The organism is [Borrelia] turdi (assembly GCF_008828755.2).
GTDB lineage: Bacteria > Spirochaetota > Spirochaetia > Borreliales > Borreliaceae > Borreliella > Borreliella turdi.
The window spans coordinates 115,343-173,013 of record NZ_QBLM01000002.1; the positions used below are offsets into that span (position 1 = coordinate 115,343).

55 protein-coding genes, 1 tRNA gene, 1 other RNA gene and 1 pseudogene (2 of these 58 running past the window's edge) are annotated in these 57,671 nt (G+C 27.4%); 35 read left to right on the top strand and 23 right to left on the bottom strand.

Translation table 11 applies throughout. The annotated features are described in order from the left end of the window. The 13 genes from rsgA to DB318_RS03990 all read left to right on the top strand — a co-directional run. A protein-coding gene (rsgA, locus tag DB318_RS03930) for a ribosome small subunit-dependent GTPase A (RefSeq protein ID WP_151060602.1) crosses the window boundary here: on the top strand, nucleotides 1–878 show its 3' portion. It extends 46 nt beyond the left edge of the window; only the last 878 of its 924 coding nucleotides appear in the window; its start codon lies beyond the left edge, outside the window; the stop codon is at nucleotides 876–878. Then, nucleotides 868–3,204, top strand: a complete 2,337-nt coding sequence (locus DB318_RS03935) for an endonuclease MutS2 (protein WP_151074338.1) — start codon at nucleotides 868–870, stop codon at nucleotides 3,202–3,204. The genes rsgA and DB318_RS03935 overlap by 11 nt, the downstream gene beginning before the upstream one ends. 5 nt (nucleotides 3,205–3,209) lie before the next feature. Beyond that, nucleotides 3,210–3,596, top strand: a complete 387-nt coding sequence (locus tag DB318_RS03940) for a hypothetical protein (protein ID WP_151060604.1) — start codon at nucleotides 3,210–3,212, stop codon at nucleotides 3,594–3,596. Between the two features lie 198 nt (nucleotides 3,597–3,794). Further along, entirely contained in the window at nucleotides 3,795–4,394 is a 600-nt protein-coding gene (locus DB318_RS03945; protein ID WP_151060605.1) for a V-type ATP synthase subunit E, read from the top strand. Nucleotides 4,395–4,403: 9 nt separating this feature from the next. Further along, a complete protein-coding gene (locus DB318_RS03950) occupies nucleotides 4,404–4,949 on the top strand; it encodes a hypothetical protein (protein ID WP_151060606.1) in 546 nt (181 codons plus the stop codon). A gap of 13 nt (nucleotides 4,950–4,962) precedes the next feature. After that, nucleotides 4,963–6,690 carry a V-type ATP synthase subunit A gene (locus DB318_RS03955; protein WP_151073776.1) on the top strand — a complete coding sequence of 576 codons (1,728 nt, stop codon included), beginning with the start codon at nucleotides 4,963–4,965 and terminating at the stop codon, nucleotides 6,688–6,690. A 21-nt stretch (nucleotides 6,691–6,711) separates the two neighbouring features. Then, complete coding sequence (locus DB318_RS03960) at nucleotides 6,712–8,016, top strand: V-type ATP synthase subunit B (RefSeq protein ID WP_151060608.1); 1,305 nt, start codon at nucleotides 6,712–6,714, stop codon at nucleotides 8,014–8,016. 2 nt (nucleotides 8,017–8,018) lie between these two features. Continuing rightward, nucleotides 8,019–8,618, top strand: coding sequence for a V-type ATP synthase subunit D (locus tag DB318_RS03965; RefSeq protein ID WP_151060609.1), 600 nt, complete (start codon nucleotides 8,019–8,021; stop codon nucleotides 8,616–8,618). A gap of 10 nt (nucleotides 8,619–8,628) precedes the next feature. After that, nucleotides 8,629–10,458 carry a V-type ATP synthase subunit I gene (locus DB318_RS03970; protein ID WP_151074339.1) on the top strand — a complete coding sequence of 610 codons (1,830 nt, stop codon included), beginning with the start codon at nucleotides 8,629–8,631 and terminating at the stop codon, nucleotides 10,456–10,458. 12 nt (nucleotides 10,459–10,470) lie between these two features. Beyond that, the gene (locus tag DB318_RS03975) at nucleotides 10,471–10,905 is read left to right on the top strand and encodes a V-type ATP synthase subunit K (RefSeq protein WP_151060611.1); all 435 of its coding nucleotides are present in this window, start codon (nucleotides 10,471–10,473) and stop codon (nucleotides 10,903–10,905) included. Nucleotides 10,906–10,976: 71 nt separating this feature from the next. Then, nucleotides 10,977–11,945, top strand: coding sequence for a hypothetical protein (locus DB318_RS03980; protein WP_151060612.1), 969 nt, complete (start codon nucleotides 10,977–10,979; stop codon nucleotides 11,943–11,945). A 16-nt stretch (nucleotides 11,946–11,961) separates the two neighbouring features. Then, nucleotides 11,962–13,782 (top strand): translation elongation factor 4, encoded by a 1,821-nt coding sequence (gene lepA / locus DB318_RS03985; protein ID WP_151073820.1) that lies wholly within the window; start codon nucleotides 11,962–11,964, stop codon nucleotides 13,780–13,782. Between the two features lie 123 nt (nucleotides 13,783–13,905). Further along, nucleotides 13,906–14,856: an L-lactate dehydrogenase gene (locus DB318_RS03990; protein WP_151060613.1), complete on the top strand. Its 951-nt coding sequence runs from the start codon at nucleotides 13,906–13,908 to the stop codon at nucleotides 14,854–14,856. Between the two features lie 28 nt (nucleotides 14,857–14,884). Here the strand turns inward: DB318_RS03990 and DB318_RS03995 are convergent, their stop codons facing one another. The 3 genes from DB318_RS03995 to DB318_RS04005 form a co-directional block, all read right to left on the bottom strand. Beyond that, nucleotides 14,885–16,420 carry a YifB family Mg chelatase-like AAA ATPase gene (locus DB318_RS03995; protein ID WP_151073778.1) on the bottom strand — a complete coding sequence of 512 codons (1,536 nt, stop codon included), beginning with the start codon at nucleotides 16,418–16,420 and terminating at the stop codon, nucleotides 14,885–14,887. Continuing rightward, the gene (locus DB318_RS04000; RefSeq protein ID WP_151073779.1) at nucleotides 16,417–16,848 is read right to left on the bottom strand and encodes an iron-sulfur cluster assembly scaffold protein; all 432 of its coding nucleotides are present in this window, start codon (nucleotides 16,846–16,848) and stop codon (nucleotides 16,417–16,419) included. The genes DB318_RS03995 and DB318_RS04000 overlap by 4 nt, the downstream gene beginning before the upstream one ends. A gap of 200 nt (nucleotides 16,849–17,048) precedes the next feature. Further along, nucleotides 17,049–18,317 carry a cysteine desulfurase gene (locus DB318_RS04005; protein WP_151060616.1) on the bottom strand — a complete coding sequence of 423 codons (1,269 nt, stop codon included), beginning with the start codon at nucleotides 18,315–18,317 and terminating at the stop codon, nucleotides 17,049–17,051. 183 nt (nucleotides 18,318–18,500) lie between these two features. Here DB318_RS04005 and DB318_RS04010 point away from each other — a divergent pair, with 183 nt between their 5' ends. Together DB318_RS04010 and DB318_RS04015 are read left to right on the top strand one after the other, a co-directional pair. Next, entirely contained in the window at nucleotides 18,501–18,821 is a 321-nt protein-coding gene (locus DB318_RS04010) for a hypothetical protein (RefSeq protein ID WP_151060617.1), read from the top strand. After that, nucleotides 18,811–20,109, top strand: coding sequence for a hypothetical protein (locus DB318_RS04015; protein WP_151060618.1), 1,299 nt, complete (start codon nucleotides 18,811–18,813; stop codon nucleotides 20,107–20,109). The genes DB318_RS04010 and DB318_RS04015 overlap by 11 nt, the downstream gene beginning before the upstream one ends. An 8-nt stretch (nucleotides 20,110–20,117) precedes the next feature. On the opposite strand, the gene DB318_RS04020 is transcribed toward DB318_RS04015, so the two are convergent. The 13 genes and pseudogenes from DB318_RS04020 to DB318_RS04080 form a co-directional block, all read right to left on the bottom strand. Continuing rightward, entirely contained in the window at nucleotides 20,118–21,371 is a 1,254-nt protein-coding gene (locus tag DB318_RS04020; RefSeq protein WP_151060619.1) for an ABC transporter permease, read from the bottom strand. Further along, complete coding sequence (locus tag DB318_RS04025; protein WP_151060620.1) at nucleotides 21,368–22,048, bottom strand: ABC transporter ATP-binding protein; 681 nt, start codon at nucleotides 22,046–22,048, stop codon at nucleotides 21,368–21,370. The genes DB318_RS04020 and DB318_RS04025 overlap by 4 nt, the downstream gene beginning before the upstream one ends. 1 nt (nucleotide 22,049) lies before the next feature. Further along, complete coding sequence (locus DB318_RS04030; protein ID WP_151073780.1) at nucleotides 22,050–23,303, bottom strand: ABC transporter permease; 1,254 nt, start codon at nucleotides 23,301–23,303, stop codon at nucleotides 22,050–22,052. Further along, nucleotides 23,304–24,329: a hypothetical protein gene (locus DB318_RS04035; protein ID WP_151060622.1), complete on the bottom strand. Its 1,026-nt coding sequence runs from the start codon at nucleotides 24,327–24,329 to the stop codon at nucleotides 23,304–23,306. Continuing rightward, nucleotides 24,326–25,171: a signal recognition particle-docking protein FtsY gene (ftsY, locus tag DB318_RS04040; RefSeq protein WP_151060623.1), complete on the bottom strand. Its 846-nt coding sequence runs from the start codon at nucleotides 25,169–25,171 to the stop codon at nucleotides 24,326–24,328. Before ftsY ends, DB318_RS04035 begins: the two co-directional genes overlap by 4 nt. A 36-nt stretch (nucleotides 25,172–25,207) precedes the next feature. Then, on the bottom strand, nucleotides 25,208–26,617 hold the full coding sequence (locus DB318_RS04045; RefSeq protein ID WP_151073782.1) for a hypothetical protein: 1,410 nt from the start codon (nucleotides 26,615–26,617) through the stop codon (nucleotides 25,208–25,210). Next, nucleotides 26,599–27,676, bottom strand: a protein-coding gene (gene prfB / locus DB318_RS04050; protein ID WP_151060625.1) for a peptide chain release factor 2 whose coding sequence is annotated in 2 segments (ribosomal slippage) — nucleotides 26,599–27,618 and nucleotides 27,620–27,676 — 1,077 coding nt in all. Because the reading frame shifts where the segments join, the coding sequence is not laid out codon by codon here. The genes DB318_RS04045 and prfB overlap by 19 nt, the downstream gene beginning before the upstream one ends. Before the next feature lie 15 nt (nucleotides 27,677–27,691). Further along, nucleotides 27,692–28,252: a hypothetical protein gene (locus tag DB318_RS04055; protein WP_151073784.1), complete on the bottom strand. Its 561-nt coding sequence runs from the start codon at nucleotides 28,250–28,252 to the stop codon at nucleotides 27,692–27,694. Next, the gene (locus tag DB318_RS04060; protein ID WP_151060627.1) at nucleotides 28,249–30,567 is read right to left on the bottom strand and encodes an RnfABCDGE type electron transport complex subunit D; all 2,319 of its coding nucleotides are present in this window, start codon (nucleotides 30,565–30,567) and stop codon (nucleotides 28,249–28,251) included. The genes DB318_RS04055 and DB318_RS04060 overlap by 4 nt, the downstream gene beginning before the upstream one ends. Nucleotides 30,568–30,574: 7 nt before the next feature. Further along, nucleotides 30,575–32,048 (bottom strand): annotated as a pseudogene (locus DB318_RS04065) (hypothetical protein). A gap of 16 nt (nucleotides 32,049–32,064) precedes the next feature. Beyond that, nucleotides 32,065–32,526 carry a divergent PAP2 family protein gene (locus DB318_RS04070; RefSeq protein ID WP_151060629.1) on the bottom strand — a complete coding sequence of 154 codons (462 nt, stop codon included), beginning with the start codon at nucleotides 32,524–32,526 and terminating at the stop codon, nucleotides 32,065–32,067. Between the two features lie 14 nt (nucleotides 32,527–32,540). After that, nucleotides 32,541–33,779 carry an aminopeptidase gene (locus DB318_RS04075; RefSeq protein WP_151073786.1) on the bottom strand — a complete coding sequence of 413 codons (1,239 nt, stop codon included), beginning with the start codon at nucleotides 33,777–33,779 and terminating at the stop codon, nucleotides 32,541–32,543. Continuing rightward, complete coding sequence (locus DB318_RS04080) at nucleotides 33,780–34,670, bottom strand: HAD family hydrolase (protein WP_151073787.1); 891 nt, start codon at nucleotides 34,668–34,670, stop codon at nucleotides 33,780–33,782. A gap of 121 nt (nucleotides 34,671–34,791) precedes the next feature. On the opposite strand from DB318_RS04080, the gene DB318_RS04085 reads away from it, so the two are divergent. Genes DB318_RS04085 through DB318_RS04105 form a run of 5 tightly spaced genes read left to right on the top strand, consistent with a single transcriptional unit; the run spans nucleotide 34,792 to nucleotide 39,786 of the window. After that, entirely contained in the window at nucleotides 34,792–36,570 is a 1,779-nt protein-coding gene (locus DB318_RS04085; RefSeq protein ID WP_151074340.1) for an aminopeptidase P family protein, read from the top strand. Next, nucleotides 36,567–37,253, top strand: a complete 687-nt coding sequence (locus DB318_RS04090) for a hypothetical protein (protein WP_151074341.1) — start codon at nucleotides 36,567–36,569, stop codon at nucleotides 37,251–37,253. Before DB318_RS04085 ends, DB318_RS04090 begins: the two co-directional genes overlap by 4 nt. A 34-nt stretch (nucleotides 37,254–37,287) precedes the next feature. Beyond that, nucleotides 37,288–37,785 carry a peptide deformylase gene (gene def, locus DB318_RS04095; protein WP_151074342.1) on the top strand — a complete coding sequence of 166 codons (498 nt, stop codon included), beginning with the start codon at nucleotides 37,288–37,290 and terminating at the stop codon, nucleotides 37,783–37,785. After that, nucleotides 37,782–38,729 (top strand): methionyl-tRNA formyltransferase, encoded by a 948-nt coding sequence (gene fmt / locus DB318_RS04100; protein WP_151060635.1) that lies wholly within the window; start codon nucleotides 37,782–37,784, stop codon nucleotides 38,727–38,729. Before def ends, fmt begins: the two co-directional genes overlap by 4 nt. 49 nt (nucleotides 38,730–38,778) lie before the next feature. Continuing rightward, entirely contained in the window at nucleotides 38,779–39,786 is a 1,008-nt protein-coding gene (locus DB318_RS04105; RefSeq protein ID WP_172964871.1) for a PASTA domain-containing protein, read from the top strand. A gap of 51 nt (nucleotides 39,787–39,837) precedes the next feature. On the opposite strand, the gene DB318_RS04110 is transcribed toward DB318_RS04105, so the two are convergent. Continuing rightward, nucleotides 39,838–40,554, bottom strand: coding sequence for a 16S rRNA (uracil(1498)-N(3))-methyltransferase (locus DB318_RS04110; protein WP_151074343.1), 717 nt, complete (start codon nucleotides 40,552–40,554; stop codon nucleotides 39,838–39,840). Between the two features lie 74 nt (nucleotides 40,555–40,628). Between DB318_RS04110 and trxA the strand changes: the two genes are divergently transcribed. The 8 genes from trxA to secG all read left to right on the top strand — a co-directional run bounded on the left by trxA (nucleotide 40,629) and on the right by secG (nucleotide 47,711). Beyond that, complete coding sequence (gene trxA, locus DB318_RS04115) at nucleotides 40,629–40,982, top strand: thioredoxin (RefSeq protein ID WP_151074344.1); 354 nt, start codon at nucleotides 40,629–40,631, stop codon at nucleotides 40,980–40,982. A gap of 85 nt (nucleotides 40,983–41,067) precedes the next feature. Then, nucleotides 41,068–41,532 carry an rRNA maturation RNase YbeY gene (gene ybeY, locus DB318_RS04120; protein ID WP_151074345.1) on the top strand — a complete coding sequence of 155 codons (465 nt, stop codon included), beginning with the start codon at nucleotides 41,068–41,070 and terminating at the stop codon, nucleotides 41,530–41,532. Continuing rightward, nucleotides 41,533–42,312: a hemolysin family protein gene (locus tag DB318_RS04125; RefSeq protein WP_151060639.1), complete on the top strand. Its 780-nt coding sequence runs from the start codon at nucleotides 41,533–41,535 to the stop codon at nucleotides 42,310–42,312. It abuts the gene before it with no gap. After that, a complete protein-coding gene (locus DB318_RS04130) occupies nucleotides 42,309–44,282 on the top strand; it encodes a tetratricopeptide repeat protein (RefSeq protein ID WP_151074346.1) in 1,974 nt (657 codons plus the stop codon). Before DB318_RS04125 ends, DB318_RS04130 begins: the two co-directional genes overlap by 4 nt. Nucleotides 44,283–44,355: 73 nt before the next feature. Then, nucleotides 44,356–45,363, top strand: a complete 1,008-nt coding sequence (gap, locus tag DB318_RS04135) for a type I glyceraldehyde-3-phosphate dehydrogenase (protein ID WP_151073794.1) — start codon at nucleotides 44,356–44,358, stop codon at nucleotides 45,361–45,363. Nucleotides 45,364–45,388: 25 nt separating this feature from the next. Continuing rightward, nucleotides 45,389–46,570, top strand: a complete 1,182-nt coding sequence (locus DB318_RS04140; protein WP_151074347.1) for a phosphoglycerate kinase — start codon at nucleotides 45,389–45,391, stop codon at nucleotides 46,568–46,570. A gap of 1 nt (nucleotide 46,571) precedes the next feature. Then, nucleotides 46,572–47,333 carry a triose-phosphate isomerase gene (gene tpiA / locus DB318_RS04145; RefSeq protein WP_151074348.1) on the top strand — a complete coding sequence of 254 codons (762 nt, stop codon included), beginning with the start codon at nucleotides 46,572–46,574 and terminating at the stop codon, nucleotides 47,331–47,333. Between the two features lie 15 nt (nucleotides 47,334–47,348). Further along, on the top strand, nucleotides 47,349–47,711 hold the full coding sequence (secG, locus tag DB318_RS04150) for a preprotein translocase subunit SecG (protein ID WP_151074349.1): 363 nt from the start codon (nucleotides 47,349–47,351) through the stop codon (nucleotides 47,709–47,711). 104 nt (nucleotides 47,712–47,815) lie between these two features. Here the strand turns inward: secG and ung are convergent, their stop codons facing one another. Next, on the bottom strand, nucleotides 47,816–48,487 hold the full coding sequence (gene ung / locus DB318_RS04155; RefSeq protein ID WP_151074350.1) for a uracil-DNA glycosylase: 672 nt from the start codon (nucleotides 48,485–48,487) through the stop codon (nucleotides 47,816–47,818). 78 nt (nucleotides 48,488–48,565) lie between these two features. Here ung and DB318_RS04160 point away from each other — a divergent pair, with 78 nt between their 5' ends. Beyond that, complete coding sequence (locus tag DB318_RS04160; protein WP_151060646.1) at nucleotides 48,566–49,222, top strand: TrmH family RNA methyltransferase; 657 nt, start codon at nucleotides 48,566–48,568, stop codon at nucleotides 49,220–49,222. Here the strand turns inward: DB318_RS04160 and DB318_RS04165 are convergent. Both DB318_RS04165 and DB318_RS04170 read right to left on the bottom strand, forming a co-directional pair. Continuing rightward, nucleotides 49,219–49,908 carry a queuosine precursor transporter gene (locus DB318_RS04165; RefSeq protein WP_151060647.1) on the bottom strand — a complete coding sequence of 230 codons (690 nt, stop codon included), beginning with the start codon at nucleotides 49,906–49,908 and terminating at the stop codon, nucleotides 49,219–49,221. The genes DB318_RS04160 and DB318_RS04165 overlap by 4 nt on opposite strands. A gap of 76 nt (nucleotides 49,909–49,984) precedes the next feature. After that, nucleotides 49,985–50,659, bottom strand: a complete 675-nt coding sequence (locus DB318_RS04170; protein ID WP_151060648.1) for a queuosine precursor transporter — start codon at nucleotides 50,657–50,659, stop codon at nucleotides 49,985–49,987. A 122-nt stretch (nucleotides 50,660–50,781) separates the two neighbouring features. Here DB318_RS04170 and ssrA point away from each other — a divergent pair. Next, nucleotides 50,782–51,143, top strand: a transfer-messenger RNA (tmRNA) gene (ssrA, locus tag DB318_RS04175). A gap of 73 nt (nucleotides 51,144–51,216) precedes the next feature. Here the strand turns inward: ssrA and DB318_RS04180 are convergent. Beyond that, a tRNA-Gly gene (locus DB318_RS04180) sits at nucleotides 51,217–51,288 on the bottom strand. 150 nt (nucleotides 51,289–51,438) lie between these two features. Here DB318_RS04180 and DB318_RS04185 point away from each other — a divergent pair. Then, complete coding sequence (locus tag DB318_RS04185) at nucleotides 51,439–51,807, top strand: DUF3276 family protein (protein ID WP_151060649.1); 369 nt, start codon at nucleotides 51,439–51,441, stop codon at nucleotides 51,805–51,807. An 11-nt stretch (nucleotides 51,808–51,818) separates the two neighbouring features. Here the strand turns inward: DB318_RS04185 and DB318_RS04190 are convergent, their stop codons facing one another. Next, nucleotides 51,819–52,364, bottom strand: coding sequence for a ribonuclease HII (locus tag DB318_RS04190; protein ID WP_151060650.1), 546 nt, complete (start codon nucleotides 52,362–52,364; stop codon nucleotides 51,819–51,821). A 92-nt stretch (nucleotides 52,365–52,456) separates the two neighbouring features. Here DB318_RS04190 and DB318_RS04195 point away from each other — a divergent pair, with 92 nt between their 5' ends. From DB318_RS04195 to phoU, 4 genes are read left to right on the top strand one after another with little or no spacing between them, the layout of a single operon-like run. Further along, nucleotides 52,457–54,904 (top strand): chromosome segregation SMC family protein, encoded by a 2,448-nt coding sequence (locus tag DB318_RS04195; protein ID WP_151060651.1) that lies wholly within the window; start codon nucleotides 52,457–52,459, stop codon nucleotides 54,902–54,904. Nucleotides 54,905–54,929: 25 nt separating this feature from the next. After that, nucleotides 54,930–55,331, top strand: coding sequence for a hypothetical protein (locus DB318_RS04200; protein WP_151060652.1), 402 nt, complete (start codon nucleotides 54,930–54,932; stop codon nucleotides 55,329–55,331). Next, nucleotides 55,328–56,359, top strand: a complete 1,032-nt coding sequence (locus DB318_RS04205) for a hypothetical protein (protein ID WP_151074351.1) — start codon at nucleotides 55,328–55,330, stop codon at nucleotides 56,357–56,359. Before DB318_RS04200 ends, DB318_RS04205 begins: the two co-directional genes overlap by 4 nt. Before the next feature lie 10 nt (nucleotides 56,360–56,369). After that, nucleotides 56,370–57,041 (top strand): phosphate signaling complex protein PhoU, encoded by a 672-nt coding sequence (phoU, locus tag DB318_RS04210; protein ID WP_014653301.1) that lies wholly within the window; start codon nucleotides 56,370–56,372, stop codon nucleotides 57,039–57,041. Between the two features lie 73 nt (nucleotides 57,042–57,114). Here the strand turns inward: phoU and DB318_RS04215 are convergent, their stop codons facing one another. Then, nucleotides 57,115–57,671: the 3' portion of a protein-glutamate O-methyltransferase gene (locus tag DB318_RS04215; RefSeq protein WP_151060654.1), read on the bottom strand. Its footprint extends 304 nt past the window's final position; the window shows 557 of its 861 coding nt (coding positions 305–861); the start codon falls outside the window, past its right edge — the gene reads right to left on this strand; the stop codon is at nucleotides 57,115–57,117.

A 57,671-nucleotide genomic window follows, 5' to 3' on the forward strand; every position in this document is an offset into this window, starting at 1 on the left:
ATTCTATTTTAGAGCTTGGCAGTAAATTAATTTATGAGGGAATTTTTAAGGGCAAGGTATTAGAAACAGGTTGTAAGGAGTATAGCCCTTTAGTTCCAGGAGATGTAGTCTTGGGATATATTTATAGTTCTCGTAAGGTGTATATTGATAGGCGAATAAGTAGAAAAAATATTCTTTGGCGCTATAACAGAAAAGCAGATCTCAGGCAGACAATTGTTTCTAATGTTGACAATGTTTTGATTGTAAATTCTGCTAACTTTCCTGAGATGAAAAATTTTTTTATTGACAGGGTTCTTGTTGTTGCAGAAGAGCAAAATATTGTTCCTGTTATTGTGATTAATAAAATTGATAAAGGAATAAGCCGGAAGGTTGAAGAATTTTCTGAAATTTATAAAAATCTAGGATACAAGGTTTTAAAAACCTCTGTTAAAACTTTTGAGGGCATCAAAGAAGTAAAAGAGATTTTGAGAAATTCAAGAACTTCTTTTATTGGTCAGTCTGGTGTTGGAAAATCCTCATTAATAAATTTGATTGATTCAAGAGCTTCTCAATCAGTAAATGAAATCTCACATAGGTATTCTAGAGGAAAACATACCACTGTTTATTCAATATCATTTCATTCTGAGAGCGGGATAATAGTTGATACTCCCGGAATAAAAGAGTTTGGAATTGAAACATTACCTTTTGAGAATCTTAAGTATTATTTTAAAGAGTTTGAAAATTTTGCTAGTTTTTGTAAATATAAATCCTGTTTACATGTTAGCGAACCTTGTTGTTTTGTTACAAGCTCTTTAGGTAATGGTATTTCCAAGCTTAGGTATGAAAGTTATTTAAAGATTTTATCAGAGCTTAAAAATTATAAAAATTATGCAAGATAAATATTTAAAAAATATTGATTTTTATGAAATTTTATCTTTAGTATCTAAGTATGTTTCTAGTCCAGACACTGTTAATTTACTAAATAATCAAGAAATATTAAAAACAAGAGAAAGCTTAGAGAAAATGTTTTCTTTTGTGAATCTCATTAGAATGCTTTTTGATAGTTGTAAAGGATATCCAAACTCTTTTATAAATAGCTTAAAATATCCCATTTCATTATTAACAAAAGAAAATTCAAGAGTTTCTATTGAAAATTTGAGAGATATTATAGAGTTTTTAGATGAGGTTTTGCGAATAAATTTATTTTTACATAAAAATATTGATATCAAGCATTTTAATGTGCGGATTTTATCCGATTTATTATTTTTAAGCCCAGAGCTAAGAAATTTGCTTAGTGAATTAAAAGAATATATAGATGTTGATGCTCTTGAATTAAAAAGTGGTGTTGTAAAAGAATATGATTCGATTGAATTTGAGATTAAAAATTTAAATAGACGAGTTGAAAAACAGATAAAAAGAATAATTAGCTTGAATTTAGAATATTTGGCTTCTAATTTTGTTTATTATAAATCTAATAAATATACCCTTGCTCTTAAGTCTAATTTTAAAGGTAAAGTTAAGGGTAATGTTATTTCTGTTTCGTCATCAGGTGAAACATTTTATATTGAACCAAATGATATTGTAAATGATAACAATAGATTAAATTTTTTGAATTTAGAAAAAAAAAGAATAATTTTAAAAATTTTGCAGAACCTTTCTGATAAGGTTCATAGTAACATTGTTCTTTTAGATAATCTTTATAATAATTTTTTGTATTATGATTCTTTAAAGGCACGAGCGATTTATGGAATCAAAACCAAAGGGGTATTTCCTGAGATTTCAAATGCATTAAATATTTTTGATGCACACCATCCTTTGTTAAAGGATTCAAAGGCAATAACTTTTACTCCTGCTGAAAATCGTGTTGTAATTATTACCGGTCCTAATGCTGGTGGAAAAACGGTAACTTTAAAGACGATTGGACTGCTTAGTGCAATGTTTCAATTTGGGATTCCTATTCTTGTTAGTGAGGCTAGCACTTTTAAAATTTTTGATAACATTTTTATTGATATTGGTGATGAGCAGTCAATTTCTAATTCCCTTTCGACTTTTTCAAGCCATATGAGCAATATTTCTTATATTTTAAAACATAGTACAAAAAATAGTCTTGTAATATTTGATGAATTTTGCTCAGGAACAGACATTGATCAAGGGCAGGCGCTTGCTATTTCAATTCTTGAATATCTAATTAATATTAATTCTTATGTTTTAATATCAACTCATTATAACGCTCTTAAATATTTTGCATATACTAATGAGGGGGTTATTAATGCTTCTATGCGAATGGATTTAGAGACAATGCAACCCAATTATAATTTAGTTTTTTCCATTCCTGGTGAAAGTTATGCATTTAATGTTGCTAGTAGAGTTTTGATTGACAGTAGTATAATAATGCGTGCTAATGAGATTTATTTATCTCAAAAAACAGAAGTTAATAAAATTTTAGAAAGATTAATAGAAAAAGAGAAAGATTTGATTTTAATTAAAGAAAGCATGAATAAGAAATTAATCCAAATAGAATTACAAGAAAAAGAAGTGGAAAATATTTATCAAGATCTTTTATTAAAAGAAAAAAATATTGAGACAGAGCTTTTAAATGAGCAGAATGAATTTTTAAAAAATTCAAGAAAAGCTTTAGAAAATTTAGTTAGAGAAATAAAAGAGGGCAATATTAATATTGCAAAAAATAAAGCTTTTATATCAGATTTAGAAAAAAATATAGACTTCAAGTTAAATAAAGTAAATTCTATTAACAATAAGAGAAATATATCAACAGATTTTAAAATAGGAGACAGGGTTAGAATAGTTAATTCTAATGCAAAAGGAAAAATAGTTGGGATTTCTAAAAAGAAGATTACTGTTAATGTAGGTGCTTTTAATGTTAGTGTTTCTAGTTCAGAGATATCTTTGGAAAACTTTATAGAGCAAAAAAAAGAAGGCAGTAAAAATTTTAGCTTTTCAATTGATTATAATAAGGAGAACCCGGTAAGTTTTACTATTGATATTAGAGGTATGAGGTCTGTTGATGCTCTAGACTTTTTGAATAAGAAAATAGATAATATTATATTAAATGGCATTAATAAATTTGAGATCATCCATGGAAAAGGGGAGGGTTATCTTATGAGGGAAGTTCACAATCTGTTAAAAGAGTTTAAGTTTGTTAAAAAATATTATTTTGCTCATCCTAGTGATGGAGGGGCTGGAAAAACTATAGTTGAGATTTAATTTAAGTGAATATAGCAAAATTTGATGAATTTGAAAATATATTGTTCCACATTTGTCTTGATGTTGATTTTGTGCTTGAAGATGAATTTGGAAATTCTTATGATATTCATCCCAATAGGCCTTTTAGGGGCAAGGCTGCAAACGGTCTTTTGGATGGTCTTTTTAGCGTTACAACAACTTTTACATCAGGCTATGGATCTAGGTTTGGAAGAGGTTATTTGATTATTATTGAGATATTGACTTTAAATTTTGTTGATGGTGAGTTTTGGGATAAGATAAATAGAAGAGGTATTGAAATCTTCAGAGAAGAGCTTAAAAATAAATTTCCAAGCAAAAATCTTGAGATAGTGCTTGATGGTAATGTTTATAAAATTATTGGGCCATTTTTTTAATGGTTGTATTATTTCTAATAATTGAAAGTTAATATCTTCTTTAAAGAAGTATTGTTGTACTAATTTTAGTATGTCTTATTAATATTATAATATTTTTAATATTAATAATTATTGTATACTTTTTAAAGTTTTATTTGCTAGTAAGCGTTGATTTGTTATTGAGTTATTATTTTTATGTTTACGATATAAGGAGTTTTAATGCAATTTGAAGTAAAGGATCTGATAAATAAAATTAAAAAAGATGGACTTGAAGAGGCTGAGAGAGTGTCTAACGATATTATTTCTAAGGCTAAAAAAGAAGCAGAAGAAATAGTTTCTAGAGCAGAAGAATCTGCTAGAGTATTAAAGGTAAAATTAGAAAAAGAAGTTGATGATTATAAACGTCATGCCCTTGAAGCTTCTCGTCAAGCAATCAGAGATTTAATTATTGGCGTTGAAAAGAATCTTAAATCTCTTTTTGAAAATACTTTAAAAGATAATGTGGCAGAAGTTTTTAGTGATAATAATTTCTTAGCAGAGCTTATAATTAAAATAACGGATTATTGGATTAAAGAAGAAAAATTAGTTGTTCAATTAAATGAATCTGATTTTTCTAACTTAGAGCAGATATTAAGATTAAAACTTGAAAATAAGCTTAAGGAAGGGATAGAGATTAAACCTTTCAAAGGTATAAGCAAAGGTTTTAAGATTCAAAAGAAGAATGTTGGTTTGCAGTATGATTTTTCAGTGGAAACTATTGCAGACATTCTTTTTGATTATCTTAATCCAAGATTTAAGGAAGTTATAAAGGTGATCTAGGAGACTTTTGTGTTAAATTCATATTATTATGTTTTATCTTCTTTGCCTTATATTGATTTAAAATCTTTAAAAAATTATAGTGTTTCAGATTTTTTGAATAATGTCGAAATTTCTTTAAGCAAAAAGGACTTTAATTTTTTAAAAGATTTGTTAGAATTTAAGGTAGATAGGGATAAATCAAGAGTTGTTGATCTTTTTCTTGATTTTGAAGATACAATAAGGTATACACTTGCAGTTTTAAGAGCAGAAAAATTGGGATTACCTAGGGATTTTTATTTGGAATCTGCTTATTTTTCTAGTTATTATTTAAATGTTTTGAGAAATATTTGTTTGAAAGAAAATTCTTTCGAAATAGAGTTAAGTTTTGACCTTCTTAAGTGGCAATTTTTGAATGATCTTGAGGTTGGATATGAATTTGATTTTGAGAAAGTAATAATTTACTTTTTAAAGCTAAGGTTATTTTTAAAACATAATTCATTTAAAGAAGAATTGGGTATTCAAAATTTTGACAATATTTGTCAAAATTTAATTGATAAAAGTAATGAAAAGGTTTAGAAAAGGAATTTTAATGAAGACAAAAGGAAAAGTTGTTGGAGTGAATGGAAACTTAGTTACTATTGAGGTAGAAGGTTCAGTTTCTATGAATGAAGTTTTATTTGTAAAGACAGGTGGTAGAAATTTAAAAGCGGAAGTTATTCGTGTTAGAGGCAATGAAGTTGATGCACAAGTTTTTGAATTGACAAAAGGGATATCTGTTGGTGATGTGGTTGAATTTACAGATAGGCTTTTAACAGTTGAGTTGGGACCAGGTCTTTTAACTCAAGTATACGATGGGCTTCAAAATCCTTTACCTGAGCTGGCTATTCAATGTGGATTTTTTTTAGAAAGGGGAGTGTATTTAAGGCCTTTGAATAAAGATAAAAAATGGAGCTTTAAAAAAACCTCCAAAGTTGGGGACAGCGTTATTGCAGGAGATTTTTTAGGTTTTGTAATTGAAGGAACTGTTCACCACCAAATAATGATTCCATTTTATAAAAGAGATTCTTATAAAATTGTGGAGATTGCAAATGATGGTGACTATTCGATTGATGAGCAAATCGCTGTAATTGAAGATGATTCTGGCATGAGAGATAGTATTACAATGTCTTTTCATTGGCCTGTTAAAATTCCTATCACTAATTATAAGGAACGACTTATTCCTAGCGAGCCTATGTTGACCCAAACTAGAATTATAGATACATTTTTTCCAGTTGCTAAAGGAGGAACTTTTTGTATCCCAGGTCCTTTTGGAGCTGGAAAAACCGTTCTTCAGCAGGTTACAAGTAGAAATGCTGATGTTGATATAGTGATTATTGCAGCTTGTGGTGAACGAGCGGGAGAGGTGGTAGAAACTCTTAAGGAGTTTCCCGAGTTGATAGATCCAAAAACAGGTAAATCTTTAATGGATAGAACTTGCATTGTTTGTAATACATCTTCAATGCCAGTTGCAGCTAGAGAGGCTTCCGTTTATACTGCTATTACTATTGGGGAGTATTATAGACAGATGGGTCTTGATATTCTTCTTTTGGCAGATTCAACTTCAAGATGGGCTCAAGCTATGAGAGAAATGTCTGGTCGTCTTGAAGAAATTCCTGGTGAGGAAGCTTTTCCAGCTTATCTTGAGTCTGTTATTGCTTCTTTTTATGAAAGGGCAGGCATTGTAGTCCTTAATAATGGTGATATTGGATCTGTGACAGTTGGTGGTTCTGTAAGCCCTGCTGGTGGTAATTTTGAAGAACCAGTTACTCAAGCAACTTTAAAGGTTGTAGGAGCATTCCACGGACTTACAAGAGAAAGGTCTGATGCTAGAAAATTTCCAGCTATTAGCCCTCTTGAATCTTGGAGTAAATATAAAGGTGTGATTGATTCTAAAAAGACAGAATATGCAAGATCTTTTTTGGTAAAAGGTAACGAAATTAATCAAATGATGAAAGTTGTTGGGGAAGAGGGCATAAGTAATGAGGATTTTTTAATTTATTTGAAGTCTGAACTTCTTGATTCATGCTATTTACAACAAAATTCATTTGATTCTGTTGATGCTGCTGTTAGTTCAGAGCGTCAAAATTATATGTTTGATATACTTTATAATATTCTTAAAACTAACTTTGAGTTTTCCGATAAGCTTCAAGCAAGAGATTTTATAAATGAATTAAGGCAAAATCTTTTAGACATGAATCTTTCTTATTTTAAAGATTATAAGTTTAATAAATTGGAGCATACTTTAAGTGAATTGGTAAATTTAAAAAAGGCAATTTAGGGGGTTTGGAGAAATATATATATGAAAAGAGTCTATAGTAAAATAGAGTCTATAGCAGGCAATGTGATAACTGTTACAGCTCAAGGTATTAAGTACGGTGAGCTTGCTATTGTGAAAGCAAAAGATACAAGCTCTCTAGCCGAAGTAATTAAACTTGATCGAGAAAAAGTTTCTCTTCAAGTTTATGGTGGTACAAGAGGTGTGTCCACATCAGATGAGATAAAGTTTTTAGGGCATTCAATGCAAGTTTCATTTTCTGACAATTTATTGGGCAGAATTTTTGATGGTTCTGGAAATCCTAGGGATGGAGGGCCTTCTCTTGATGATAATTTAATTGAAATTGAGGGGCCTTCTGCAAATCCTGCAAAACGTATTGTTCCTAGAAATATGATAAGGACAGGGCTCCCAATGATAGATGTTTTTAACACTCTTGTTGAATCTCAAAAATTACCAATTTTTTCTGTTTCTGGTGAGCCTTATAATGAGCTTCTTGTTAGAATCGCACTTCAAGCAGAGGTTGATTTGATAATTCTTGGTGGAATGGGACTAAAGCACGATGATTATTTGACTTTTAAAGATTCTTTAGAAAAAGGAGGTGCTTTAAGTAGAACAATTTTTTTTGTTCATACCGCCAATGATTCTGTTGTTGAATCTTTAACTGTTCCTGATATTTCGCTTTCTGTTGCTGAAAAGTTTGCCCTTAAGGGTAAAAAAGTTTTAGTGCTTCTTACAGATATGACAAATTTTGCTGATGCTATGAAAGAAATATCTATTACAATGGAACAAGTGCCTTCTAACAGAGGTTATCCTGGAGATTTATATTCTCAGCTTGCATATCGTTATGAGAAAGCCATTGATTTTGAAGGTGCAGGATCGATTACGATACTTGCGGTTACAACTATGCCGGGGGATGATGTTACTCATCCTGTTCCTGATAATACTGGGTATATTACAGAGGGTCAGTATTATTTAAAAGGTGGTAGAATAGAACCTTTTGGATCGCTTTCAAGACTTAAACAAATGGTAAATGGTAAGACTAGAGACGATCACAGAACTATAATGGATACGATGATTAAACTTTATGCATCCTCAAAGGAGTCTGTAGAAAAGAAGGCTATGGGATTTAATATGACTAAGTGGGATGAAAAATTGCTAAAGTATAGCAACATGTTTGAAAGTAAGATGATGGATTTAACTGTTAATATTCCCTTAGAAGAGGCTTTAGATTTAGGTTGGGATATTCTTGCCAGCTGTTTTAGCCCAAAAGAAACGGGTATAAAAACGGATCTTGTTGAAAAATATTGGCCCAAAAAAGAGACCTGTTGATTATGTCTAAAATTAAATTAACTAAAAATGATCTTAAAGGGCAAAAAGATAAACTTAAGATGTTTAAGAGATATTTGCCTACCTTGCAGCTTAAGAAACAACAGCTTTATATGGAAATTGTTAAAATTGAAGATTCTTACAGAATTAAAAATATTGAGCAACAAAAACTTAAAGGCAGTATTTCTAATTGGATTTCTCTTTTTAGCGAAAAATTTCCTTTTGAGAGTTGGATTCAAGTAAAAACAGTGATCAAGAAGTCTTTAAATATTGCAGGAGTTGCAATTCCTATATTCGATTCTATTGAATATGAAGATATAAAGCACGATTTACTTTTTACTCCTTATTGGGTAGATAAGGGGATTGAAATTCTTAAAATTGTGATTCAAATTGATATAGAACTTAAAATCTTGAAAAAACAGATTGATTTGCTTTTAAAAGAGTTTCGAATAACATCTCAGAGAGTTAATTTATTTGAGAAAGTTATGATACCAACAGCTAAGGCTAATATAAAAAAAATTAATATATATCTTGGAGATCAGCAAACTGCGGCTGTTGTAAGAGGTAAAATCGCCAAGTCTAATTTGATTGATAAAAAAAAATAGGAACAAGCTTATGATTGTAAAAATGAAAAAAGTTTTACTTTTGACTTTATCAAAATATAAAAAAGAATCATTAGAGATTTTAAGAGATTTTGGAGCAGTTCATATTAACTCTTACAATAAAAATTCAGATGCTTTAAAAAAAAGCATTGATAATAGGCAAATTTTAATACAAGCTTTTTCTTTGCTTAAAGAAGATGGAGGTGTTAAGGCTTTAAAATCTTCTAATGGAAATTTTTTAGATATTGCAAAAAGTATAGTCAATTTAGGTAATGAAATTAAAGAATTTCAAGATATTAAACGATCTTTATTACATGAGAAGAATTTGATTTCTGTTTGGGGAAATTTTTCTTTAGAGAATATTGACAAATTAAAAGAATCTAAAATTTATATTCAATTTTTTAAAATCCAAAAAAGTGAATATAAAAATTTATTAAAAGATCCCAATGTTAATGTGCTTTTGATTAAAAATATAAAAAATACTTCTTATTTTGTGAGTGTTGGTGAGTTTGAGCAAAAAATTGAAATTGCTGATGAGTTTAAGTTTAATTTTGATTTTAATTATATTAATAATAAATTAAAAGTTGTTGATGAGATTTTAGATCAAAAATTAACCCAAATTTCTCTTTTTAATAAATATATTGATATTTTAAGAGATGAGATAAAAAATTATGATCAAATCGTAGAGTTTGAGCAAGTTTTAGCTGATATGCAAACCGATTTTGAAGATTTTTCGTATATTACGGGATTTGTTCCAGCTGAAAGTCAAGAATCTCTTAAAAGCTCAGTTTTAAAAGCAGGCTTTGTAGTACAATTTGCAGATCCTGAAGAAAATGATATTATTCCCACCTATATAAAAAGAAAAGGAATTGCCAATTTAGCTTCACCTATTTTTAATATTTTAGAGACAATTCCTGGATATAAAGAAAGGGATATAAGTTTTATTTTTATGTTATTTTTCTTTGTGTTTTTTGGCATGATAATAGGCGATGCGGCTTATGGAGTGATATTTTTTTTAATAGGAATTTTGCTTAGTTTAAGCTTTATTCTTAAAGGTAAGCCTTTGACTCCAGTTCACGGATTAATATTTTACCTTAGTATATCATCGATACTTTATGGTTCTATGACTGGTACTTGGTTTGGCAGTCCTTTAATTCTTGAAATGTTTCCTATTTTAAATTCATTTAAGGTTAGTTATTTAACAGAGAAAAATAGTGTACAAAATATTATCTTTATCTGCTTTTCAATAGGAGTGCTTCAAATTTCATTGGCTCATGCTTGGAATTTTTTAATACAAGTAAAAGAAAAACCCCACATTCATTCAATTGCACAGATTGGTTGGCTTATAGGTATAGCTGGTCTTTATTATCTTGTTTTGAATTTAATACTTAGTCAATCTAGATTTCCTATGTATAATGCTGTTTATAACATAATATATTTTGGCGTTGCGCTTGTATTTATCTTTGGCAAACAAGATGGTTCTAATTTTTTTAAGTGCATATTGAAAAGTTTTGGAGGCATTATAGAACAGTTTTTAACCACTGTGTCAGGGTTTGCAGATATAATATCTTATATTAGACTTTTTGCAGTGGGACTTGCGGGCCTTTCAATCTCAGCAAGTTTTAATGCTATGTCAACACCTTTGTTAAAATCTTCTAACATTGGTCTAATAGCAGCTGGGATTATTGTTATACTTTTTGGGCATGTTTTAAATATAATGTTATCGTTACTTTCAGTAATTGTTCATGGAGTAAGGCTTAATATGCTTGAATTTTCAAACCATTTAGGGCAAGAATGGAGTGGATATGCTTATAAGCCTTTTAGAAAAATAAAAAATAAATAAAAAGGAGTAATTATGGATATAGGTTTAATAGGAGTTAATTCAGCTTTGACAATCTCAGCAATAGGTTCTGCGTTGGGAATGGGAGCAGCAGGTAGTGCTGCTATTGGGGCATGGAAAAGGTGTTATATGCAAGGAAAGCCGGCGCCATTTTTATTGATTGTTTTTGTCTCAGCACCATTGACTCAAATAATATATGGATATATTTTAATGAACACTTTATATGAAGTGATGACGCAGGCAAATCCATGGTTGTTACTTGGAGCTGGTCTTGGCGGTGGGTTTGCGATTGCTGTTTCTGGATTTGCTCAAGGCAAAGCGGCAGCAGGCGCTTGTGATGCTTTTTCTGAGACTGGGAAAGGATTTGCTACATACCTATTGGTTTTGGGATTAATAGAATCGGTTGCTCTTTTTGTAATGGTATTTTTGATGATATTTAAGTTTGTTTAATTTTGGTTTATTGTTTCTTTTGATATTAAATTTTCTCGTAATTTATGAGTTAATTTAATATATTTATTATTATGAGAAAATTGGTGTTATTGTTTTTTGCTTTGTCTTTTAGTATTTCTTTGAATTCTTCAAGTAATAAAAATTTTCCGTATTGGATTTTACTTGAAAAAGGTAGACAGTTGCTTTACTCAAAATCCGAATTTAGTAAGTCTAATCTTACATATGCTATTAATTATTTGCAGGAAGCTTTGCTTAGAAAAGGTGTTTATCCTGAGGCTAGTTATTATTTGTCAGTAGCTTATGGTATGTCTGGCAATACTGTTCTTGAAAAATTAAACCTTTACAAGTCTTTTGAAGATAAAGATTATTTACTAGATAAATCTTTTGAGAAAAAAATACTTTTTTCTTTGGCCAAAATGGCCGAACTTGAGAATAATTATGTTGATACAATTGATTATTTAAATGATATATTAAATAAGTTTTCAACCAAAAAAGATTATTATAGTTATCATGATTATTCTCAAGGTGAGAATAATACGCCAAATAAATTTAATATTTCATTTTATATAACTTCTTATTTAAAACAAGTAAGAGGAGCTTTTGGTATTGATTTTACTTTCAATCTTTACAGATTTAAGAACTACAATGTTGTTGATACTCATCAATTATTGTCAAAAGTTTATTTGCGTTTAAGGGCTTATGAACTTTCAATTACTCATGGACTTGTAGCTGCAGTAGGGATTTTAACAAGAATGTATGATTATGTTTGTTATTATGAACCTGTGTATCAGTTTAGAAATTTAAGGTCTTTTGTTCAAAAAATTAATGAGTATAAAGCAATAAAAAATGCTTTTGAATCTACAGATTTTTGGGAAATAGTTTATAATGTTGCTGTTGCTACTTATGCATATTCTAATGGTAATTATAAGTTTAGAGCAATAGATACTTGGAAGTTAATAGTGGATCTTGCACCAAGATTTTCTCCTTATATTGCTAAATCAAGAAGTCAAATTAAAAATTCTGTATTTAAAAAAAGATAATTTTTTAAGTCTTGATTTGTATTCAGGGGGAGTAAGTATTAGTATTCGTAAGAAAAATTTTTGCATTATTGCACACATTGATCATGGTAAATCAACATTAGCTGATCGATTTATTCAAAAGGCTAAAATAATATCTGATCGTGATTTTAAAAGCCAAATGCTTGACAATATGGAGATTGAGCGAGAAAGAGGAATTACAATAAAAAGTCAAGCAGTAACAATTACTTATAAAAATAATGATGGTGATTTTTATGAGTTAAATTTTGTAGATACTCCAGGTCATGTTGATTTTTCTTATGAAGTCTCAAGAGCAATTTCATCTTGTGAGGGTGCTCTTTTATTAATTGATGCAAGTCAGGGAATACAAGCTCAGACAGTTTCTAATTTTTATATGGCTTTTGAACATGATTTAAAAATTATTCCTGTTATTAATAAGATAGATCTTCCAAATGCTAATATTGATTTTGTAAAAAAGCAAATAAAAAATGATTTAGGATTAAATGAAGAAATTACTATTTTAATTTCTGCTAAGAATGGAATAGGAATTGATGATTTGCTTGAAGCTATTTGTAAGTATGTGCCATCTCCTAAAGGAAGTACTAAAGATCCATTAAGGGCATTAATTTTTGATTCACATTATGATTCTTATAGAGGAGTTGTTGTTCACTTTAGGATTTTCGAAGGACAAATAAAAACAGGTGATAAGATTAGGCTAATGCATACTAATAGTGAGTATTTAATTGAGGAGATTGGAGTTTTTAAAATATTACTTGAAAGAAAAGACGGGTTAGAAGCAGGAGATGTTGGATATTTTATTGCAGGAATAAAAAATATATCAGATGTGAAGATTGGAGATACAGTAACTCTTTGTGATTATCCTGCATTATCTCCCCTTGAGGGATTTAAAGAGATTAAGCCTGTAGTATTTTCTTCGGTGTATCCTGTTGATGCTAATCAATATGATGATCTTTTAAAGGCAATGGATCGATTAAAGCTTAATGATGCGTCGTTAACATTTGAAAAAGATTCATCATCGGCTCTTGGACATGGTTTTAAGTGTGGGTTTCTTGGTCTTTTGCATTTAGAGGTTATTCAAGAACGCATTGAGCGCGAATTTGATTTAAATGTGATATTGACTTCTCCTTCTGTTAGGTACAAAATAATTCCTAAAAAAGGAGAATCTTATTTTATTGAAAGTCCTGAACAATTTCCTGGAAATGAAGCTATTGAAAGTATTCTTGAGCCTTATATTAGAGCTAATATTATTGTTCCTACAGAATTTTTAGGAAATATTATGAGCGTGTGTTTGTTGAAAAGAGGAGTGCAGACAAGCTTAATTTATCTTGATACTAAGCGCGTTGAACTTATTTATAAAATGCCTCTTTCTGAAATCCTTTTTGATTTTTACGATAAGATTAAATCCGTGAGTCGTGGATATGCTTCTTTTGATTATGATCTTTTAGATTATGAATATACAGATTTAGTAAGATTAGATATATTAGTCAATGGGGATAGGGTTGATGCACTTTCTCAATTGGTTTTTAAAGATAGTGCAAGAGCTAAGGCTATTGGGATTTGTAAAAAGTTGAAAGATGAAATAGCAAGACAACAATTTAAAATAGCTATTCAAGGTGCTATTGGATCTAACATTATTGCTCGAGAGACAATCTCTCCTGTTAGAAAAGATGTTACTGCTAAGTGTTATGGTGGTGATATTACTCGTAAGCGAAAACTTTTGGAAAAGCAGAAAGAAGGTAAAAAGCGAATGAAGATGGTAGGAAATGTTGAGATTCCACAAAGTGTTTTTCTTGCAGTTTTGAAATCCAATGATAATTAGATATGTTTTCAATTTTTAAGGATATTTGATTGGCAAAGCCCTTGGAAATGCGATAAAATATTTTTATCATTGCTTATTTAAAATTATTTGTATGTAATTTAATTTATTTATATGGAGTACTTTATGCTTAAGTCTAATAAAGTTGTTCTTATTGGAGCTGGTGGTGTTGGTTCAAGCTTTGCTTATGCTTTGACAATAGACAACTCGCTTGTACATGAACTTGTAATTATTGATGTTAATGAAAATAAAGCAAAAGGTGAGGTTATGGACCTTAATCATGGCCAGATGTTTTTAAAGAAAAATATTAATGTATTGTTTGGAACTTACAAAGATTGTTTTAACGCAGATATTGTTGTAATTACAGCAGGACTTAATCAAAAACCTGGTGAAACAAGGCTTGATTTGGTTGATAAAAATTCTAAAATCTTTAAAGATATTGTAACTAATGTTGTATCTAGTGGATTTAATGGTATTTTTGTCATTGCAAGTAATCCTGTAGACATTATGACTTATGTTACAATGAAATATTCTAAATTTCCTATTCATAAGGTTATTGGTACTGGTACTATTCTTGATACTTCAAGACTTAGATATTTTTTAAGTGATCGTTTTAATGTGAACACTCAAAATATACATTCTTATATTATGGGTGAGCATGGTGATAGTTCTTTTGTTACTTGGGATGAAACAAAAATAGCAATGAAGCCTTTATCAGAATACCTTTCTGAAGGCAAAATAACTGAGTTGGAGCTTGATGAAATTCATAAAAAGGTTATTAATGCTGCTTATGAGGTGATTAAGCTCAAAGGTGCAACCTATTATGCTATTGGACTTGGAATTAAGAATATTGTAAATGCAATAATTGGAGATCAGAATATTATTCTGCCAATATCTTCTTATATTAATGGTCAATATGGCGGGGTAATTAAAGATATTTATATTGGAGCACCTGCCATAGTTTGTAAAGAAGGAGTTAAAGAAGTTCTAAACTTTAAGATAAGCCCTAAAGAGCTTGAGAGGTTTAATAGTTCTGCTAATCAGCTTAAAAGTTATATTGAAAAAATAGAATTTTAGTTTTGAGACCCCAATATTTTAGGGGTTTTTATTTTTCAAGCATATTTTCTCCGTTTTTTCTGTGTTCAATTGCCTCAAGTAAGGCTTCTCTTGAAATGTTTTTTTCTTCCTTTAAATCGGAGATTGTTCTTGCAATTTTTAGTATTGAATGCGTTGCTCTTGAAGATATGTTTAGTTTGTTTAGGATGTAAATCAAATCATTTTTTAAGATTGCACTCAATTCGCAAAATTTTTCAATGTGATCGGAATTAAGATCGGAATTTTTATTTATGTTTGCAAGATTTTCGTATCTTATATTTTGAATGTTTCTTGCTTTTATTATTCTTTGTTTTATTTCGCTTGAACTTTCGCTTGTTTCGCTTAGTAATTTTTCATTATTAATTGCCCTTGTTGGGACTCTAATATCAATTCTATCAAGCATTGCAGCGCCAAGTTTTTTCCAATAATTTGAAATTTCTTGTTGTGAGCAAAAACAATCTATATTTTTTTTGCCAAGATTCCCGCAAGGGCAAAGATTCATTGCAAGCATTAGTTGGAAGTTGGCGGGGTATTTGAATAATTTAGAACTTGCTCTTGAGATTGAAATTGATTTATCTTCAATAGGTTCACGTAAAGATTGTAAGATAGATTTTTTAAATTCTAAAGCTTCATCTAGAAATAATATTCCGTTGTGGGCAAGAGATGCTTCTCCGGGTAAAGGATTAGGACCCCCTCCAATTATTCCTTCTTTACTAGCAGTATGGTGAGGATTTCTGAAGGGTCTTTGTTTTATTATCTTACTGTCTATTAATTTCCCCGATATTGACCATATTCTATTTGTTTCTATAAGTTCTTTGTTTGTAAGTGGGGGAAGAATAGATTGAGCGCACTTAATACTAAGTGTTTTCCCGCTTCCAGGTGGACCAAATAACATGATGTTATGTCCACCAGCAATTGCTATTTCAATTGCTCTTTTTGCTCTTTGCTGTCCTTTTATATTTTTAAAGTCATATTCTATAATACAATCTTGTTCAATTGTTTTTTGTGCTTTAATATTTGTTCTTGGGGGAAGAATATTGTCGTTTAATTGTTCTACTATTTTTATAGTTTCTTTTAAATCTTTAACTCCCCAAATATTTAGCCCATCTATTAGGCAAGCTTCTTCTAAATTTTCAAAGGGAACTATTGCAAATTTTATTCCTTTCTCTTTGGCAAGAGCAATGGCTGGTAAGACCGCTTTTATTGATCTTATTTTGCCATCTAATTGTAATTCTCCCAATATTAAGATTTCTAAATTTTTATTATTTTTGTTTTCCTGGATTTTAATGATGCTACTAGCTATCGAAAGGTCAAAAGCTGTTCCAAGTTTTTTAATTCCAGCCGGTGCAAGATTTATTAATATTCTATCTTTAGGAAAATGAAAATTTGAATTCTTAATAGCCGACTTTACCCTTTCTCTTGATTCTTTAATTTCGTTTCCAGCAAGCCCCACAATATCGATTCCCGAAGTTCCTTTTTTAAGGTCTATTTCAATCTCAATTAGTTCTCCTTCATATCCAATTGATGAGTGTGAATAGATTTTCATCTAATAGTTTCCCTCCTTAAAGGCTTATAATTTTCCAAACTATCTTTTAATGATTTATATGGCAGTAAAAAGCAGTCTTTTCTATTTGTATTTGTAAATGCGTTAAAAATTTTTAAACTTGCGTCAATTTCGTCTAGATCGACAAAATCAGTGTTTATTACTTTTTGTACTAAGTTTAGGATTTCGGATTTTGATTTATTATCGCACAATTTGTTTAAAGCGTTGGCGCTTGCAAGTAAAATCATGCATCCAGATGCATGATGTTTTAAATTAAATTTTCCGTTATTTTCTTTTGTTATTTGAAATAAGATTTGATCTCCACATTTAGATCGGTGTTTGAAATTTTGGTTTGTTTCTATTTTATGTATTATGTAAGTATTTAATTTACTTAGATCTATTAATTTTCTTTTAGTTTTTTCAGTGAGCATAATTTAATTTTATTTTCTTTGAATTATTAAATCAATAATAAAAGATATTATGAATATTTTTAAAACTTTTTATTTAAAAATAAAGTTTAAATTGTTTTGAGATTTTTAAAGATTGAAATAATGCTTATTAAGCCTTAAATTAAGTTAATTAAAAATAAAGATTTTTAATTAACTTAATTATGATATTTTTTTCTAAATTTTTATGAAAGCTCTTTTATTACTTTTTTTAACCCCAATATGAAACTATCAATTTCTTCTTGTGTGTTGTAAAAATAAAAGCTAATTCTTAAAAGATGGTTTTTATTTAAATTTTCTGGAAAAAATGCTACATAAGAACAAGCTTTTCCAGCTCTAGTTGCTATTCCCATTGTATCTAGATAGGTTTCAATATCGTGTGAGTGAATATTTTTTACTGTAAATGATATTATTGAATTTCTTTTAAGATTTGTATTTAATAAAAATTCAACCTCATCAAGCTCTTGTAATTTTTTTATTCCATATTCTACTAATTGCTGATCATGTTCTAAAATAAAATCCATAGAAATATTATTGATATATTTTATTGCCTCTTTAAGTCCAATAATTCCTGCAATATTTGGAGTTCCTGATTCAAATTTATTAGGAGCATTAAGTGATTTAAATTTAATTTTTTTATTTTCTATGAATATTTCTTCTACAGTATTTCCTCCTAATTTTGAGCTATGAAGTTTTTCGGCCATATTATTTGAAATGTATAAAATTCCTATTCCTGTTGGAGCAAGCATTTTGTGTCCAGAAAATACCAAAAAATCACATCCAATTTTTTTAACATCTATTTTTATATGAGGTGCTGTTTGTGCAGCATCTATAAAAAGACTTATATTATATTTTTTTGCTATTTTCCCAATAGATTCCAAATCATTAACAGTTCCTAAGGTATTATTTATTCCTGAAATGCTAATGAGCTTTGTTTTTTCTGTAATAAGTTTTTCAATTTCTTCAGGGGTAATAATTCCCATTTCATTGAATTTAGCAAATTTAATTGTTAGATTAGCTAATTTTGCAAGATTTGCCCATGGCAGCAAATTACTATTATGCTCAAGAGTTGTAAGAATAATTTCATCTTTTTTTTTAAAGTATTTTGAGTACAAAAATGAGCTTGCAATGGTATTAATTCCATCTGTAGTTCCAGAAGTAAATATTATATTTTTTGTAGATTCTGCATTAATGAAATTTTTTACAAGTTCTCTTGTTTTTTCTATTTTTATGCTAGATTGAATTGCAAATTTGTGACCACTTCTGTGTACATTTGCGTTGTAATTTTCATAATATTCAATACTAGAATAAATTACTTTTTTAGGCTTTTGAGAGGTTGCCGCATTGTCAAAATAAATTATTTGCTTATTGTCAAACTGTTTATTTAAAATAGGAAAATCTTTTCTTAAAAACTTGACTTTTTCTGCATTGCTTTTTATTTGTTTGAAATCCATAATTTCTTACAAGTTCCTTTGTTTTGATTTTTAGTTTTTAATTATTATAGCATTATTTTTTATTTCATAAAAAAAGTTTAAAATGATTATTAATTAATAATCATTTTTGTTAAATTGAAATTTATTTTTTTGTATAAATTTTGTTTATTGGCTATGTTTTTTGATTATGATATACTCGTTTATATGAAAGAAGTAATTTATAGGTTTGAAAAAGCCGAAGATTATAAGTTAGTTCCTGTTAATAATATTTATGGGAATGTAACTAATACGGGAGAGATTTTTTGTGATCTTGTTTTCGAGTCTGCAGAGATTTCCGAAGAGATTGCTTACACAAAAACTAAAGAAGGTGTTTTAGAAGAGGCTTCAAAAGAATTAAAAAGTGGAGAAGAGAGCAAAATAGTATTAATTAACTCTTTTATAGGAATTGCTATTACAAAGACCACTGCTAGAAATATTGCTTATTGGCTTTTAAAAAAAGTTGATGAATTAGAAGATAATGAATAGTAAAACATCTGAAGATAGAATTAGGATTTATTTATCAAAACTTAGGAAGTATAAAAATAAAATTTTAAGCAAAAAGAGTATTAAAAATATTATTGAAATATCAGATATTTCTGATAATGATATTGAAAATATGGGACTTCATTTTAGAAGATCTTATTCGAGAGCTAAAAGATTTGTTGATATGGGTAAGATAGATGTTGCTTTTAGAGAGCTTGAATCTGTCTATTTTTATTCCCTTCACGATAAATCAATCTTTAGTTTATTTTTTTTTCTTTTTAAAGAGATTGTTGATAAGGTAAATACTAAAGAATCCAAAAAAAAAATGATTCATGTAAGTTTACAAGCAAAAGAATTTGGAATAAGAAATGATTTAGATTTAATTGGCTATTATGAGTCTAAAAAATCTAAGAGTAGAATGTTAATATTGGCTTTAAGTTCTATTTTGATATTTTTTATTTCTTTGATTACTTACAGATCTTTTCAGAGTTTTATTGGTGTAAATGGGAATAGTAAAACAGTTTTAAAAGAAAAATTTACTCCTATTTTAATATCGAAAGGTCTTCCTCCTATTACTATGGCTACAGATTTGGTAGTTGAAACTGTTAATCTTATTTCAAACCCCAAAGATTTCTATTACATAGAAATAGAAGATGCTAAGGTTTTAGTATTTGAAGATGCGCATTTGTATCAGCTTAAAGCGGGAGTTGTTTCAACAACGCACCCTGTTAAAAAGATTTCCTACAGAGTTACAGTTTACGACGATCTTGGCAAATCTGTGTTTAATCAGGTTTTTGAAAAAGAAAGTGATTTTTATGCAAAATGGGGTAAAAATGTTTATATTCCAATTGATGTTATATCAAGTATACCAAGAGCTATTGATGTTAATCCTAAAAAAATAGTATTAGATATTATTGAAGTTGATTTTTTTAAGAATGTTGATGATAAAATTGGTGTAAGTCTTGATGCAGATTCCTTTATATTGAAATTTAAATATATTGGGAATTTTTTTAAAAAGTCTTTTGGGATTTGTAGGGCAAATACTGTGATAGAAGTTTTCAATTCTTCAAAAGATGTCATTAAAAATTTGGAGATTGAAATTGATTATATTGATAAGGAAGGTAGAATCATTAGGTCTTTGAGGCGCAAATTAATCTCTTCTGCCAATTCTTTTTTAAAATCTAAATCTAAACAGAGTTTCACAATTAGTACGATTTTTCCAAATGAGATTTATCCCACAATTGAAAAGGATTTTTCATCTATTAAAATTTATAATGTGTTGATTAGGTAGACTTTAAGCTATCTTAAGATTTCTTTTTCTTTTAGATTTGAGATAATGTTAAGCGGAATTAGTGTAGTTAAAATGTTTATTAACATATATAAGCCAAGAATTGTTAAGTTAAAGCTCAAGCTTAAATTTATTTGAAATTCAGATACGTAATAATCTGAGTTTAATATTTCGGAATTTTCTTCTCCAAATATTTTTAAAAAAAAGTTTAAAACATTATCAACAAAGTTTATTAAATAAGATATTTTAAGCGTTAAATAATTCCCAATTATTATTCCAATTCCACAAAAGGTGGTACTTAATGTGCTTGATATCAGAAGAAATATTATTTTTATGTTTAAATTATTCATTCCAATTGATTTTAGTATTGCAATTTTCTTTTTATTTTCAAAAATAAGCATTGAAAGGGATGAAGATATATTAATGCTTGCAAATATTATAATTAAAGCCATAATGAATATTAAAAGTTTTTTACTTATATCTAGATTATTATATTTATTTAAGTAAAGTTCATAGAATGTTTTTATTTGGAATTCTTGAAATTCAGTTTCTAAATTCTGTTTTAAGAGTTCATTGTTTTTTATGGAATTGGAATTTGTTTTAAGTCCAATTATGCTTTTTGAAAACTTTTTTGACATTAGATTTTCATTTTCAAAAGAAATTAATACCAAATTATTATCAATATCTTTTAGCCCAGTTTCAATTATTCCTGAGATATTAAACTTTTTTATTCTGGGTATTATTTTAGTGTTTTTTGTATTTGGAATTACAATGTCAATTTTTTCATTGAGATTTAGATTAAGTTTATTTTTTATTTGGTTTGAAATTAGGATAGAATCCTTTTTTAAATTTTTAGTACCTTTTATCAATTTTATTGATTTGTTTTCCAATATAAATTTATTTTCTATTGCTCTTATTAATACGCCTTGTTTTTTATTATTTCCAATAATTCCATAAGTTCGTTTTTCAAAAAAATAATTCAAATTTTTGTAATTATATTTTTTTTTGAATGAGCTTAATCTGTCTTTTAGAGAATTAGTTTTATTTGTGTCGTTGTATTCTATTTGCGTAGAAAATCCCTCACTTTCAATATATTTGTTAATAGTAGAAGTCATAATATTGCTAGACATATAGTAGACAATAATTAATGGAATCATTACTAAACTTAATGATATTCCAGAACCTATTAAAGCTATTTTATTTGTTGAATTTTTAAAAATTAAATATGCAATTTTTGTAATTTCTGTTAGTTTTAAAAGTATCATAGTTTTTTTAATGTCTTATCTTTGAATTCATATTTTGAATCTGCTTTATTTGCAAATTGAGGGTTATGACTAACTAGTATTAAGGTTTTTTTAAAATTTTTAGCTGTATTAATAAGTAGATTTTCAACAGTTTTAGCTGTGCTTAAGTCTAAATTTCCCGTAGGTTCATCACATAAGATGATATTAGGTTCATTGATTAACGCTCTAGCAATAGCAACTCTTTGTGATTCGCCTCCTGAGAGTTCTGAAGGATAATGCTTTGCTCTGTCTTCTATTTTTAATATTTTCATTAGATCTAGAGCTTTTTTATTTATTGTTTCTTTTGTTTCTTGGCCTGAGATGATTTTGGGTAAAATTATATTTTCAATTACATTAAACTCATTTATTAAATTATAATTTTGGAATACTAAGCCTATTTGTCTGTTTTTATATAAACTTAATGTTTTTTCATTTGCATTTTTTAAAAATATTTCACAAGATATTATCTCTCCAGAATCCATTTTATCAATTCCTGAAATCATATTAAAAAGAGTTGATTTCCCACAACCACTTTTCCCTTGAATTGAAATAAATTCACCCTTTTTTACAGTTAAGTTTAAATTTTCTATTACTTGAATTTTTGTTTTATTTTTTTTGTATGCTTTGCAAAGATTTTTTATAATTAATATATTTTCCATTTTATGATCCATTTATAGTTTCAATGTTTTTTTGACTTTCAATTTTTTTTGTTGCTTTTACACTTGAATATATTGTAGAAAAGCATGCAAAACAGAAAGTAAATACTAAATCGTTTAAAAATAATTTAGGAGTAATTGTGTTTTTTACTATTTGTATTTTAATGTTATCTATTTCAAAGGCAAATATTTGATTTAAAAAATTTATTGAAGTGTTTACCAGATTGTCAATTATTTTTAAAATTTCATTTATATTTAAGGAAATTAAAATTCCCAGTATCAAGCCAAGAAGTCCTCCTATAGTGCAAATTATTATTGAGTGAGTAAAAAAAATTTGCTTTATTTTTTTTATTCTAAGTCCCATGGCCAATAGTATTAAAATAGCTTTATTTTTGTTTATTGTTATTCTTTTTTGTAGATAATATGTATTAACTGCGATAACAATGAAAATGCTTGCTAAAATAATTAACATTGTATTTCGTTCTATTTTCAAAGCTTTATAGAATTCTTTATTATATTCATTCCAAGTTTTTACTTTAATTTTTGGATTAATAGCTTTGATCTTTTCAATTAATTTGTTACTTGGATTTAAATTTTTTGTTTTTACTTGGTAATTAATACTAAAATTATTTAAAATTTTGTTTTTAATGAAATAGTCTATATTCATAAAAATTAAAGTTTCGTTTGTTTTTGCATAATTACTTTTAAAAATTGATTTTATTTTAAAAAACTTTATGTCATTTTCTAATGATATTAAGTTTTTTATTTCATCGGCAATTATCAATCCCAGGAGGTCATTTTCGAATAAGTTGAAATTGTAGGAGAGTACATTTCCAATAATAATTTCATTATCCTTAAGATCAAGTTCGGCTTTTTCAAGTCCTGTAAATGAAATGAAATTTTGATCTTTTTTGAGATCTTTAATATCAACGGCAATAATATTTAAAATAGTTGGATAATAATAATTTTGAATTCCAATGCCTTGAGTTTCATATATTTTATTTATATGCTTTATTCCTTTAATATTTTTAATTTTTTTGATTTCTTCTTGGGTAAGTTCATTTTCTATTTTTAAATTTCCACTTTCTACATTTGTAATGCTAAGGAAAAAATCATTTTGAAAACCATTCATGATTGATATTGTTAGGATAATTATTATTTCACCTAAGGCAATGCTTAATATTATTACAATTGTGAGGGCTAGACTATTTTTTTCTTCTAGTATTAATCTTTTAAGCAAAAAATTTCTTATATCCATTTAATTTCCTATTGGTTCTTCTTCGGTGACTTTTCCATCCTTGTGTTTTATTTTAAGAGCGGGGCTTTGATTATAGTATATTTCTTCTTCATATTCATTGTCATTATAGTATTTGGTTTTTAGATAAATTATATCGTTTTCATAAATTTTTTTGCTTTTTAATTGATTGTCTTGGTTATATTCGTATTCAATTTTAGTATTGGTGTATTGGTCTTTATCCTTTTCTTTAGTGTTTTGAAGAATCATCATATCAGATGAGTTGTATTGAAAATCATTTATTTTTATAAGTTCATTATTTTTGTATGTTTCTTCTTTTATTAGGTTGTTTCCTTGATAGGTAGATATGATTTTTGTATTTTCTTCTTCAAAGGTGTTTACTGTTTTTTGTTCATCTAGATATTGGTTTTTTTCTTTGGATTTTATTTTATTATTAACAATTATTGTACTGTTTAAATTTCTTTTTTTATCATCATATTTTATTACTTTTGTTGTTGATTTTTTGATGTCAAAATATGTGGATTTTATGTCGCCATTAATTCCATAGTTCCAAATTTGAAAATTTGATCCTGTTATTTTTAGCAACTTGCCATTTTCGTCCTTAGAGTAATATATTAATTTTGGTTTTTGGTTTATTGTTTTTAAATTTTTGGATATTAAGTTCCCATTTTCATAAAAGTAATTTACTGTTTCAAGAATTTTTCCTTTGTTGTCATATTCAATTTCTTGTATTTTGTTATTTAAATTGTCGTAAATTTCTTCTTTTCTTTTTGTATCTTTTGTATCATAATATGTGATTTTTCTTGTATTTTCTATGATTTGAATTGTTTTGTATTTTATTAAATTAGTTTCTTTATATAAGTAGAGTTTTTCAGTTTCATCAATAAAATAGTACTCAATGTAAAACCCAGTTTTTGGTTTTTCGTTTAATTTTTGGTATTTGTTGAAAAATGCATCAGATGCAAAATAGCTTTTTGCATGAATAATTTGTGGTATAAATAGAAGAAGTATTAATTGTTTTTTTTTCATAGCAATTTATTAAGATATTCATTAATATCAAATTCTTTAATGTCTTTTAGTTTTTCTCCAAATGTAGTAAAGTATATGGGTTTTTTAAGAGTTTTTGAAATATTAATTATTGCACCTGCTCTTGAGGATGAATCAAGTTTAGTGATTATTATTCCGTCTATCTCTATTGCTTTATTAAAAATTTCTGCTTGGCTATTTGTATTTTTTCCAATAGTAGAATCTATTACAAGTATTTTTTGATAATTGATGTTAGTGTTTTTTATTTGCTTTAATATCACATTGTTTATTTTTTGAAGCTCTTTTATTAAATTTTCTTTATTTTGTAATCTTCCGGCTGTGTCAATAATTAAGGCATCGTAATTTTTAAGCTTAGCGCTTGAAATACTGTCAAATATCACAGCTGATGGATCGCTTCCTTGATTTTGAGATATTACTCTGATTCCGATTTGTTCGCCATAAATTTTCATTTGTTCAATTGCAGCTGCTCTGAATGTATCAGCAGCTGATATTAATATATTTTTGCCTTCATTTTTTAATTTATTTGCAAGTTTTGCTATGCTTGATGTTTTGCCAATTCCATTTATGCCAACTATTAATAAAATGTTTAATTTGTTATTTTCTAGAGCAAATGGTTTTGTGTTAACATAATTACTCAAAAGTTCTTTTAATTTTTCAATAATAGTTTTTTCATTTTTATTTTTTTCTTGTGTTAATTTGTTGATTATTTCTATTACAATTTCATTATTAATGTCTGATTCTAATAGAATGTCTTTTAAGTTTTCAATAACATTTTCTTGTTGTTTGTTTTTAAATAAATTTTTTATTTTTTCTAAAATGCCCAAAAGCTTGGTCTCCTGTTTTATTGTTAATTGTTAAATCTATTCTCCTAGATTTGCTTCTTTAATATATTCTACTAAATGAGTTATTAATGCAATAAAGCTACCAATGGTTAAAGTGATGCCTGCTCCAAATAAAAATGTTGCAGTCATTTGTTCTGCTTTTGCCATATAAACATCCTCAGCTGTTAATTTTTTATTGATAAAGTGATTGCCAGTTATTTTATAAAGTACTTCTGCATTGTTAAGTAATGTTCCTGCAAAAATGCTTCCTATTGTACTTAATGTAAAAACAGCCAGATTAACATAAAATTTATCTCTTGCGTTGCTCAGTCTATTTTTACTAGTTTTTATCATTTCTATTTCTACTTGATTTTCTTTTTTATTTATCAACTTGAATCTATCTTTATATCCTTCGGATTTAAGCAAAATGATATCTTGATTTTCTGGTTTTTCAATTTCAATTGGAGTTTCTCCCATAAATATGCCCTTTTTAAAAACTTTAGATTTTACGGTGCTTGTAATTTCTACTTTTTCAGAGATTGTTCTTTTTAAGTCAATATTTAATATTATTGAATCTGCATTTTTTACTTTTCTTTTAATAAAATAGTTTTCAAAATTTGTACTTGTGATTTGTATTTCAATTTCTTTGTTTGGGATTTTGGAAATGTCAAAAATATTATCGTAATAGATTCCTTTTGAAACAAATTTTTCATTTATATAGATCTTTGCATCTGGGTTGTTTCTAACGTTAATATTGATTTTTAGAAATTCTCTACCCAATATTTCTTTTAAACTATGTTTTATTATTTCATTCGCAATTTCATTAACAGAAGATGAGGTTTTAAATACCGCTTTTTTAGTTTCAATTTTTTCAGGAGTGATGTTGCTAATTTCTAGCAAATAATAATTTTCTATTTTTTTTAGATCAATATAGTTAATAAAAAATAATTCTTCTCTTATGAAAAATTCTTTATTTAAATTTGAAATGTTTGTTTGTTCTTCGATTTTTTTATATTTTACTTTTAGTTTTTTTAAATTGTTAAAATATTCTTCAAATTTTTTTTTGTTGTTATTAATATTTAGAATAGCTTTTTTAAGCTCATCAATTTTGGCTTTGGTGTTATGCTTTTCTTTTGCGTTTATTATGTTTTGAAGTTTTTTTTTATCCATTTCTTTTTTTAATTTGCTAATTTCAAGTTCTGTTTTTATTATATCTTGATTTATATAAATATCTTCAATGATATTCTTGTCATCATTTTTTATGATATGTTCTGTTATTTGTTTGTAGATTTTATTCAATTGTTTTTCAATTCCTTTTTTAAGGTCAATATTTTCCTTTTTTGTATTAATGATATAGGAAAAGTTGTATTCGATATTGCCTTGAGAGTGTATTTTGTATATTGCAGTTATTAGCAATGGTATTACTAGTGTTAACTTAAGCTTTTCCATTTTAAATACTCTTCTATGAAATTGTCTATATTGCCGTCCATAACCGAAGCGGTGTTTGAATTTTCAAATTTTGTTCTGTGATCTTTTACCAAATTGTAAGGTTGAAATACGTAAGATCTTATTTGGTTGCCCCAAGAAATTTCTTTTTTTGCGTCTTGCTTGGATTTATTTTTTTCATCTTCTTTATTTTTATAGTATTCGTAAAGTCTTGATTTTAAAACTTTCATTGCCATATCTTTGTTTTTGTGTTGACTTCGATCGCTTTGAGATTGAGTTACTATTCCTGTTTCAATGTGAGTTATTCTTACAGCAGAAGATGTTTTGTTAACGTGTTGTCCTCCGGCTCCCGATGCTCTGTATGTATCAATTCTTATGTCTTCTGGTTTTATTATTATTTCTATTTTTTCATCAATAACAGGGTCAACAAATACTGATGCAAAAGATGTATGTCTTTTTTTAGCAGCATCAAATGGAGAAATTCTTATAAGGCGATGTATTCCGACTTCACTTTTTAAAAGCCCATAAGCATAAGCACCTTTGATTTCTATTGTAACAGATTTGATTCCACCTTCTGCTTCGAGTAAATCAACAAGTTCTGTTTTGTATTTTTTTCTCTCAGCATATCTTGAGTACATTCTGTAAAGCATTGAAACCCAGTCACATGCTTCAGTACCCCCAGCACCAGAATGAATAGTTAAAAAAGCATCGTTTGCGTCAATCTCTTTTTTAAAGTAAGAAATTGTTAGCAAATCTTTGTACTGTTTTTCAAGTACATTAAATTCAATTTCTAAGCTGTTAGTATCTTTTTCATTTTCAATAATTTCGCACAGATCGCTTAAGTCTTTGATTTTTTTGATTAGTTCTTCCCAAGGATCAATTTTGCTTTTTAAGATACTTTGAGCTTTAATAACTTCTTGGGCTCTTTTGGGATCAGTCCAAAAATTTCTCTGGTTTATTTCTTTTTCGTATTTTTCTATTTTAGCTTGAATTTCTTTTTTGTCAAAGTTTCCTCCAGATGTCTTCGGCTTGTTTAAACAGTGTATTTATTTTTTCTTTCATTTTTATTTCTCGCTATTATTGATTGTATATTAATATAATTATATTTGGAATTAAAGATATAATAAACATTATAAAAAAATATATTGGTTCGTTTTCCAATATATTTTTTTTAGGTTTTTTATCAAAATTTTTTTTTATTGATATTATTGACATTAAAGCTATTAATATGCCAAGTGCAGATAGAATAATTATTTCTAATCCTTCAAAAAATCCGTTGTTCTTATCAAGTGCAAAAAATGTTATTGCAATTAAGCTGCTATTTGAAAGCATGAAATCATTTGAATAATTTGATTTTTTATTATAAACAATAAAAATATCATTTAATGCTTTAAAGAATAATATCAACATGTAAATTAACATTACATAAAAAATTGGCATTAAGAACAATAAATTGTTTTTTGTAAACAGTTTATAAAAATAAAATGATGTTGAATATATTAATAAAGAGGTAATTGTTATTATGATGTATTTTTTTATTAAGATCGCATTATTTTTTATTTTTATATCCTCAAATCCAACAAAGTGTATTAAAGTTAAATTATTAATAATCAAATATGTAATCAAATTGCTAGTCATAATTTTATTATATCCTTTTCATTCTCAAGAGAGGTTTTGAGTGCTTTTTCTTTGTTTGTTTTCAAAAAATGCATCATTTTTTTAATTTTGAAGGTTAAACTATATTTTTTTATTAAGTTTGAGCTTGCTTGTAAGATAAAAATAGATATTATGACTGATAAAGTTTCAAAAGGAATATAGCTTAATGTTAAAAAGTATATAAATGCTAATACTAATCCGTAGAGTATTTGCTCAAATTTGAAGTGAGGTGTTATTTGCACTTCTGTTGCCATTGTAAATATTAATAGCATTGGTATTGGGGAGATAAGCAATGTTAACATATCTGAGCTGATGTGGCTTAGCATTCCTATATTGTTTGTTATGTATGAAATTGTCATCAAACTTATGTAAAATGACAATGGTATTAATTTATTAATTATATATTTACCAACTATTAATACGAGTCCAAAATAAAGCAAAATTGGAGATATTTTTTTTTCATTATTCACCCCCAAAAGACTTTCAATATGAAATCTTGTGATAATTATATTGAAAACGGAAAAAATGTTTTTATTTACAAAATTTTCAATTGCATCGATTTTTTTGTTTTCATATCTTGTAAAGGTATTCAAACTTTTTAAATTTTTTATGTTTGGATTTGTGTTAATTATTTTATTCCAGGTTGGAATTATTGACGGTGAGTTTTTAAGCTCTTCTTGATAGGTTTGCTTTAAACTTATTGGAAAATTTAATACAAAAAACATAAAAGAAATTAATATAGGATTTGTTAAAAATGATGATAGTCTGAAAAAGTAAAAGAATACTAAAAAAGTAAATAATAAGGAAGTTATTTTTAGTGTAATTTCTAAATTTAAAGGCAATATAATACTTGTAATTAAGGCATTGTAAACAAAAAAAGACAAACATTTATAATTAATTTTTAGCATTATTGGTATGTAGATTGCCACGCTAATAAATATTAGCAGCAAAGTGTCTGTCATGAATTTTGTGTTATTTAGAAAAGAAAATATTAGACTAGGCAATAATGATAGTATGATAGTAAAGTATATATCTTTTAAATTGTTTTCAGTGTATATTATCTCATTTATTAGATTTTCATTTAGAATCTTGCCTTTAATTTCTTTTTGAACCTTATGTATTTCTTCTTCTATTTCTTTTTCTGTATATTTAAATATTTTTAATTTCCCGGTATTATTTATTTTTTCATTTTTCAAATATGAAAAAATAATATTTTCCATTTGTAATGGCGAAAAACTTGAGATAAATAATGCTCTAATTCTGTCATATATTGATTTTTTCTTTAATATGGTGAGACTATAAATATCTCTTGTTATTGGTATGTTTAATGTTTCAATTTTTATTTTGTTGGCTGGATTGTTTAAGAAAATTTCATATTTTTTTGTATCAATTTTTTCATTTATTATTTGGCTGAAAGAAGTTCCAATTTTTACTTTGAGTATTCTACTTTTTATTTTTTTATTTCCATTTATAGCTACAAATTTTTCTTTATAAGGATTGTTGTTTTTTATAACAAGATTTGTATTATATAGATCTTCAATGTTTGCTAATAAAATATTGTTGTGTGGGTTTATATCATCTTTTGTATTTTTGTTATTGTATAAAAAGTGCATTATCATTTCATGATTTGTATAAGGATATGCATTTTCCAAAGATTTAATTTTTATTTTTCTGTTTTTAAAAATGTTCAATTTTTCGAATTCTTTTTTTAGCTTGTCTTTATTTGATATTATTGTTATTTCTTTGAATTTAAATATTTTGTCTATTATTTGGAATCCTGAAAGAATTTCTTCTAATTTTTCTGCCATTAGTGCTTCTGAAATATTTGTAAACTCATCTTTTCCGTTTGTTAATAAAATCATTTTGTCTATTTTTTTACATTTATTTATGAATTGAAATAAAGAATTTTCGTTAAACCAGGGAATCCCCAGTTGAATTAATTTTGCCAAAGTTTTTTCTCTTGAGATTTCATCTTCAATTGTGTTTTTTTCGGTTTTTATTTTTCCTTGAAATTTGATTAATGCTGATTTTAATTTTTTTCCATCTGGAAAGGTGGCTGTGTATATTTTTTCTACTATTCCAGATATTGGAGAGTATGTGTATAGTTCTATGTTTGAATTTTTTGATAAAATTTGATTTTCTTCTATTTTTTGTTTTTCAATTATATATATTATAGATTTTGAATTTTCTGTTTCAAGGGGTATTAGGGCGTACTCAGGTATTTGAATCTCGTCAATGCTTACCTCGTATTTATTAAATTTTTTAATAATTGTTTTTACTTTTTCTAAGTCTAGCATTAGCTGTTTATCCTTGAATATATTTTTTTATAGGTTTTTTCATTTATGTTTAAAAGAATTGTAAATCTTATTGCTTTAAATAGGAATAGCAATAAAAAGAAAGGCAAAGAGAACAAGAAGAGTATTTTGTTATTTTTTTTATCTATGTCGATATTATTCTTTTTTTCTTTATATATTAAGATTGGGGTTTTATTTTTTAAAAATAGGCTTGCAAGCTCTTTGTTAAGAGCTTCATCAATAAATGATTTGTCTAATTCGTAAACAGTTTTAGGATTAATCTTTATCTTGTCGTTTTTTATTTTAAAGTAATTTTCTTTTATATTTTTAGAAATTTTTCCATATTTAGCTGTAATGTTGTATTTTAGTTCGTTTTGATAAAGAATATGCGATAGGTATCCTATAATATTGGGGATATCTTTGTTATATCCTAGCATTATATAAATATTATTGGGATTTAAATAATCAAAATAATTTAATTTTTTACTGTAAAGGTAGTTGATGTTTTTATAAGAATTTAGCATGTAGCTTGAATAAGCGAATGGCATTAATGAGAGCGTAAATAGTAGTAAATGTATTGCTATTTTTAATTTTAAAGTTTTTTTTTCTTCTTTTCTTTTCTCTTTAATTTCGATTGGGAATAAGAATGTATCTTTAAAATTGCTTTCTGTTTTGATCCAGCTAAAAATTAGGAAAATGCAAAGGGTTGTTGTTGCAACAAAGGCAATAAAAGTGGGATCAATATTTGTAGTAAAAAAGGTTATGATTGTAATGAAATATAGAGTTGTGAATATAAAGAAAAATAATAAGTGTTTTATTTTTGTTATTAGTGTTAAAAAATTGATTTCTTTTAAATATATTTTATTATATTTTTTGTTAAAATTATTGATTATTGAAAATAACAAATAAAAGAGCACTGTAAATGGATAAAAATATATTATTTCTTTGCTTATTATAAAAGTAAGGGATGAGATTAATAGAAAAATTAAAGTAAATATAGAGTTTGCTGGGTCTAAAAAAATTAATAAAATTGCTATGATTAGAAATATTATGCTTGAAATAAAATTAATTTTTGTTTTGTAGGCAAGAGAATGCATTTCAACATTAATGTTGAGTTCTTTTTTTAGTTTTTTTAAATTTATAGCTTTGAATCTGTTTTCAACATAAAGAAGTTTTTTATTTTCTATGTTGAAAAGATTGGGGAGTTTTTTTAAAAATATATTTTTCCTTAGGTCAAGATTGTTAAGTTTATTTGTTTCATTTATTGCGATTTTTTTATTTTCGGGAAAATCTAAAATGTCGATTTTTGTTGTGTATTCTGAGATTGTTTTGTATCCTAGTGAACTTATATATTCATTAGCAGTTTTTAGCTCGGTTTCATTTGTAAAGTATAAGGGCCTGTAATCTCCAAATTGAGCTACATCGCAGGAATTGATAAGTGGCATTATTGCAATTAAACATAAAAAACTTAAAAAGCGCACCATTTATTTTTCCCTATGCTTATAAATAGCACACAATATATGCAGAGACTATTCCTATTATTATGCCTGTTAGAACCTCTTTTTTTTTATGTCCTTTGACTACTTTTATTTTTGTTGTGTCAATTTTTATTTCTTTTTTTAATTTTTCTGATAGTGCATTCAAATATTCTGCCTGAACCCCAGACATATATCTTACCCCGAAAGAATCCCTTATCGTAATAAGGGCAAAAGCAAGAGCTATTATAAAATTTGTACCTATCCCTTCAGTTATTGCAATTGAGGTTGAAAGAGCAGTGACTGTTGATGAATGGCTGCTTGGCATGCCACCTGTTTCTAGGAAAATTTTTTTTAAAAGATGTGCTGGAGTTAGTTTTAACTTTCTTGTTTTTACGGTTTGGATACCATATTTAATTACTTGAGCAGAAATTCCTGATACAAGACAAGATAAAAAAAGATCATTGGTAAGCAATGCCTCTATCATTATTGAACCTCCTTTTATATTGCGAATTTTCCAGCTTTTATTATCATGTATTCTTTTCCATTTTTGTCTACACCAATGACATTTAAGTCATCGCTTCCAATCATTAAATCTGTATGTATCAACGATACGTTGCATCCATAAGTTAGTTTATCTGTGTCGGTTTTCAAATCTTTTTCATTACTCAAACAAGATGGATATGCAGCTCCCAGAGCTATGTGGCAACTTGCATTTTCATCGTATAATGTGCTGTAAAAAATAAGATTGCTTTGATAAATAGGAGAGCTATTGTCAACCAGTGCTACTTCTCCTATATATTTTGCTTGAATATCGGTTTCGATGTGTGATTTTAATATTTCTTTTTGCTTCTCATCATTACAGCCAAAGTCAACAACTTTTCCATTTTCAAATTTTAACCATATTCCATATATTAATGTTCCAAGCACCATGACAGGGCGGGTGGCATACACAATTCCTTTTGTTTTTTTATAGTTTGGAGTTGTAAATACTTCTTCTGTTGGCATATTTGCATTGAATTCTATTTCTGTTCCTTTGACTTTTTCGCTTCCACCTGTCCATAGGGAAGTTTCAAGTAGATATACTTCTAGGTTTGTTTTTTCGGTTTTAAAAATTACCTTTTCTAGGTTGAGGGTATTTAATATTTTGCATCTTTTGTGAAGTTTTTCTCCATGGGATTCCCATTCTTTTATTGGATTTTCTCTATCAAGTAGCAATATTTCCTTTTGTATTTTGAAAAATTCTTCTAAGGTTTTATTTCCTTCTTTTTTATTTAAAACTTTGGAAGCCCATTTTGGACCTGGCGAACAAACAACGCACCAAGCTATTTCATTGCTCATTATTGCTTGCGATAAGGTTTTGCTTGCTAGATTTAAAGCTTTTTGATAAATTGACATTTTTTGACCAATTTCCTCTTTTAAGTCTTCAAAATTTTCTGTATCATCAACGTTTATTCTTGCCCATTTATCTTGAACCATTTCTTCTAAAAAGCTTTTTTCTGAATTTGGAATAAATTCTAAGCTTTGCTCTTGTGAGAATTTTAATCTTGATTTTAAAATGTCAGTGTCTTTAATATTTAGCTTGACATACTTAGCCCCATGTTCATAAGCTTTTTTTGCTAATATTTTCAAAAAATTGTAATTTTCGATTGAACCCTGAATTAAAACACATTGATTTTTTTGTAAATTAATTCCCTTTAAAATTATAAGTTCTGCATATTTTATTAAATCTTTCTCCATTTATTCCTCCTGAATAGGGTTTTCTAAAATGTTCTCATTAATGTAATTTGCAACAGCTTCTTCATCATTTGTTCCTATTACTTCTAAGTAAGGCAGCATTTCTTTTAATCTATAATTTGCATTTCCCATTAGTAATCCCTTTTTTACATTTTCTAGCATATCAGTATCATTAAATCCATCGCCAAAAGCCACGGTTTCGCTTAGATCAATATTTATAGTTTTAAGAACTTCTTTTAATGCATTTCCTTTTGAGACTTTATGATCTACAATTTCTAGTGAGTTTGGAGTAGAAAGATACGCATTTATTTCTCCTTTGTATTTATCTAAAATCATTGCTTCATATTCTATTAGGCTTTCTTCTTTACCGGCTAATATTATTTTTGCAACATTTTCAAAATTTTCAAGTTCACTAAAGTCTTTAATTTCTTGGATTTTATTGGCTGGACTGACTATTTCATGTCTGAAAAAATCAGATTCTTTTCTAGATTTTTGGCATTGATCAATTGCAATTTTAGTCTTCATGTCAATATTTAATTGGTCGTCGTATTGATCTGCTTTATGTAAAAAATGAGGTATGTGACTGAATTTATTATCTCTTAATTTTAAAATCTTTTTTACTACTTTAGGAGATAAATTATGACTTTTTATTAATTCCCATTCTTGATTGTAAACTTTTGCTCCGTTTAATGTAATGAAAAATGAAACTTGCAATCGATCTATTTTTTTTGTAATTTGGATAATTTCATTCTTGCTTCTTCCTGTTGCTATTATGAATTTCTTTTTTTCTTTTGTTAATTTTTTAATTACAAGTTCTGTAAAGGCTCCTATATAGCTTTTTGATAGCAAAAGAGTTCCATCAAGATCAGAAGCAACCGCTTTAATATTTTTCATATTTTATCCTTTAGGAGTTAGTTTCAAGCTAAATTATATCATATATCAAATAAATTTTTTTTTTAAATTGATAATTATTTGGTATACTAGTATTAATAAGGTTATATAAAGGGGATTGATTTTGGATATTAATAAAAGATTAGCTTTACTTAGAGATCATATGAGGGAAAATGGAGTTGATGCTTATTTGGTATCAGGTTATGATCCTCATTTTAGTGAATATTCTCATGAAAGGTATAGTACTCGTAAGTTTATTACAGGCTTTTCTGGTAGCTTTGGCACAGTAATCGTAACATTATCCAAGGCTGTTCTTTTCACGGATGGCAGATATTTTTTACAAGCTGATCAAGAACTTAAGGGGAGTGAAGTTGAATTAATAAAGCTTGGAATAAAAGGATATCCTGATGTTTTTACGTATATAAATTTAAATCTTCAAGAATTAAAGCTTGGAATTTACTCTGATGAGATTACTATAAAGTTTTATAAAGAGTTGTGTGAAAAATGCAAAAATACATATATCAAGATTTTAAATAAAGATTTAATTGATTTAATTTGGGAATCTAGGCCTCAGCTTGAGTTTGGAAATATAGTTGAATTGATTGATGCTGAGAAGAATAATAAAAGAGCTGAAAAAATTAAATCTATTTATTTAACCTTAGAGAAGAATTTAGCAGATTTTTATGTTATTACTGCTCTTGATGAGATTGCCTGGATCTTGAATTTAAGAGGATCAGACGTTAAAAAGTCAGCATTATTTTATTCGTTTCTTTTAATATCTAGGAATAAAGGTCGAAAAAATGTTCTTTTTATTGATACAAGAAAACTTGATTCAAGCGTTAAAGAAGCACTTGAAATGGAAAATTTTGAAATAGAGCCTTACGACAATTTTTATTGTTTTCTAGATCAAATAAAACATGAAGGTAAATTTTTTGTTTCATTTTATACTAATGCTAGGGTTTTAAAAGTTCTTGGTGAGAAGAATATCATTTTTGGAGAGAGTATTATAGGCGATTTTAAGGCAGTAAAAACCGATTATGAACTTCTTAAAATTAAAGAAGCGCATGTTATTGATGCTATTGGCTTGATTAAATTTTTATGTAAATTCAAAAGTTTAAGCAAGGATGAACTGGCTAAATTAGATGAAATAGATATTGCTGATATGCTTTTGCATTTTAGGAAATTGAATAAAGATTTTTTTGATTCTAGTTTTGACTCAATAGTTGGTTTTAGAGAAAATGGAGCTCTTCCGCATTATAAGCCCAAACGAGGTAAAAAAATAAATACAAAGGGTCTTCTTTTGATTGATTCTGGGGGTTCATATTTCGGACTTGGCACTACAGACGTTACAAGAGTTTTTTTAATAGGTGATGCTTCTAGCGAAGAAAGGTATGACTATACTTTGGTTCTTAAGGCCTTCATTAGCCTTGCGTCTTTAAAATTTCCATATGGATCTTCGGGAGCTTTTCTTGATGGAATTTGTAGATTGCCTCTTTTAAAGAATGAATTGAATTTTATTCATGGTACTGGGCATGGTGTTGGGTTTTTTCTCAATGTTCATGAACTTCCAGTTTCGATTAGTCCTAATTCTAGATATCCTTTTAAAGGATCTGAAGTGGTCTCAATTGAGCCTGGTCTTTATCGAACATCTAGTCATGGGATAAGGATTGAAAATTTAGTTTTTGTAAAGCAAGCTTTTGCAAATGACTTTGGAGCTTTTTTGGAGTTTGAGAATTTAACCCTTGTTCCTTTTGAAAAAGAATTAATAGCAAAAGAAATGCTCTCAGAAGATGAGTTAAATTATATTAATAATTATCATGAATTTGTATTTTCAACTTTAAAAGAGCATTTTGATAATGAAAAGGAGTTAGAATTTTTAGCAAAGCTGACAAGTAAAATATGAGATTTATAATTGTATTTTTAATAATTTTAAATCAAGGATTTTTAGATCTGTTTTCTTTGTCCGAAGATATTATTTTTGAGAGTTCTTATGAGATTGCAATTAAAAAAGCTCAAAAATTAAATAAAAATGTTTTAATTTTGGTTGGTAAAGATATTAAAGAAAATCTAATAAAAGCTTTTTTAAATTCTTTTAGAGATGATGAAATTATTCACACAATAACTAAAAAAAATGTTTTTTTGGTTATCGATAAGGATAATGAAATTTTTAATAAAATTAATCTGCAAAAAAGTCCAACTATTTTTTTTGTTGATTCTAAAAATGAACAAATAAGGGCGGCTTATGTGGGAACTGTTTTAAATAGTATTCAATTTGATAAAGATTTTTTAAGCTATGTTATGGGGACTATAAAATCAACAAGTGTTTTAAAAAAGAAAAAAAGTTATGAAATTAACACTATTAATGAGGGGACCTTTTTTTATAAAACATTAAAAGGAGATTGGCGATTGAAGCTTAATGGTAAAGACAGGAAGCTTGTTCTTTTTGATACAGATCTTAAAGAATTTTTAGTTTTTAAAGATATTGATGAAAACAAGCTTTATGCTATTCCCAAGTCTAGGATTGGTAATATTTATTTTTCATTATTGGGAAATGAGGAGTGGAAGCTTTTTGGAAAAATAAAATAAGTCTTTTTTTGTTTGAAAGGGGAATGAGATTTTTATGGAAATGGTATTTTATCCTAATGATTTGCTTCGTGTTAAGACAAAACAAATTACTAATATTGATAGCAAGATTAGAGATTATGCAAAAAAGATGATAAAATTAATGGATATTAGTGGTGGAGTTGGACTTGCTGCTCCCCAGGTAGGCCTTGATTTGTCACTTTTTGTAGTTAGAGAGAATAAAATGGCAAGGCCCTTGGTTTTTATTAATCCTTTAATCACAGAGACTTCTTATGAGCTTAGCTCTTACAAAGAAGGATGTTTAAGTATTCCGGGAGTTTATTATAATTTAATGAGGCCTAAAGCTATTGTGATAAGTTTTTATGACGAGAATGGAAAATCTTTTACTATAGAAAATTCCGATTTTTTGGCAAGAATTATTCAACATGAAATGGACCATTTAAATGGAATTCTTTTTATTGATTATTACGAAGAAAAAATAAAAAATAAATTGTTAAAACCTTATATGAGGGAAAGAGGGCTTAAGGCGAAATGAAAATATTTTTTGCAAGTTCTTCTTCTATTGCCTTAGAAGTTTTTAAAGAGATTGTAAAGCATTATGAGGTGGTGGGAGTTTTGACCTTGCCTGATAAGCCTAAAGGCAGGGGTCAAAAGTTAAGTCAAAATGTAATAAAGGTGCAAGCTATTGCTAAAAATATTAAAGTTTTTGACCCCTTAATTCTTGATGACAATATTTTAAATTCAATTAGAGATTTGAATCCAGATTTAATGTTAGTTTTTTCTTATGGCAAGATATTTAAAAAAGAATTTTTAGATATTTTCCCAAAGGGGTGTATTAATGTTCATCCTTCTCTTTTGCCCAAATATAGAGGTGTTTCTCCGATTCAATCTGCAATTTTAAATGGTGATTGTGTTAGCGGTATTACTATTCAGAGTATGGCTTTGGAAATGGATAGTGGCAATATTTTAGTGCAAAGAAATTTTAAAATAAGATCTTGCGATACAAGTTATGATATTTCAAATCTTGTATCGAGCCTTAGTCCAGCTCTTGTTTTAGAGGCTTTGGAAAAAATTAGTAATGGATTTTTGGGAATTCCTCAAAAAGCAAGTGAAGCTACTTTTTGTTCTTTTTTTAAAAAAGAATCGGGATTTATAGACTTTAATTTAAGTGCATTTGAGATTAAAAACAGAATTAATGCATGCAATCCTTGGCCACTTGTAAGGGCTAGTCTTGATTATAGCGACATTATTTTTCATCGTGCTGATTTTTTGAAAATAGATTTATATAAAGAGAGAAAAATAGGAGAAATTGTTGATTTTGATTCTAAAAGAGGATTATTTGTTAATACCGGGAAGGGGATTCTTTTACTTTTAGAAGTTCAAAGGCCTGGAAGAAGGGTTTTGGATTTTAAGTCTTTTTATAATGGGAGTAGACAGCTAATAGGACAAGTATTTTCTTCAATAGGGGGAATATATTAGTTTAAATAATAATGACAATTTGGAAAATAAATTTTCTAATAAAGAAGAATTGTTTAAAAATAAATTAGATCTGACTCAGAGTTGCAAAAATTGTAATAACGAAATATTAATTTTGCCAAAAGCTACAATCAGAGCATTGCTTTTAGTTATTTTTGGATCTTTAATTGTTTCTTTTGCAATTTTTTTTATGGTTTTAGAAAATAAGGAGATTGTAGTTGTCCCAAATCTTTATTCTCTTACCCTTGAAGATGCTATTATTGAATTACAGAGAAAAGAATTAATTCCTCACATTGAGTTTAAATTTTCTTCAAGTGCTCTTGACAAAGGAAAAGTGATAGAGCAGGGGCCAAAACCAGGAACCGTTTTAAGACATAACAATAAGGTTATAATTTTTATTAGCAAAGGGGCTATAATAAACAGGGTTGATAGTTTTATTGGCAAAAACATTGATGATGTTTTAATTAATTTAAAGGCCAATTCTTTTAGCAATTCTAAATTACTTTACCACATTGTTAAACCTCTTGAGGTTGAGAGTGAATTGCCAAAAGGAATAATAATTCGCCAAAATCCATCACCAGGTAGTCAAATATCAAGTCTAACAGATCTCCAATTTTTAATTAGCAAGGGTAAAGATCGTTTGGGCAAACATGTTAAAAATTATATTGGGATTTATTATAAAGATGCAATTGCTTCTCTTTTAAATGATGGGATTAGTTTTGACATTAATTTGGTAAATACGGGCGATTTTGGAAATATTGTTTTTCAGTCTATTCCGCCTGAAACTAAAATAAATGAATCAGATAAGATTTTAATTACTATTGCAAAGCCCAAGGTTGACAATAAAATTGTTTTTGGAATTTTGACTTATAAATTAAGACAACATCCATCTTATGTTGATATATCTGTTAGGTTAAAAGGTTTGGATGGTGAAAATTCTCTGATTTATTCTTTTAAGTCAAAAGGAGGATTAATTAAGTTGCCCTATGAGGTTCACAAAGGATCTATGATTGAACTTTATATTTATGATAAGCTTATAAACCAAACAGTTATAAATTGATTATGTTTAAACGTATTGATTTAAATTAATAAAAAAATTTCTAACATAAAGTCATATATTAATTAGTTTCGATACAGTAATAATGGATGCAGCTATTATTGCTGTTTCTGTTCTTAGAATGTTTGAGGATGCGCTGTAAGGGGAAAAATTATATTGTAGTATTAATTGTTTTTCTTTTTCTGTAAATCCTCTTTCGGGTCCCACAATAATAGCCGCATTGTTTGCTTGTTCTATATCAATTAATTTTTTTTTGCTATTTTTTTCAAGTAATATTTTTATTTCAAAATTTTCTTGTTTAATATATTTAAGACTGTCTTTCAAATTTTTCATAATTTTTATTTTTGGCAAGTATGTTACTCCCCCTTGCATTGCTCCGGCTATTAAATATTTTTCGTAATCATTGTTTTTAAAGATTTTAGAATTTAAATATGATTTTTCAGTAAGTTCAGTGTTAAAAAAAATTATTTCGTATATTCCAATGCTAGCAAGTTCTTTTATAATTCTTTTGGCAACAATTGGTCTTATCATCCCAATTAGCACATTTAATTTTTTAAGTTTATTAGATTCTCCTATTTTAAAGATTTTCTTGAAAAATAGTTTTTTATCTTTTTTGTAAATACAATGATAAATGTTCTTTTTCCCAAGAATACCAAATTTAAATTTGTCGTTATCTTTTAATTTTAAGATTTTAACAAGATGTTCTGCTCTAGTGTCATTGAGTGAAATTCCTGTTTTAAATTCATTAGAAGTTATTAACATTAGATTCATTTTTTATAATTCCTTATTATTAATATTGTATTTGTGATATAATTTTAAGTCGATAGGGGGGCAATGTAAAATATATGGCTATTTCTTTAACCAAAGAAGATTTTGTTGCCAAAGTTTTTGATTATAAGAACAATATAGAATGGAGTTTTAAAGGCGAGAGGCCTGCAATAATTGATTTTTATGCCGATTGGTGTGGTCCATGTAAAATGCTTTCTCCAATTTTTGAAAAACTTTCTAAAAAGTACGAGAATAGTATTGATTTTTACAAAGTAGATACAGACAAAGAACAAGATATTTCTTCTGTTTTTGGAGTGAAAAGTCTTCCAACTATTCTTTTTATTCCTATTGATGGCAAGCCAAAGGTTTCTGTTGGCTTTTTACAAGAAAATGCTTTTGAAAATATAATTAAGGATTTTTTTGGTTTTTAGTTTACTAAATAAAATAATTTAATTGCTATAGCAATTAAATGCATATTTGTGAGTTGTATATGGGTTATTCGAAGGTATAGTTAATTTGTCCAAATCTGATTTGAATTTATTGGTAGAAAATATTAAATTTGAGCATCACGGTGTTTTTTATGATTTTATTTTATCTGTTTTAAATACTCTTTCTATTAGTGATTTTGAACTTTCAGTTATTCTTTGTGATAATGTTTATATACAAAAATTGAACAATAAATTTAGAAACAAGAACGAGCCAACCGATGTTCTTTCTTTTAATTATAATGATAATGAAGTTAACGAAGATTTTGTTGATAATATAAATTATAAAATACAAGGAGACATTATAATATCTTTTGAATATTTAAAATTTAGTGCTCAAGAATTTAATGTTGAAATTTATGAAGAACTTCAACGTGTTACTATTCATGGAATTTTACATTTAATGGGATATAAGCATAAAACTAATGATTTTCAAAAGGAAAACATGTTGATTCTTCAAGAAAGTGTCTTAAAAAAAAATAAAAGGGTATTTTAGATGTTGGGATTTTTTAATTTTAAAAACAAAAAGAAGAAAAAAGGAAACCCAAAAAATGATCTTGAAGATAAGTCGAATATTGAAACTTCTTTGATAAAAAATTTCAATGCCCTTAAAGAGACTATTGTAAAAGAGATTATGATTCCCAGGATAGGGGTTATATTTGTTGATTATGCTAAGAGTAAGGATGAGCTTTTAAAGGTTGTGACATCTAGTAGTCATTCAAGATTTCCCGTTTATCATGGTACTATTGACAATATTATTGGAATAATTCATACAAGAGACGTGCTAGTGCATATGTGTAAAAAAGATTTCTACCAAATAGATTTAAAAGATATTATGCGAAAAGTTATGTTTGTTCCTGAAAGCAAAAAAACAGACTCTCTTTTAAAAGAATTTCAAGAAAATCATGTTCATATTGCAATTGTAGTTGATGAGTATGGCGGGGTTTCGGGGCTTGTAACTCTTGAGGATATTCTTGAAGAGATAGTGGGTGACATTCAGGATGAATTTGACAATGAGCTTGATGAAATAGTTCGCCTTGATGATGGGTCTTATCTTTGTGATGCAAGAATTTTAATAGAGGATTTAAATGAGAAGCTTAATTTAAATTTGCCAAATGGAGACTTTGATACTCTTGGGGGTTTTGTTTATGATCTTTTTGGGAGGATTCCTTTGAAAAATGAAAAGGTGGAATACAACAATTTGGTTTTTTCGATTAAAAATATGCATCAAAGAAATATTAAGGTAATAAAGATTTCCGAGAAGGAAGGTTTATGAATTTTAATCGATTTTTAATATTATTCCTTTTTAATTTTAGTGTTTTATTGGGCAGTGATACTACAGCATTAGGGCATTATCAAAAGGCTAATGAGTATTATTTATCTAAAAGGTATTATGATGCTATTGATGAGCTTTTTGAGGCCATAAAAATTAATCCCAATTATTATGAAGCTTATAAATTTATTGCATCAATTTATTATTCTCTTAAAATATATACCCAAGCACAATTTTTCATAGAGAAAGCCTATAAAATGTCTAACGAAGACATTGAGTATAAAATTCTTTATGCAAATATATTATTAAAAAATAATAAAATTGATCAAGCAAAAAAAATATATTCTGAGGTTTTAGTTAAACAGAGAAATAATATTGATGCTTTGGTTGGACTTGCTTCAATTTTTGAAAAAAATGGATTATTCATAGCCGCTGCTAATTATTATTTGTCCATTCTTGATTATAGTCAAAATAATTATAGCGCGTTTGAACATCTTATTGATATTTATCAAAGACTAGGGATGCATGACAAGATTAGACATTTGATAAATAAAGTTAGGGTAAATTTTTTATCTTTTCCAGATTTCCATAAAAGAGTAGCTGAATTTTATATTAGTATTAATAACTTGGGTCTTGCTGAAAAGTATGCTTTAAATTATTTGGCTTTAATTGAAAGTTCTTATAAAGATTTTGGAGTTGTTGATGCATACCGATTGCTTGCGCTTGTTTATTTGCACGAATTTAAATATGAGGATGCAATAGAAGCATTACAGAAAGCTATTTTGGTTAATAAAGATTCTGATGAGCTTTATTATTTATTAGGGTATTCTTACTTAAAATTTGGGAATGTTGAAAAGGCTATTTTAAATTTAGAGCGAGCCAAAAATCTTAAAAAAGATTTAGAATTTTATAATATTGCTCTTGATGAGAGTTTTTTTGTATCTAATTTTAGAAATTTTTTGAAAAACAATTCCAATGTTAAAATTTCTAAGCATTATGAAAATGAGGGGCTTAAAGCTTTTAAATCTTTAAATTTAAATAAAGCATTGTTTAATGTAAAAAATGCTGTTGATATTTGGCCTGATAATGATAGTGCTAGGTTTTTGCTTTCAAAAATATATAAGCTTATGAATTTAGATATTATGGCTTATGAGCAGCTTTTTTATTTAGTAAAACAGAGAAATTCTACGGATTCTAGAATTTTAGATTTTTATGATGTTGTGTCTTTTGATATTAGAAGATCTTTATTTTATAAATATGGATATAAAAGCATTTCCGATTTTAATAAGCTTTATGATGACAGGATGGTTTATAGAATTGCTATTTTTACTCAAAGTGAGAATAAGCTTTTTGGAGCAAACGATTTGATATTAAGATACTCTGAAAGGGTACTTGAGCGTAATTTAAATATAGAAATAGTTAACTATAATTTTGATTATAATAAAAATAGAGACTATCTAATTAATAATTTTTCCGAAGGATTTTCTTACTCAAGAAATAATAATTTAGATTTATTTTTAATTTTTGATTTCAAGGTAGATATTTTGAAAAATACAGCTACTTTGTTAGTGAATGTTTTTTCGGGGAAAACAGGGATTAAGGTTGGTTCTTTTTCTTACAATGTGGGGGGTGTTAATTATTTAAGCAATGTTTTAAATTCCTTTTCTAAAGATTTTCATGATTATTTACCCAAAAAAGGAAAGATCCTTCAAATTAAAAATAATGATGTTCTTATTAATCTTGGCCAAGTAAACGGTGTTGTAAAAGGCGATGTTTTTTTGATTCTTAAAGAAGGTGCTTTAAATAGTGACAACACTAGAGATTCTTCTTTTATTATTTACAAAAGATCAGATATTTTAGGAGAAATTTTAATTGAGGATATAAGTGATTATATTTCCAGAGGTATTATAAAATCTTCTATATTTTTAAAGGACTATATTCAAGAGGGAGTCACTGTGCTTGTAAAAAGATAGTTTGACACTTGTTATTGATTTATGATTTAATAATTCTAGTAAGAATAAAATCAAAAAAATTGGAGGATTTTGTATGAAATTGGCTATTAATGGTTTTGGTCGTATTGGTAGAAATGTTTTTAAGATTGCTTTTGAAAGAGGAATTGATGTTGTGGCAATAAATGATTTAACAGATCCTAAAACGCTTGCACATCTTTTAAAGTATGATTCTACTTTTGGAGTATATAATAAAAAAGTTGAATCAAGAGACGGTGCTATTGTTGTTGATGGAAGAGAAATAAAAATTATTGCAGAGAGAGATCCAAAAAATCTTCCTTGGGCAAAACTTGGAATTGATGTTGTAATTGAATCAACAGGTGTTTTTTCATCAGCAACTAGTGATAAAGGAGGATATCTTGATCATGTCAATTATGCTGGGGCTAAAAAAGTTATTTTAACAGTTCCTGCTAAGGATGAGATTAAAACAATAGTTCTTGGTGTAAATGATCGCGACATTAATTCTGATTTAAAGGCCGTATCAAATGCTTCATGTACAACCAATTGCTTGGCTCCTCTTGCAAAAGTACTTCATGAATCATTTGGAATTGAACAAGGGCTTATGACAACTGTTCATGCTTATACTAATGATCAAAGAATTTTGGATCTTCCTCATTCTGACCTTAGACGAGCAAGGGCTGCTGCACTTTCTATTATTCCAACTTCAACTGGTGCTGCAAAAGCAGTTGGACTTGTTTTGCCTGAACTTAAAGGAAAGTTGAATGGGACTTCAATGAGAGTGCCTGTGCCAACAGGTTCAATTGTTGATTTTACAGTTCAACTCAAGAAAAAAGATGTTACAAAAGAAGAGATTAATTCTGTTCTCAAGAAGGCATCAGATACACCTGAGCTTAAAGGTATTTTGGGGTATACAGAAGATCCAATTGTATCTTCAGATATAAAGGGGAATTCTCATTCTTCTATTGTTGATGGTCTTGAGACAATGGTTCTTGAAAATGGGTTTGCAAAGGTGTTATCATGGTATGATAATGAGTTTGGATATTCTACAAGAGTAGTTGATCTTGCTCAAAAGTTGGTAAAATAAGCAGGAATGCTTGTAAGGTAATAAAATGTCAATAAAAACAGTAAAAGACTTTAATAGTTTTGCAGGCAAGCGAGCTTTAGTAAGATGTGATTTTAATGTTCCCCTAAAAGAGGGGAGCATTAGTGATGATACTAGAATAAAGGCTGCATTGCCCACAATAGAATATCTAAAAGAAAGAGGAGCTAAGATTGTGCTTATAAGTCATTTGGGTAGACCAGAGGGCAAAAAGAATCTTAAATATTCTCTTAAACCCGTTGCCAATAGATTGTCAGAGCTTTTAGGCCAGGATGTTAGGATGCTTTCTGATTGTATTGGAAGCGAAATTGTAAATAATACTTTGCAAATGGAAGATGGCGATGTTGTATTGCTTGAAAATGTAAGGTTTTATTCAGAAGAGGAAAAAAACGATAAAAGTTTTGCAAAAAAACTTTCTGAGAATGGAGATATTTTTGTAAATGATGCTTTTGGTGCGGCTCATAGGGCTCATGCTTCAACGGTAGGGGTTTCCAATTATTTGCCATCTGTTGGTGGATTTTTAATGGAAAAAGAAGACAAATTTCTTGGAGAAGTATTAAAAAATCCTGAAAAGCCATTTGTTTCGATTATTGGTGGATCTAAGGTTTCTTCAAAGATTGCAGTACTAGAATCGCTTTTATCAAAGTCAAATGTAGTTGTGATTGGCGGTGGAATGGCCTATACTTTTTTGCATTCCAAAGGATATTCTATAGGTAAATCTCTTTTAGAAGTTGAATATGTTGATATAGCTTCTTCTTTTTTAAATAAAGCAAAGGAGTTGGGTGTTAAAGTAATTTTACCACTTGATCACATTGTAGCAGACGATTTTAATAAAAATTCTACTCCTGAGTATATTGATTCCTTTAATATTCCTGAAAACAAGATTGGTATGGATGTTGGAGTAAATACTTTAAATGAAATCGAAAAGGTTATAAAGCCTGCCAAGACTATAATTTGGAATGGCCCTCTTGGTGTATTTGAATTTGATTTATTTTCAAAAGGAACTGCAAAGGTTGCCGAAATGGTAGCATCTTGCTCAGCTTTAACTATTGTTGGTGGTGGAGATTCTGTGGCAGCTGTTAATAAATTTAATTTATCTGATAAGATCACGCATGTTTCAACAGGTGGTGGTGCGTCACTTGAATATCTTGAAGGTAGGATCTTGCCAGGCATTAAGGTTTTGGAGAAGTAAAGTGAGAAAAACATTTTTAGCAGGAAATTGGAAAATGCATTATACAAGTACAGAAGCTTGTATTGTTGCAAAAAAAATTGCTACTGAAGTTAAAACTTTAAAGAATGATTTTGTAATAATGATAACTCCTCCATTTACGGCGTTGTCTAAGGTTTCAGAATGTATTAAGGATAGTAATATTCTTCTTGGTGCTCAAAACATGTCTTATATGGAGAGTGGAGCAAGGACAGGTGAAATTTCACCTTTAATGCTTTTAGAATTTGGAGTAGAATATGTTATACTTGGTCATTCTGAATGTAGATTGTATTTAGCAGAAACAGATGAAATAATAAATAAAAAGATTCTTGCAGGGCTTAAGCATCCTTTTAAGTATTTAATTCTTTGTGTTGGAGAAACTCTTGATGAGAGAAGCTCTGGAAAAACTTTAGATGTTGTTTTAGGTCAAGTTAAAAAGGGATTAGATGGCGTTTCTGAATCAGATATTAAAAGAATAATTTTAGCCTATGAGCCTGTTTGGGCGATTGGAACGGGTAAAACCGCAACTAAGGAAGAAGCAGAAGAAATTCATAAGGCAATTAGGCTTGAAATTATGAGTCTTTATTCAAAGTCAGCTTCAGATAATATTATAATTCAATATGGAGGTTCTGTTAATTCGAGCAATGTAAAAGAACTTATGAATGAGCCTGATATTGATGGTGCGTTAATAGGTGGGGCATCTTTGAAGGCTGAATCTTTTTTATCTATAATTAATAACGTTCGTTAGTTAAAGAGGTTTGTTTTGGATTTAGTTAGATTTTTTATTTTTATAATTTTTGTTATTGTTTCAATTTTTATTATCCTTTTAATTTTAATTCAAGATGAGCAGGGTGATGGAATAGGCGGTGTTTTTGGAGGCGGTAGTTCTTCTATTTTTGGGGCAAAGTCTTCAAGTGTTGCTGTAAAAATTACTGGATTTTTTATAGCATTCTTTTTTATCTTTGTGGTTTTGTTATCTTTTATGAATAGTAGAAGAGCAGATAATAGCTTTTTAGATGACATAAAGACGGAAAATAAGAATAGTTCAACTTTCTGGGATAATGATAATAATAAATCAGATACTAATATTAATGAAGTTGAAGAAAAGAGTTTGAAAGAAAAATAATATTAAATTGATTACTGTTGTGCTATGCTATTTACTATGATAAGTATTTTACATAGAGAGTTCCTTTTTTATGCGAAGTGATTTTAAATCATAACTTGTCAATTTTATTGAAAGTTTATTTCATTTATATTGTGTTTTTTTAAATAATTTAAAGCATTGCTAAAATGATTTGAGCCTAAAAATCCATTGTTTGCTGAATATGGAGATGGATGACTTGTTTCAAGAATTAGGTGCTTTGATGGATCAATGAGTTTTTTTTTACTTCTTGCTAGATTGCCCCAAAGCATAAATACAATGTTTTTCAAATTTTTAGAGATTATTTTTATTACTTCATCTGTGAAAATTTCCCATCCAATAGCTTTGTGAGAAGAAGGCTTGCCTTCTTCGACCGTTAGGATTGTATTTATTAAAAATACACCCTGAATTGCCCATCTTTTTAAATCTCCGTTTGGAATGGTTTTTATTTTTAAACTTTTTTCTATTTCTTTAAATATGTTTTGCAAAGACGGGGGAATTTTAATTTTTGAATCTACAGAAAAAGCAAGTCCATTTGCTTGATTTTTTCCATGATATGGATCTTGTCCAATTATTACCACTTTTATGTCTTTAAATGGCAAAGAATTAAAAGCATTAAATATAAGTTTTGGAGGAGGAAATATTTTTTCTTTTTTTGTTTTATATTCATGTTTTATAAATTTCACAAGTTTTTTAAAGTATTCCTTGTTAAATTCATTGTTTAAAACTTTTTCCCAAGATTCTTCAATTTTTACTTTCATTTTTGTATTATATAAGAAATAGTTTGTATTTGAAATATATGAAGTACTGCTTTACTGTTTTAAAATTTAATTTTTATTATGGATGCTGATGTATTAAAAAGAATAGATATTTTGTCTAAATTTATTACAGATGAAAAAAAAGCTAGGATTGAAAGAGTATTAAGTAGTCGCACCAATTATTTAACATTTGTGCTTGAAGATATTTTTCAGCCTCAAAATGCAAGTGCTACCATTAGGACAGGTGAAATTTTAGGACTTAGCGATGTTCATATTATTAGTAAAAAAAATAAGCACATCTTAAATCCAGATGTTACTTTAGGGTCTTCGCAATGGATAAATTTAAATAAATACAATAATACTGAGTTTGCAATTGATAGATTAAAGTCTAATGGATATAGCATAGTGGCCACATCTTTGAATGAACAATCAATAAATCTTGAAAATTTTCCAATTAACAATAAAATGGCAATATTTTTTGGGACAGAGTTAACAGGTCTTAGTGAAGAAGTCTTGAAAGCTGCCGATTTATATGTAAAAATACCCATGTATGGATTTACTCAAAGCTATAACATTTCTGTAGCTGTTGCGATAATTATGTATTCTTTATTGACTCGCCTAAGAAAAAGTGGTATTGATTACATGTTAAATGATGCTGAGAAATTAAATTTGAGATTAAAATACTATAGACAAGTTGTTAAAAATTATCAATTTATTGAAAATCTTATTAATTCTTAAACTTCTCTTATTCTTTTCCAAGAATTTATAAATAAATAAAAAATGGTGTCAATTATAATTATTGTTAATGTAATAATTAGAGAACCTTTTATAAGTTCGATATTTTTTGTTTCGGGGTAGAATTTAAATATTGTATTTATAGATATTGAAACTAGTAAATTAGCCATATATCCAGAAATTAGCCTTGATAGAGGATGAATAATCCATAAAGATTTTATTTTTATTTGTTTAAAATAATTATACAGTGAGATATTTATATATTGAGATAGAAAAAACACATATGTTCCAATTAATATTGTTAGAATGTATGTAAAATTATTGAACAATATTTTAAAATGAATATCCGAAGTGTCTAATTTATTATGATTAAATAATATCATAAAATTAATCATAATTGTAAAAGTTATGTTTAATAAAAGACTCAGTATTATGGAATTTGTTGCCTCTTTTTTGTTATATTTTTCTACTATTAAGTTTAAAGAGAATAATGCCGATAAAAAAGTAATACCTGATAAATTTAAAGATATTTCAAATGTTTTTAAATTTCTTAATATTATAATATTTGATATTGTTGAAATAATTGCATTGAAACAAAAAAGACCGGATTTTCCGAAAAATCTGTAAAGAATTCCCAATGTTATATATGTAAAGAGAAGTATCCCTATCCATAAGTTTAAATCAAACATATCCTGATTCATAGCATTTAATTTTACCAGATTAATTATTTTAGATAAAGTTTTTTATTTATATAAAATAACTTTTTTATTTTTGAAGTTTTATATATTTTGCAAAATATATAAAAGGTGTTCCTAAAATTGCTGCTAAACCTTTAATTAGGTATGTGGAAATTACTATATCTAGGAAAGCTTGCTTTGGAAATACCTTAAAATAAGTTGCTATACTTACAAAAATTATTGTATCTACTAAGCCGCTTATTAATGTTGATCCATTGGTTCTGAAAAATAAAAACCTAGGAAATTTTTTTTTAATAAACTGATATAGGTATACATCGTTTAATTGGGATACTAGGTATGCAACAAGAGAGGCTAATAGTAAAGCTGGGATTGAAGAGAAAATAGCTTCTAAGCTTTTAAAATTTTCTTGACTTCTATTTGACATAAAGTGAATTTGGGCATTTGTTAATACTGCAAAGACAATAAAACTAATAAATCCAATATAAACGGCTTTTTTTGAAGTTTTTTTTCCATAAAATTCTGAGAGAATATCTGTTGCAATGTATGACGAGGCATAAATAATGTTGCCTAATGTAGCATTAATTCCAAATATTGTAATTTGTTTTAAAACTTGAATGTTTGCTATAATAATTGCTACTGCAACCCATGCAAATAATCCGTTTTTTTTAAAAAAAAGGAATATAATAATCAAAAATGAATAAGTAGTAATTAGCATAACGAACCATAAAATTTCATTAAACATACAATTCTCTTTTAGTAATATTAGTAATATCAGATTTACTATTATAAAATTTTAGTTTAGTTTTTGCAAATAATGCAATATTGTTGTTTTCTTGAAACTATGGTAAAATGGCACTTGCATGGGGGGATGTTTTGGATTTGACTGAAAATGCTAATATTGTAAGTTGCAGGCAGAGGGAATCTCTTAAAACTTCTAAAATAAATGCAAAAAATAATAACTTTACAAGCTCAAACCTTGTAATGGCTGCTTAAGTTAGCAGAGAGTTTTGTTGAATTTGGCTTTGAGGTTCACTTATACTCTTTTTGACATCGAAGCTTGCTTAAAAATGTTTTCAGGTTGATTTTTAGGGACTTTTATACTTGAGAGCAATTTGGCGGTTTGCTAGTATTTCCAAACCATATTGCTTAATAAAATACTAGATAAGCTTGTAGAAGCTTATGGTATTGTTTTTAGGACGCGGGTTCAATTCCCGCCATCTCCATTTATTTTATTCTTTTGTATATCTTTTAAATATAAAAAGCATTGCTAAATTTAGAGGTTTTGTAATCATTATTTAAAGCGTCCTATCGGAATCGAACCGACATCATTAGCTTGGAAGGCTAAGGTAATAGCCATTATACGAAGGACGCAAGACGATACTTTACTTATATAAAAAAAATCAATTTATGTCAATAAGATTTATTGTAATGTTATTTTTGGCTAGTAATTTTTTTTTTAAATAAGTACAATTAATCTAACTTAAATGTAGTCAAGTACAAAAACTTGTGTGGAGGAAATTGATGGGAGAGAGAGGGGAAGTATACTCTGAGAAACTATTTACAGAGTCTGAGAGAACTTATTTTTTTAATGTCAAGGAAAATAGAAAAGGGGATTATTTTTTAAATATTGTAGAGAGCAAAAGAAGTCCAAGCGGAGATTTTGAAAGGCATTCTATTTTTGTATATGAAGAAAATATAAGTGAGTTTGAATCCAATTTGCTTAAGGCAATAGCTGTTATTAAGCAGAAAGTATCTAAAGGGTCTTTTGGTTCTTCTATGAGGCATAATAAAGGTTATGATGAATATGAAGAGGGATCTAAAGTAGACGATTCTAGATTTCATAAGAAATCTAATATATCAGGTGGTCGATTTAAAAAGAAGGATTATTAATTTTTATTTTTTTAAATTAGTTTGAAATTTTTTCTATGAAGGCTTAAAACCCCATATTTTTTTATTGCATTTTTATGTTCTTTTGTGGGGTATCCTTTATTTTTTTTGAGTAAATATAATGGATAAATTTTATCATATTCATCCATTAGTTTATCTCTTTTAACTTTAGCAATAATTGAAGCAGCTTTTATTTCGTCTATTATTGAATCTCCTTTTATTATAGCTTTAACAGTTTTTGCTGTTATTTTTGGGACAAATTTGCCATCTACAAATACTAAACTGCAATTTAATTTTAGATTTTCGTATGCAGTTTGCATTGAAAGAAGAGATGCGTTGTGAATATTTATTTTTTCTATTACTATATTTGAGACCTCAGCGAATGCATAATATGAGTTTTCAAGTATTAATGAAGATAGGTATTCTCTTTTTTCTTTTTTTAGTTTTTTAGAATCATTCAATTCTTTTATAAAGTTAGGTTTTTTTTTGAAAACTACAGCAGCGCTTAGAATAGGTCCAAAAATACATCCTCTTCCAACTTCATCTATTCCGCAAATCATAATTAACCTTTTTATAAAAATATTTTTATTTATTATAATATGGAATTGTAGATTTATTAGTAATTGATTTTTAATTTTAATTAGGAGTTAGCTTGGTTTTGGAAAAAATAGTACTCTTGGGGTTTAAATCTTTTTTAAGCAGACAAGAGTTTGGAATAGGCAAAAATTTAAGTTTTATTGTTGGCCCTAATGGATGTGGGAAGAGTAATCTTATTGATGCTGTGCGTTTTTGTATGGGAGAAGATAATTTAAAATTTTTAAGGGTTGAAGATATTGCGGATTTAATTTCTGTTTCAAAATCCGGAAAATCAAATTTTGCAGAAATAACTCTTTTTTTTAGCAATATTGACGGTGAAAAATCGACTTTAAGAGAATTTGGGACGAATTTTTATATTCGCAGGCGTCTTTATAAGGATGGTTCGAGTGAATATTATTTTAATAATAAAATTTTAAATTTTCAAGATTATAATAGACTTTTGAACAGGTTTCAGTTTAAAAAATCTCCTTATATGTTTATAACTCAAGGTAGAGTTGAAGACATTTCTTTGGGAAGGAATGTAAATCTTAAATCTTTAATTGAACAAGCAAGCGGAATAGATATTTTGAAAATTGAAGAAGAAGAGGCTCTTAAAAATTTTAAGCAGTCCAATCAAAATTTATCATCTTTGTTAGCCTTGCAAGAAAATTTAAGGCAAAAGTACGATAACATAAAAAATGTTTATTTTTTGAGGAAAAAACATCAAGATTTAAGTCAAAAATTAGAAGCTTTAGAAAAAAAAATCACATTAAAAAAGCTTTTCAATATTAATTTTGATATTAATGTTTTAAAAAGCGAATTAAATTTAGATGGTTTGAGTAAATTTTTGTCTTCTAGTTTTAAGGAAAAGTTAGAATTTTATTCATTTAGAGAAAAAAATGTTGTTAATAATATTCAAGCATTAGAAAAGGATCTTGAGCTTACGAAGTCTAAAATTCTTGGACTAGAGATTAAAATTCAAAAATTAGAACAAGAAAAGATGGTAAAGATGAATTTAGAAGATAAGTTTTTCAAGAGTAAATCTAAGTTTGAGGAGAAAAAAAATTCCATAAATAACGATTTATATCAATTAAATAGTTTGCTTAAAGAAAAGAAAAATGAATTTTTTTCTTTAAGTGACGAGATTAATAGATATACTAAAAGTTTTTTTGAACTTGTTGATTTAATTTTATCTGTATTAAAGAGTGCTAAATCAGAAGAGCTTGTTTTATTAAAAGAGAATATATTAGAGTCTCTTAAGCTTTTTGAAGAATCATTGAGTATAAAATATATTAAAGAGATTAGAATAAATTTAATAAGGTATATTAGCAAAGATGAGAATCTTTTGGCTTTATTGAAGGATAAGATTGAGCCTATTTTCGATCAAAACGTTAATTTAAAAAAATTTTTGCTTGAAAAAAATGCCTTAAAAGCAAATTTTGCTAAAGAGATAACAAATATCGAGAGATTAATAGAAGAAAAGACACTTCAATTAAATGATGTATTAGGAGAACTTGAGTATATAGAGCTTTCTAAATTTAAAAATTTAGACGAAATTAAACTTATAGATGGTAATTTAGAATTTTTATTTGAATCTAAGAATAGTCTTGATGAAGAGCTTAAAGATTTGTATTTAAAGCTTGAAAATTCAAATTTAGAAAAAAGCGATATTCAGCTTGAGTTAAGCAATCTTATTGGTGCTTCAAAATCCAGCAATGAGTCTTTCAAAGAAAAGGATTTGAGTTCTTTAAGATTTTTAAATGATTTTAAAAAAACTAATTATTATGAATATATAAAAAAACAGACAGAGTACGAATTTCTTTTAAACTCTAATGCAAGCATTAAGAGTGAAATAGAAAATTTCAATATTTCTAATAAAATGTCTAATAAATTTGAATTAGAAGAAGATCTTTTAACCAAAGAGATACTTCATAAAGAGATTGCTGCAATCAATTTAGGTGATTATGTATTTTTCAATATTGATAAAGAATTTGATGAAACTAAGGATCGTTTTGAAAAAGTAAGTTTACAAGTAGAAGATTTAAAGCTTTCAAAATCTTCATTACAAAAACTTCAAAAAAAAATAAAAAATGAGATTTCTAAAAAGTTTAGAGAATCATTTGATGAGATTAATAAAAATTTTTCTTACTTTTTTAAAAAAATTTTCAAAGGAACTGCCATTCTTTTTTATAATGAAAATACCGATAATGTTGAGATTAGAATAAATTTTTCAAACAAATTTGTAAAAAACAATAATATGCTTTCAGGAGGTGAGAGTACTTTAGTTAGTATGGCTTTTTTATTTGCGCTTTATTATTATTCTCCTGCTTGTTTTTGTATGCTTGATGAAATAGATGCAGCTCTTGATTTTGAGAATAGCAAAAAACTTTCTTTACTTTTAAAAGAATTAGGGAAAAAAATTCAACTCTTAGTAATAACCCATAATGCATATGTTTCTGAGGGGGGTGAAAATTTGATAGGGATTACACTTGATAATGGTGAAAGCAAGGTGTTTAATATATAATTAAGTTATATTTAAGGGAATTAACATGCAAGATAGAAAGTTTAGTTTTAGAAAATATTTTTTAATTTTAATATTTTTAATTTTTATTGTCTCAGGCGTTACTTATTTCTATTCAAAGCAAATGTTAGAGAAATCTCAAAAGTCTGTTGAAGACAATTTAAACGCTAAGGTTAAATTAGTTGATATGGAAGATTTTTATTTTGATTTAAATGAATGCTTAAATATGGATGATTTTTTTATTCCTAGGCCTGATTTTTTAAATGGAAATTTAAATAAAAATTTAGCTGTTGATGGGTTGATTAAAAATAAATTTCTTGATGATAAATTTATTAAAGATCTTTGGATTAAAAAGGAAAATTTATTTAACATTGATATTGAAAAGGAGAATGAAAAATTAATAGATGAGATTTTAGAAATTTCCAAATGATTAAAAAATATTTGATTTATATAAGTTTGCTATTTGTTGTTTTTGAAGCTTGTCCTGAGCAGTCAGCTTTTATAGATCAAGGTAATTCATATGAGCTTGATTTTAGCAGTAAAGAAGTAGATATTAATGTAAATACCAATTCAAAGTTTAATCTTTCTTTCAAAGATGAGTCTTGGATTTATATAAAAAGTAATGAAAATGAGGCTTTTATTAAGTTAATCGGAGAATCTTATGAGAATGGTGCTGTTTTTACTTTTCAAACTTTTAAAAAAGAAGGCAAAATTAAGCTAATTTTCAGTTATCAAAATGTTAAAGATTCAAGTGAATTTAATAAAATAATTATTTTGAAAATTACAAAGAAGTTTGAAGTTGAAATTCCATATAGTGATGGTGGCTCTGACAAGAATAAGGACTTTAGAAGCAATAATAATAACCTTGAGCGCATTAATGGAGTAACCCCTTTAGAGGTTATTACTAGGGCTTTAAATTTATCTTACATAAATGATTACAAAGGAGCAATAGATTTACTTAATAAATATAATTTTAATGATGATAAATATATTTTATTGAAGGCGGAAATTTATTATAAAAATAGGGATTATTTAAAATCTTATGAAAATTATTTAAAATTGAAGAGCAGATGCTTTCAAAGCATTGTTTTTGATCTAATTAAGCTTGGCATAGAATTAAATATTAAAGAAGAGGTCTTAGAAAGTGCTAGATATTTAGTTGAAAAGAATATTGATTTTTCTGAGAGTATTTATCTTGAGATTTTTCAATTCTTAGTAATAAGGGGAGAGTATGAGTTTGCTTTAAATTTCAGCTCTCTTTACTTTCCCAAGTATATTAATTCAAGTTTTTTAGATAAATATAGTTATTTGTTGGGAAAACTTTATGAGTCTGAAAGCAAACATAAAGATTTTTTAAAGTCTTTATATTATTATAAATTAGTTATTGATAATTACCCTTTTAGTGATTATTATGAGAGAGCCAAGATAAGATATTTATTTTTAAAAAGGTTTTTTTAGGAGATATTATATGATACGGAGAAGGCTTACTAAACAACTTGAAATAATAAAAGATTATCTTTGGGATATGAAAGAATGTGTTCTTAAAATCATAGATGACTCTTTAATAGCCTTAGAATCTAAAGATAAGAGCTTGGCTAAGAAAATAATCAATGAAGATGAAAAAATAATAGATGATTATCAATACGATATTGAGGATTTGTGCGGAAGGATAATTGCAACTGAGCATCCTGTTGCTACAGAGCTTAGAGAAATTTTAGCAATTATTAAAATAATAAGTTCTCTTGAAAGGATTGCAGATCATGCCACTAAGATTGTAAGAGTTGTTCTTCTTCTTGAATCAGATTTGGATGATTTTGATTTTCTTAATCTGTATTTTAAACCCTTAAGAGAAATGGCTGATACAGCTAAAGAGATGTTATCTGATATTTTTGACGCATATTTTGATGGAGATTTTACTAAAATATTAAAGATAGTTAAGTATGACAATATAATAGATAAATTATTTTCAAAGCAAAAAAGTATTGTTATTGATGCAATGAAAAAAAATCCTGAAAATTTGGATTATCTTTTAAATATATTATTTTTGAATAGTTTCTTAGAAAGAGTGGGTGATCATGTAGCAACAATTGGTGAATTGCTCTATTTTATTAGAATAGGTGAGAAGGTAAACTTAACTTAAGAGTAGCATTATTTATTTTTAGATTTTTTAAGTTAAAAAATTTTATATAATAGATGATTTTTTATAAAAAGAATTAATGATCATTAATCTTTTTATAAGTGGCAGGCATTATGTATTCAAGATTTTTGTTTCCTCTGATTGTTTCTGAATGTCCAATTAAAAGATAAGAATCATCTTTAAGATAGGAGTTGAATTTATTAGCAAGGTTGTTTCTAGTTTTTTCATCAAAATATATCATGACGTTTCTGCAAAATATCAGGTCAAATTTCTTGCTAAATGGAAATTTCTCATCCATTAGATTTAATTTTTTAAAGTAAACCATTTTTTTTAAAATTTCTTTAACTTGAAATTTATCATCTTGAAGTTGATTTAAATATTTATTTTTTAAATATTTGGGCAAATTAATTATACGATCTTCAGGATAAATCCCTTCATAAGCCTCGTGTAGAACGCTAATTGAAATGTCTGTTGCTAAGATTTTGACTTTAAAATTTACTTTATTATTTTCCATATATTCTCTTAGTATCATTGCAATTGTATAAGGCTCTTCACCGCTTGAGCAGCCAGCTGACCAGATTCTAATTTCTGGGTTTTCTGATTTTAATATTTTTTCAGTAAGTTTGGGCAATA

Coding starts and splice junctions, on each gene's coding strand:
- DB318_RS04075 (WP_151073786.1), bottom strand. CDS start 33,779: ATGGAGAAAGATTTAATAAAATATGCAGAACTTATAATTTTAAAGGGA.
- DB318_RS04165 (WP_151060647.1), bottom strand. CDS start 49,908: ATGTTTGATTTAAACTTATGGATAGGGATACTTCTCTTTACATATATA.
- trxA (WP_151074344.1), top strand. CDS start 40,629: ATGGCTATTTCTTTAACCAAAGAAGATTTTGTTGCCAAAGTTTTTGAT.
- DB318_RS04020 (WP_151060619.1), bottom strand. CDS start 21,371: ATGATACTTTTAAAACTAACAGAAATTACAAAAATTGCATATTTAATT.
- def (WP_151074342.1), top strand. CDS start 37,288: ATGGAAATGGTATTTTATCCTAATGATTTGCTTCGTGTTAAGACAAAA.
- fmt (WP_151060635.1), top strand. CDS start 37,782: ATGAAAATATTTTTTGCAAGTTCTTCTTCTATTGCCTTAGAAGTTTTT.
- DB318_RS03935 (WP_151074338.1), top strand. CDS start 868: ATGCAAGATAAATATTTAAAAAATATTGATTTTTATGAAATTTTATCT.
- DB318_RS04130 (WP_151074346.1), top strand. CDS start 42,309: ATGAATTTTAATCGATTTTTAATATTATTCCTTTTTAATTTTAGTGTT.
- DB318_RS04140 (WP_151074347.1), top strand. CDS start 45,389: ATGTCAATAAAAACAGTAAAAGACTTTAATAGTTTTGCAGGCAAGCGA.
- gap (WP_151073794.1), top strand. CDS start 44,356: ATGAAATTGGCTATTAATGGTTTTGGTCGTATTGGTAGAAATGTTTTT.
- DB318_RS03975 (WP_151060611.1), top strand. CDS start 10,471: ATGGATATAGGTTTAATAGGAGTTAATTCAGCTTTGACAATCTCAGCA.
- DB318_RS03945 (WP_151060605.1), top strand. CDS start 3,795: ATGCAATTTGAAGTAAAGGATCTGATAAATAAAATTAAAAAAGATGGA.
- DB318_RS04125 (WP_151060639.1), top strand. CDS start 41,533: ATGTTGGGATTTTTTAATTTTAAAAACAAAAAGAAGAAAAAAGGAAAC.
- DB318_RS04080 (WP_151073787.1), bottom strand. CDS start 34,670: ATGAAAAATATTAAAGCGGTTGCTTCTGATCTTGATGGAACTCTTTTG.
- DB318_RS04055 (WP_151073784.1), bottom strand. CDS start 28,252: ATGACTAGCAATTTGATTACATATTTGATTATTAATAATTTAACTTTA.
- DB318_RS04170 (WP_151060648.1), bottom strand. CDS start 50,659: ATGTTTAATGAAATTTTATGGTTCGTTATGCTAATTACTACTTATTCA.
- DB318_RS04000 (WP_151073779.1), bottom strand. CDS start 16,848: ATGCTCACTGAAAAAACTAAAAGAAAATTAATAGATCTAAGTAAATTA.
- DB318_RS03965 (WP_151060609.1), top strand. CDS start 8,019: ATGTCTAAAATTAAATTAACTAAAAATGATCTTAAAGGGCAAAAAGAT.
- DB318_RS03955 (WP_151073776.1), top strand. CDS start 4,963: ATGAAGACAAAAGGAAAAGTTGTTGGAGTGAATGGAAACTTAGTTACT.
- DB318_RS03980 (WP_151060612.1), top strand. CDS start 10,977: ATGAGAAAATTGGTGTTATTGTTTTTTGCTTTGTCTTTTAGTATTTCT.
- DB318_RS04160 (WP_151060646.1), top strand. CDS start 48,566: ATGGATGCTGATGTATTAAAAAGAATAGATATTTTGTCTAAATTTATT.
- DB318_RS04035 (WP_151060622.1), bottom strand. CDS start 24,329: ATGAAAAAAAAACAATTAATACTTCTTCTATTTATACCACAAATTATT.
- DB318_RS04025 (WP_151060620.1), bottom strand. CDS start 22,048: ATGGAAAATATATTAATTATAAAAAATCTTTGCAAAGCATACAAAAAA.
- DB318_RS04190 (WP_151060650.1), bottom strand. CDS start 52,364: ATGATTTGCGGAATAGATGAAGTTGGAAGAGGATGTATTTTTGGACCT.
- ung (WP_151074350.1), bottom strand. CDS start 48,487: ATGAAAGTAAAAATTGAAGAATCTTGGGAAAAAGTTTTAAACAATGAA.
- DB318_RS04060 (WP_151060627.1), bottom strand. CDS start 30,567: ATGCTAGACTTAGAAAAAGTAAAAACAATTATTAAAAAATTTAATAAA.
- DB318_RS04185 (WP_151060649.1), top strand. CDS start 51,439: ATGGGAGAGAGAGGGGAAGTATACTCTGAGAAACTATTTACAGAGTCT.
- DB318_RS04030 (WP_151073780.1), bottom strand. CDS start 23,303: ATGGATATAAGAAATTTTTTGCTTAAAAGATTAATACTAGAAGAAAAA.
- DB318_RS04200 (WP_151060652.1), top strand. CDS start 54,930: ATGCAAGATAGAAAGTTTAGTTTTAGAAAATATTTTTTAATTTTAATA.
- DB318_RS03960 (WP_151060608.1), top strand. CDS start 6,712: ATGAAAAGAGTCTATAGTAAAATAGAGTCTATAGCAGGCAATGTGATA.
- phoU (WP_014653301.1), top strand. CDS start 56,370: ATGATACGGAGAAGGCTTACTAAACAACTTGAAATAATAAAAGATTAT.
- DB318_RS04090 (WP_151074341.1), top strand. CDS start 36,567: ATGAGATTTATAATTGTATTTTTAATAATTTTAAATCAAGGATTTTTA.
- DB318_RS04205 (WP_151074351.1), top strand. CDS start 55,328: ATGATTAAAAAATATTTGATTTATATAAGTTTGCTATTTGTTGTTTTT.
- DB318_RS03995 (WP_151073778.1), bottom strand. CDS start 16,420: ATGAAAATCTATTCACACTCATCAATTGGATATGAAGGAGAACTAATT.
- DB318_RS04045 (WP_151073782.1), bottom strand. CDS start 26,617: ATGGAAAAGCTTAAGTTAACACTAGTAATACCATTGCTAATAACTGCA.
- DB318_RS03970 (WP_151074339.1), top strand. CDS start 8,629: ATGATTGTAAAAATGAAAAAAGTTTTACTTTTGACTTTATCAAAATAT.
- DB318_RS04005 (WP_151060616.1), bottom strand. CDS start 18,317: ATGGATTTCAAACAAATAAAAAGCAATGCAGAAAAAGTCAAGTTTTTA.
- DB318_RS04070 (WP_151060629.1), bottom strand. CDS start 32,526: ATGATAGAGGCATTGCTTACCAATGATCTTTTTTTATCTTGTCTTGTA.
- DB318_RS04110 (WP_151074343.1), bottom strand. CDS start 40,554: ATGAATCTAATGTTAATAACTTCTAATGAATTTAAAACAGGAATTTCA.
- DB318_RS04010 (WP_151060617.1), top strand. CDS start 18,501: ATGAAAGAAGTAATTTATAGGTTTGAAAAAGCCGAAGATTATAAGTTA.
- DB318_RS03990 (WP_151060613.1), top strand. CDS start 13,906: ATGCTTAAGTCTAATAAAGTTGTTCTTATTGGAGCTGGTGGTGTTGGT.